This window comes from Hydrogenophaga sp. (assembly GCF_019264445.1).
GTDB lineage: Bacteria > Pseudomonadota > Gammaproteobacteria > Burkholderiales > Burkholderiaceae_C > Hydrogenophaga.
This window is the reverse complement of the sequence record NZ_JAHVAB010000043.1, coordinates 55151-109048: the sequence shown is the minus strand read 5'-3', so window position 1 is coordinate 109048 and position 53898 is coordinate 55151. Positions and strand designations below refer to the sequence as shown.

59 protein-coding genes, 1 tRNA gene and 1 riboswitch (2 of these 61 only partly in view) are annotated in these 53898 nt (G+C 66.9%); of the genes, 31 read left to right on the top strand and 29 right to left on the bottom strand.

Going from position 1 to position 53898, the window contains the following annotated elements; genetic code table 11:
• Positions 1–325, top strand: the 3' end of a protein-coding gene (locus KXJ60_RS07590; RefSeq protein WP_291125926.1) for a DUF5666 domain-containing protein. Its footprint begins 938 nt before the window's first position; 325 of the gene's 1263 nt are visible here — the last part of the coding sequence; its start codon lies beyond the left edge, outside the window; it ends in the stop codon at positions 323–325.
• Between the two features lie 18 nt (positions 326–343).
• On the opposite strand, the gene KXJ60_RS07585 is transcribed toward KXJ60_RS07590, so the two are convergent.
• Positions 344–2638: an ATP-dependent DNA helicase gene (locus tag KXJ60_RS07585; RefSeq protein WP_291125923.1), complete on the bottom strand. Its 2295-nt coding sequence runs from the start codon at positions 2636–2638 to the stop codon at positions 344–346.
• Positions 2639–2671: 33 nt separating this feature from the next.
• On the opposite strand from KXJ60_RS07585, the gene KXJ60_RS07580 reads away from it, so the two are divergent.
• Both KXJ60_RS07580 and KXJ60_RS07575 read left to right on the top strand, forming a co-directional pair.
• Positions 2672–3466: a hypothetical protein gene (locus KXJ60_RS07580; RefSeq protein ID WP_291125920.1), complete on the top strand. Its 795-nt coding sequence runs from the start codon at positions 2672–2674 to the stop codon at positions 3464–3466.
• A gap of 80 nt (positions 3467–3546) precedes the next feature.
• Positions 3547–4068, top strand: a complete 522-nt coding sequence (locus tag KXJ60_RS07575) for an Mpo1-like protein (protein WP_291125917.1) — start codon at positions 3547–3549, stop codon at positions 4066–4068.
• Between the two features lie 15 nt (positions 4069–4083).
• Here KXJ60_RS07575 and KXJ60_RS07570 read toward each other — a convergent pair whose 3' ends face one another.
• Complete coding sequence (locus KXJ60_RS07570; protein WP_291125914.1) at positions 4084–4872, bottom strand: metallophosphoesterase; 789 nt, start codon at positions 4870–4872, stop codon at positions 4084–4086.
• Positions 4869–5840 carry a diacylglycerol kinase family protein gene (locus KXJ60_RS07565; protein WP_291125911.1) on the bottom strand — a complete coding sequence of 324 codons (972 nt, stop codon included), beginning with the start codon at positions 5838–5840 and terminating at the stop codon, positions 4869–4871. The genes KXJ60_RS07570 and KXJ60_RS07565 overlap by 4 nt, the downstream gene beginning before the upstream one ends.
• Before the next feature lie 128 nt (positions 5841–5968).
• On the opposite strand from KXJ60_RS07565, the gene KXJ60_RS07560 reads away from it, so the two are divergent.
• From KXJ60_RS07560 to KXJ60_RS07540, 5 genes are read left to right on the top strand one after another with little or no spacing between them, the layout of a single operon-like run.
• A complete protein-coding gene (locus KXJ60_RS07560) occupies positions 5969–6874 on the top strand; it encodes an RNA polymerase sigma-70 factor (protein WP_291125908.1) in 906 nt (301 codons plus the stop codon).
• 44 nt (positions 6875–6918) lie between these two features.
• Positions 6919–7377, top strand: a complete 459-nt coding sequence (locus KXJ60_RS07555) for a carboxymuconolactone decarboxylase family protein (RefSeq protein ID WP_291125907.1) — start codon at positions 6919–6921, stop codon at positions 7375–7377.
• Complete coding sequence (locus KXJ60_RS07550) at positions 7374–8111, top strand: SDR family oxidoreductase (protein ID WP_291125904.1); 738 nt, start codon at positions 7374–7376, stop codon at positions 8109–8111. Before KXJ60_RS07555 ends, KXJ60_RS07550 begins: the two co-directional genes overlap by 4 nt.
• 37 nt (positions 8112–8148) lie before the next feature.
• On the top strand, positions 8149–8535 hold the full coding sequence (locus tag KXJ60_RS07545) for a hypothetical protein (protein ID WP_291125901.1): 387 nt from the start codon (positions 8149–8151) through the stop codon (positions 8533–8535).
• Positions 8536–8572: 37 nt separating this feature from the next.
• Positions 8573–9160 carry a flavin reductase family protein gene (locus KXJ60_RS07540; RefSeq protein ID WP_291125898.1) on the top strand — a complete coding sequence of 196 codons (588 nt, stop codon included), beginning with the start codon at positions 8573–8575 and terminating at the stop codon, positions 9158–9160.
• A gap of 34 nt (positions 9161–9194) precedes the next feature.
• On the opposite strand, the gene KXJ60_RS07535 is transcribed toward KXJ60_RS07540, so the two are convergent.
• The gene (locus KXJ60_RS07535; protein WP_291125896.1) at positions 9195–9425 is read right to left on the bottom strand and encodes a SlyX family protein; all 231 of its coding nucleotides are present in this window, start codon (positions 9423–9425) and stop codon (positions 9195–9197) included.
• 135 nt (positions 9426–9560) lie between these two features.
• Between KXJ60_RS07535 and KXJ60_RS07530 the strand changes: the two genes are divergently transcribed.
• On the top strand, positions 9561–10088 hold the full coding sequence (locus KXJ60_RS07530) for a hypothetical protein (protein ID WP_291125893.1): 528 nt from the start codon (positions 9561–9563) through the stop codon (positions 10086–10088).
• Positions 10089–10098: 10 nt separating this feature from the next.
• Here KXJ60_RS07530 and KXJ60_RS07525 read toward each other — a convergent pair whose 3' ends face one another.
• From KXJ60_RS07525 to KXJ60_RS07505, 5 genes are all read right to left on the bottom strand, one after another.
• A complete protein-coding gene (locus tag KXJ60_RS07525) occupies positions 10099–10680 on the bottom strand; it encodes a glycine zipper 2TM domain-containing protein (RefSeq protein WP_291125890.1) in 582 nt (193 codons plus the stop codon).
• 109 nt (positions 10681–10789) lie between these two features.
• The gene (locus KXJ60_RS07520) at positions 10790–11713 is read right to left on the bottom strand and encodes a thiamine phosphate synthase (protein ID WP_291125887.1); all 924 of its coding nucleotides are present in this window, start codon (positions 11711–11713) and stop codon (positions 10790–10792) included.
• Positions 11710–12519, bottom strand: coding sequence for a thiazole synthase (locus KXJ60_RS07515; RefSeq protein ID WP_291125884.1), 810 nt, complete (start codon positions 12517–12519; stop codon positions 11710–11712). The genes KXJ60_RS07520 and KXJ60_RS07515 overlap by 4 nt, the downstream gene beginning before the upstream one ends.
• Before the next feature lie 7 nt (positions 12520–12526).
• Positions 12527–12724: a sulfur carrier protein ThiS gene (gene thiS, locus KXJ60_RS07510; protein WP_291125881.1), complete on the bottom strand. Its 198-nt coding sequence runs from the start codon at positions 12722–12724 to the stop codon at positions 12527–12529.
• A 16-nt stretch (positions 12725–12740) separates the two neighbouring features.
• On the bottom strand, positions 12741–13811 hold the full coding sequence (locus tag KXJ60_RS07505) for an FAD-dependent oxidoreductase (protein ID WP_291125878.1): 1071 nt from the start codon (positions 13809–13811) through the stop codon (positions 12741–12743).
• 32 nt (positions 13812–13843) lie between these two features.
• Between KXJ60_RS07505 and thiD the strand changes: the two genes are divergently transcribed.
• Positions 13844–14695, top strand: a complete 852-nt coding sequence (thiD, locus tag KXJ60_RS07500) for a bifunctional hydroxymethylpyrimidine kinase/phosphomethylpyrimidine kinase (protein WP_291125876.1) — start codon at positions 13844–13846, stop codon at positions 14693–14695.
• A gap of 75 nt (positions 14696–14770) precedes the next feature.
• On the opposite strand, the gene KXJ60_RS07495 is transcribed toward thiD, so the two are convergent.
• From KXJ60_RS07495 to KXJ60_RS07480, 4 genes are all read right to left on the bottom strand, one after another.
• Positions 14771–16078: a cytosine permease gene (locus KXJ60_RS07495; RefSeq protein WP_291125874.1), complete on the bottom strand. Its 1308-nt coding sequence runs from the start codon at positions 16076–16078 to the stop codon at positions 14771–14773.
• A 72-nt stretch (positions 16079–16150) separates the two neighbouring features.
• A riboswitch (TPP riboswitch) is annotated at positions 16151–16259 on the bottom strand.
• Positions 16260–16293: 34 nt separating this feature from the next.
• On the bottom strand, positions 16294–17100 hold the full coding sequence (locus KXJ60_RS07490; protein ID WP_291125872.1) for an alpha/beta fold hydrolase: 807 nt from the start codon (positions 17098–17100) through the stop codon (positions 16294–16296).
• Between the two features lie 71 nt (positions 17101–17171).
• Positions 17172–18449: an NAD(P)/FAD-dependent oxidoreductase gene (locus tag KXJ60_RS07485; protein ID WP_291125869.1), complete on the bottom strand. Its 1278-nt coding sequence runs from the start codon at positions 18447–18449 to the stop codon at positions 17172–17174.
• 9 nt (positions 18450–18458) lie between these two features.
• On the bottom strand, positions 18459–18761 hold the full coding sequence (locus KXJ60_RS07480; RefSeq protein ID WP_291125867.1) for a class I cytochrome c: 303 nt from the start codon (positions 18759–18761) through the stop codon (positions 18459–18461).
• Between the two features lie 287 nt (positions 18762–19048).
• Here KXJ60_RS07480 and soxC point away from each other — a divergent pair, with 287 nt between their 5' ends.
• The 8 genes from soxC to soxB all read left to right on the top strand — a co-directional run bounded on the left by soxC (position 19049) and on the right by soxB (position 26221).
• Positions 19049–20389 (top strand): sulfite dehydrogenase, encoded by a 1341-nt coding sequence (soxC, locus tag KXJ60_RS07475; protein WP_291125864.1) that lies wholly within the window; start codon positions 19049–19051, stop codon positions 20387–20389.
• 11 nt (positions 20390–20400) lie between these two features.
• Entirely contained in the window at positions 20401–21462 is a 1062-nt protein-coding gene (locus KXJ60_RS07470; RefSeq protein WP_291125862.1) for a c-type cytochrome, read from the top strand.
• 107 nt (positions 21463–21569) lie between these two features.
• Positions 21570–21908 (top strand): c-type cytochrome, encoded by a 339-nt coding sequence (locus KXJ60_RS07465; protein ID WP_291125859.1) that lies wholly within the window; start codon positions 21570–21572, stop codon positions 21906–21908.
• A gap of 41 nt (positions 21909–21949) precedes the next feature.
• Positions 21950–22405, top strand: a complete 456-nt coding sequence (gene soxY, locus KXJ60_RS07460) for a thiosulfate oxidation carrier protein SoxY (RefSeq protein WP_291125856.1) — start codon at positions 21950–21952, stop codon at positions 22403–22405.
• 60 nt (positions 22406–22465) lie between these two features.
• Positions 22466–22777, top strand: coding sequence for a thiosulfate oxidation carrier complex protein SoxZ (soxZ, locus tag KXJ60_RS07455; RefSeq protein ID WP_291125853.1), 312 nt, complete (start codon positions 22466–22468; stop codon positions 22775–22777).
• Between the two features lie 197 nt (positions 22778–22974).
• On the top strand, positions 22975–23736 hold the full coding sequence (gene soxA / locus KXJ60_RS07450; protein ID WP_291125968.1) for a sulfur oxidation c-type cytochrome SoxA: 762 nt from the start codon (positions 22975–22977) through the stop codon (positions 23734–23736).
• A gap of 16 nt (positions 23737–23752) precedes the next feature.
• On the top strand, positions 23753–24403 hold the full coding sequence (gene soxX / locus KXJ60_RS07445) for a sulfur oxidation c-type cytochrome SoxX (RefSeq protein WP_291125850.1): 651 nt from the start codon (positions 23753–23755) through the stop codon (positions 24401–24403).
• A 93-nt stretch (positions 24404–24496) separates the two neighbouring features.
• Positions 24497–26221: a thiosulfohydrolase SoxB gene (soxB, locus tag KXJ60_RS07440; RefSeq protein WP_291125847.1), complete on the top strand. Its 1725-nt coding sequence runs from the start codon at positions 24497–24499 to the stop codon at positions 26219–26221.
• A 97-nt stretch (positions 26222–26318) separates the two neighbouring features.
• Here soxB and KXJ60_RS07435 read toward each other — a convergent pair whose 3' ends face one another.
• The gene (locus KXJ60_RS07435) at positions 26319–27290 is read right to left on the bottom strand and encodes a porin (protein WP_291125844.1); all 972 of its coding nucleotides are present in this window, start codon (positions 27288–27290) and stop codon (positions 26319–26321) included.
• A gap of 217 nt (positions 27291–27507) precedes the next feature.
• Between KXJ60_RS07435 and KXJ60_RS07430 the strand changes: the two genes are divergently transcribed.
• The gene (locus KXJ60_RS07430; RefSeq protein WP_291125842.1) at positions 27508–28755 is read left to right on the top strand and encodes an FAD-dependent oxidoreductase; all 1248 of its coding nucleotides are present in this window, start codon (positions 27508–27510) and stop codon (positions 28753–28755) included.
• Between the two features lie 42 nt (positions 28756–28797).
• On the opposite strand, the gene KXJ60_RS07425 is transcribed toward KXJ60_RS07430, so the two are convergent.
• The 3 genes from KXJ60_RS07425 to KXJ60_RS07415 all read right to left on the bottom strand — a co-directional run bounded on the left by KXJ60_RS07425 (position 28798) and on the right by KXJ60_RS07415 (position 30335).
• On the bottom strand, positions 28798–29220 hold the full coding sequence (locus KXJ60_RS07425) for a hypothetical protein (RefSeq protein WP_291125839.1): 423 nt from the start codon (positions 29218–29220) through the stop codon (positions 28798–28800).
• Positions 29221–29795: 575 nt separating this feature from the next.
• On the bottom strand, positions 29796–30026 hold the full coding sequence (locus KXJ60_RS07420) for a pilus assembly protein TadG-related protein (RefSeq protein ID WP_291125836.1): 231 nt from the start codon (positions 30024–30026) through the stop codon (positions 29796–29798).
• 36 nt (positions 30027–30062) lie between these two features.
• Positions 30063–30335 (bottom strand): pilus assembly protein, encoded by a 273-nt coding sequence (locus KXJ60_RS07415; protein WP_291125833.1) that lies wholly within the window; start codon positions 30333–30335, stop codon positions 30063–30065.
• Positions 30336–30526: 191 nt separating this feature from the next.
• On the opposite strand from KXJ60_RS07415, the gene lnt reads away from it, so the two are divergent.
• Complete coding sequence (gene lnt, locus KXJ60_RS07410; RefSeq protein ID WP_291125830.1) at positions 30527–32200, top strand: apolipoprotein N-acyltransferase; 1674 nt, start codon at positions 30527–30529, stop codon at positions 32198–32200.
• A gap of 28 nt (positions 32201–32228) precedes the next feature.
• Here the strand turns inward: lnt and KXJ60_RS07405 are convergent.
• The 6 genes from KXJ60_RS07405 to KXJ60_RS07380 all read right to left on the bottom strand — a co-directional run bounded on the left by KXJ60_RS07405 (position 32229) and on the right by KXJ60_RS07380 (position 38830).
• A tRNA-Thr gene (locus KXJ60_RS07405) sits at positions 32229–32304 on the bottom strand.
• Positions 32305–32332: 28 nt separating this feature from the next.
• Complete coding sequence (locus KXJ60_RS07400) at positions 32333–33343, bottom strand: class 1 fructose-bisphosphatase (RefSeq protein WP_291125827.1); 1011 nt, start codon at positions 33341–33343, stop codon at positions 32333–32335.
• 70 nt (positions 33344–33413) lie between these two features.
• Entirely contained in the window at positions 33414–36110 is a 2697-nt protein-coding gene (gene pepN / locus KXJ60_RS07395) for an aminopeptidase N (RefSeq protein WP_291125825.1), read from the bottom strand.
• A 3-nt stretch (positions 36111–36113) separates the two neighbouring features.
• Positions 36114–37218 (bottom strand): peptide chain release factor 2 gene (prfB, locus tag KXJ60_RS07390; protein WP_291125822.1). Its coding sequence is split into 2 segments (ribosomal slippage): positions 36114–37136 and positions 37138–37218, totalling 1104 coding nucleotides; the frame shifts between segments, so codons are not numbered across the junction.
• 73 nt (positions 37219–37291) lie between these two features.
• Positions 37292–37813: a hypothetical protein gene (locus KXJ60_RS07385; protein ID WP_291125819.1), complete on the bottom strand. Its 522-nt coding sequence runs from the start codon at positions 37811–37813 to the stop codon at positions 37292–37294.
• Positions 37814–37912: 99 nt separating this feature from the next.
• Positions 37913–38830 (bottom strand): alpha/beta hydrolase, encoded by a 918-nt coding sequence (locus KXJ60_RS07380; RefSeq protein WP_291125816.1) that lies wholly within the window; start codon positions 38828–38830, stop codon positions 37913–37915.
• Positions 38831–38865: 35 nt separating this feature from the next.
• Here KXJ60_RS07380 and KXJ60_RS07375 point away from each other — a divergent pair, with 35 nt between their 5' ends.
• Entirely contained in the window at positions 38866–40617 is a 1752-nt protein-coding gene (locus tag KXJ60_RS07375; RefSeq protein ID WP_291125814.1) for an AMP-binding protein, read from the top strand.
• 45 nt (positions 40618–40662) lie between these two features.
• Here the strand turns inward: KXJ60_RS07375 and KXJ60_RS07370 are convergent, their stop codons facing one another.
• Positions 40663–41337: an OmpA family protein gene (locus KXJ60_RS07370; RefSeq protein WP_291125811.1), complete on the bottom strand. Its 675-nt coding sequence runs from the start codon at positions 41335–41337 to the stop codon at positions 40663–40665.
• 153 nt (positions 41338–41490) lie between these two features.
• On the opposite strand from KXJ60_RS07370, the gene KXJ60_RS07365 reads away from it, so the two are divergent.
• Genes KXJ60_RS07365 through KXJ60_RS07350 form a run of 4 tightly spaced genes read left to right on the top strand, consistent with a single transcriptional unit; the run spans position 41491 to position 44082 of the window.
• Entirely contained in the window at positions 41491–42534 is a 1044-nt protein-coding gene (locus KXJ60_RS07365) for an aldo/keto reductase (RefSeq protein ID WP_291125808.1), read from the top strand.
• Positions 42535–42551: 17 nt separating this feature from the next.
• The gene (locus KXJ60_RS07360; protein WP_291125806.1) at positions 42552–43043 is read left to right on the top strand and encodes an aminoacyl-tRNA deacylase; all 492 of its coding nucleotides are present in this window, start codon (positions 42552–42554) and stop codon (positions 43041–43043) included.
• Positions 43044–43099: 56 nt separating this feature from the next.
• The gene (plsY, locus tag KXJ60_RS07355) at positions 43100–43723 is read left to right on the top strand and encodes a glycerol-3-phosphate 1-O-acyltransferase PlsY (RefSeq protein WP_291125803.1); all 624 of its coding nucleotides are present in this window, start codon (positions 43100–43102) and stop codon (positions 43721–43723) included.
• The gene (locus KXJ60_RS07350) at positions 43720–44082 is read left to right on the top strand and encodes a RidA family protein (protein ID WP_291125799.1); all 363 of its coding nucleotides are present in this window, start codon (positions 43720–43722) and stop codon (positions 44080–44082) included. The genes plsY and KXJ60_RS07350 overlap by 4 nt, the downstream gene beginning before the upstream one ends.
• Here the strand turns inward: KXJ60_RS07350 and KXJ60_RS07345 are convergent, their stop codons facing one another.
• Both KXJ60_RS07345 and KXJ60_RS07340 read right to left on the bottom strand, forming a co-directional pair.
• Positions 44083–44751, bottom strand: coding sequence for a TIGR02281 family clan AA aspartic protease (locus KXJ60_RS07345; protein WP_291125796.1), 669 nt, complete (start codon positions 44749–44751; stop codon positions 44083–44085).
• Between the two features lie 67 nt (positions 44752–44818).
• On the bottom strand, positions 44819–45310 hold the full coding sequence (locus tag KXJ60_RS07340; RefSeq protein WP_159595546.1) for a YajQ family cyclic di-GMP-binding protein: 492 nt from the start codon (positions 45308–45310) through the stop codon (positions 44819–44821).
• A 40-nt stretch (positions 45311–45350) separates the two neighbouring features.
• On the opposite strand from KXJ60_RS07340, the gene murB reads away from it, so the two are divergent.
• On the top strand, positions 45351–46403 hold the full coding sequence (murB, locus tag KXJ60_RS07335; RefSeq protein WP_291125788.1) for a UDP-N-acetylmuramate dehydrogenase: 1053 nt from the start codon (positions 45351–45353) through the stop codon (positions 46401–46403).
• A 177-nt stretch (positions 46404–46580) separates the two neighbouring features.
• Here the strand turns inward: murB and argG are convergent, their stop codons facing one another.
• The 3 genes from argG to KXJ60_RS07320 form a co-directional block, all read right to left on the bottom strand.
• The gene (argG, locus tag KXJ60_RS07330; RefSeq protein WP_291125785.1) at positions 46581–47918 is read right to left on the bottom strand and encodes an argininosuccinate synthase; all 1338 of its coding nucleotides are present in this window, start codon (positions 47916–47918) and stop codon (positions 46581–46583) included.
• A gap of 26 nt (positions 47919–47944) precedes the next feature.
• Positions 47945–48262 (bottom strand): pyrimidine/purine nucleoside phosphorylase, encoded by a 318-nt coding sequence (locus tag KXJ60_RS07325; protein WP_291125782.1) that lies wholly within the window; start codon positions 48260–48262, stop codon positions 47945–47947.
• Positions 48263–48337: 75 nt separating this feature from the next.
• The gene (locus tag KXJ60_RS07320; RefSeq protein ID WP_291125780.1) at positions 48338–48685 is read right to left on the bottom strand and encodes an ArsC family reductase; all 348 of its coding nucleotides are present in this window, start codon (positions 48683–48685) and stop codon (positions 48338–48340) included.
• 33 nt (positions 48686–48718) lie between these two features.
• Between KXJ60_RS07320 and folC the strand changes: the two genes are divergently transcribed.
• The 5 genes from folC to KXJ60_RS07295 all read left to right on the top strand — a co-directional run.
• Positions 48719–50071: a bifunctional tetrahydrofolate synthase/dihydrofolate synthase gene (gene folC / locus KXJ60_RS07315; protein WP_291125777.1), complete on the top strand. Its 1353-nt coding sequence runs from the start codon at positions 48719–48721 to the stop codon at positions 50069–50071.
• Positions 50072–50132: 61 nt separating this feature from the next.
• Positions 50133–50861, top strand: coding sequence for an SPOR domain-containing protein (locus KXJ60_RS07310; protein WP_291125774.1), 729 nt, complete (start codon positions 50133–50135; stop codon positions 50859–50861).
• A gap of 22 nt (positions 50862–50883) precedes the next feature.
• Positions 50884–51369, top strand: a complete 486-nt coding sequence (locus KXJ60_RS07305) for a CvpA family protein (protein WP_291125771.1) — start codon at positions 50884–50886, stop codon at positions 51367–51369.
• A 20-nt stretch (positions 51370–51389) separates the two neighbouring features.
• Positions 51390–52895 (top strand): amidophosphoribosyltransferase, encoded by a 1506-nt coding sequence (gene purF, locus KXJ60_RS07300; RefSeq protein ID WP_291125768.1) that lies wholly within the window; start codon positions 51390–51392, stop codon positions 52893–52895.
• Between the two features lie 11 nt (positions 52896–52906).
• Positions 52907–53898, top strand: the 5' portion of a protein-coding gene (locus tag KXJ60_RS07295) for an O-succinylhomoserine sulfhydrylase (protein ID WP_291125765.1). It continues 214 nt past the right edge of the window; 992 of the gene's 1206 nt are visible here — the first part of the coding sequence; it begins with the start codon at positions 52907–52909; the stop codon falls past the right edge of the window.

The following is a 53898-nucleotide window of genomic DNA, read 5'->3' as shown; positions in this document are numbered from 1 at the left end:
TTCGCTGCAAGTCGTGGGCGGCCGGCTGGAGACCTTGCGCGCGGGCCAGCCGGTGCGTGTGCGCGGGCGTTGGGACGCGCAGCAGCGACTGGTGGTCGACCAGCTGGAGTTCCGCCGCGAAGGCGGTGGAGGTGGGCGAAGCCGCAGCAGGGGAGACGATTCCGGTGGGGACGACTCCTCGGGCCGTCGTGGTGGCGACAGCAGCGGCAGCGGTAGCGATGGCGGTGGAGACAGCGGAAGCAGTGGCAGCGGAAGCAGCGGAAGCAGCGGAAGCAGCGGCAGTGGATCGAGCGGGCAGGGTCGCGGGCGAGGCCGGGGCGGCTGAGGCCCTGCGCGGCTGGCTTCAGTCGGTGGCGCCGTGGATGCGCCACCAGGCGGGCAACAGCCGGCGCACCTCGCTGCGGGCAAAGCGCTCGTCCATCAACACCACCACGCCTTCATCGGTCGGCCCGCGAATCACGCGGCCAGCGGCCTGCACCACTTTCTGCAAGCCGGGAAACAGGTAGGCGTAGTCGTAGCCCTGCCCGTAGCGCGCCTGCAGCCGCGCGCGCAGCTGTTCGTTGACCGGGTTGAACTGCGGCAGGCCCAGCGTGGCGATGAACGCGCCGATCAGCCGGTTGCCGGGCAGGTCGATGCCTTCGCCAAAGGCACCACCGAGCACCGCAAAGCCGATGCCCCGACTGTCTTCGGTGAAGCGCGCCACGAAGGCTTCGCGCTCGTGCTCGCCCATGCCGCGCGACTGTGCCCACACCGGCAGCGCCGGGTGCAGCGCTTGCAGGCGCTGCAGTGCCTGCTGCAGGTAGTCGAAGCTGCTGAAGAAGGCCAGGTAGTTGCCCGGGCGCTGCGCGTATTGCGTGGCCATCACCTCGACGAGCTGGTCGAGCGACTCGGCGCGGTCGGTGTAGCGGGTGGACAGGCGCGGTGTCACACGCACCTGCAGCTGGGCGGGGTCAAAGGGTGAGGGCACGTCCAGCGTGGCGGTGTCGGGTGGCAGGCCGAGCAGGTCGCTCACGTAGGTTGTGGGGCTGAGCGTGGCCGAAAACAAGGTGGCGCTGTGCGCGGCTTGCCAGCGCGGCTGCAGCAGCGGACCGGGGTCCAGGTTGCGGATGGTGAGCACCGGGTGGCGCGTGCGGCCGCTGGCGCGCGGCGGGTGGGTGAGGTCCACCATGGAATGGTCGTCAAACACCTCGGCCACGCGCAGGAAGCGCTGCACCTCGAACAGCCAGCCCTGCAGCTCGGCGGCGCTGTCGCCCTGCGGCTCCAGTGCGAGGTGGTCGAGCAGGGCGACGTGGTGGCGCTGCAGCGCTTCCACAAACGCGCCGGGCAACTCGGGCAGCACGGCGGGCTCGTGTATGTGCAGCCGGGCCAGGGTGCCCCACTGCCGGTGCAGGCGGTCCAAGGTTTTTTTCAGGGGCGCGGGTGCGCTTTTGCGCAGCGCCTGAAAGGTGGCCGGTTGCAGTTCTGCGCTGTACATCAGGCGGGCGCGCTCAATGAGGTTGTGCGCCTCGTCCACCAGCACGCCCACGCGCAGCTCGTCGCCGACCGTGAGCGCCCAGGCGTGTGCGCTCAGGTCGAAGAAGTGGTTGAAGTCGCCCACCACGACGTCGCTCCAGCGCAGCATGTCCTGACCCAGGTAGTAGGGGCAGACCTCATGCTGCAGCGCGATGATGCGCAGTGAGGCCTTGTCGAGCCAGCCCGCCTGGGCGGCGGCTTCGCGGGCCTGTGGCAGGCGGTCGTAGAAGCCGCGCGCCAGCGGGCAGGCGTCGCCGTGGCAGGCTTTGTCGGGGTGTTCGCAGGCCTTGTCGCGCGCCACCAGCTCGAGCACACGCAGCGGCTGCACGTGCAGCCGCTGCAAGGCGTGCAGCGCGAGCTGGCGACCGGGGGTCTTGGCCGTGAGGTAGAAGAATTTGTGGGTGCCTTGTGCGGGCGCGGCGCGCAGGGCGGCAAACAGCGTGGCCATGGTTTTGCCGATGCCGGTGGGTGCCTGCGCCATGAGGTGGCGCCCGGCGCCGTGCGCCCGGTAGACCGCGGCGGCCAGCTCGCGCTGACCGGGTCGAAAGCCGTCAAACGGAAAACGCAGTGTCTGCAGCGCGGCGTCGCGCGCGGCGCGGTGCGTGCGTTCGGCGCGCGCCCAGCCGGCGTAGCGCGCGCACAGCGATTCAAAGAAGGCCTTGAGTTCGATGGCCGTGTGCCACACGGGCAGCACCGTCTCCGTGCCGGTGTCGATGTTGAAGTACACCAGCGCGAGCTCGATGCGCTCCAGGCCGAGCTGTTCGCACAGCATCCAGCCGTACACGCGCGCCTGCGCCCAGTGGAGCTCGCGGTGGTTGTCGGGGATGCGGGTGGCGTCGCCGCGGTGCGTCTTGATCTCTTCCAGGCGCGGCGTGGCGGGGTCGAATCCGTCGGCGCGGCCCTGTACCCGAAGCTCGCCGCAGCGCGCGCTCAAGGCCACCTCGCGCTGGTAGCCGGCCGCGCGCCGCGCGGTCACGGTGGTGTGGCCGGCCACGCCTTCCTGCGCGCTGGGCGAGGGCGTGAAGCGCAGGTCGAGGTCGCCCGTTTTGGCGGCGAACGCGCAGAGCACGCGCACCGCCACCGAGGCGGGCGCATCGGCGTCGGGCGGCAGTTCGTCAGCGTGCATGGTGCGGCATGGTACTGGACATATAGTCAGTGCATGAGCCCGACCGCCCCCGCCCTCACACGCCGCCACCACCAGCGCCTGCGCGAGATCCACCGCTCGGCCGGCTGGCCGTGTCTGGACATGCTGGAAGTGGAGCTGCTCGCCGCCGGGCTGTTGGAGCGCTGCCCATCGCCCGACGGGTTCGAGCGCCTGCGCGTGACGGACGCCGGCATCCAGCGCCTGGCCGAGGTGTTTGCCGTGAACCGCGCGGCGCGCACGCCGCACGAGGCGCTGGTGGAGCGCGTGGCCCTGGAGATGGCGCGCGCGGGCCGTCTGGCCTGGCGCGGTCTGGCGCTGCGGGTGCCGCTGCCACGCACGCTGCTGGCGGGCCCATCCGAAGAGGCGCCGGTGCCGCAGCAGGCGTGTGCCTTCGAGGCGGATGCCGTGCCCGATGTGCCCGGGCATGGGTGGTGCATGGCCTGCCCCGACGTGTTTTCGGTGCGGCACACCACGGTGGAGGCCTATCTGGAGCCCGTGGTGCACGAGATCAAGGTGAGCCGGGCGGACCTGCTGGGCGATCTGCGCAAGCCCGCCAAGCGCGCCGCTTACCTCGGCCTGGCGAGCGCCTGCTGGTACGTGCTGGGGCAAGACAGCCGGGGCCGGCCGATTGCCGCGCCCGACGAAGTGCCACCCGAATGCGGCGTGATGCAGCTGGAGGGCGAGCGCTTGGTGGTGGCGCGCGATGCGCCACGCCGCGCCTTCGAGCGCCTGCCCTTTCATGTGTGGATGGCGCTGGCGCGCAGCGGCCCGGCTGCGCGGCCACAGGACGACGCCCAGTCGCTGTTGTGACGGCCCGGGTGCAAGCCCTCTGGCGTTTTGGCGCCACCGTGGAGATGATGTTGTCCTGTGCAGCGTCGACAGGAGACACCATGAAAACACTCAACGACCAACTCAGCCAGTACGCGGCTTACCACCGGGACCGCCGCAACATCCTCACCCACTTCGTCGGCATTCCCATGATCGTGCTGGCCGTGGTGCTGCTGCTGGCGCGCCCGGCCTTCGGGGTGGCGGGGCTGTCGATGTCAGCGGCCACGCTCGCGGTGATCGCTGCCACGCTCTACTACCTGCGGCTGGACCTGCGCTTTGGCATCGTCATGGGGTTGCTGCTGGCGGCCTGCCTGGCGTTTGCGCAGGCCACGGCCAGCCTGTCCACCACCGCCTGGGCCACGCTGGGCGTGGGCCTGTTCGTGGTGGGTTGGGTGATCCAGTTCGTGGGCCACATCTTCGAAGGCCGCAAGCCGGCCTTTGTGGACGACATCATGGGGCTGGTCATCGGCCCGTTGTTCGTGGTGGCCGAGCTGGCCTTCCTGATGGGCCTGCGCCGCGAGGTGGAGGCGGTGGTGGAGTCGCGCGCGGGGCCGGTGCGCGCTGGCCGGGCGCTGCGCACCTGAAGACCTGCGAACGCCTCAGCGCGCCGGCTGCAGGCGCGTGACGCGCACCTGTTCGAAGGCGTCTTCGGTGGCGACGTGGTCCCACTGCTCCACCGCGCAGGTGCCTTGCGAGGCGTTCCAGCGCACCACATTGACCGAGTTCGGTACGCCCGGGCGCACGCGGTGCGACACGGCGGTGCCGGCCTGCACCGCCCACATCGGCCTCGCCAGGCCGGGCAGAGGCATCACGTAGGGCAGGTGGATGTGGCCGCCCATCACGAGGTCGGCGCCCGCCGAGGCCCAGGCGGCCTGGGCGGCGGCGTGGCCGATCAGGCGGTCGGGCACGTCCTGCGGGCGCTGCACGTCGATGGGCTGGTGCACCACCACCACGCGCAGCTGGGCAGGCGTGGCGCGCGCTAGGCGCCGTGCCACGCGCGCCACCTGCTGCGCCGACACCTCGCCGTTCTGGTGGCGGTGCGCGCGTGTGGTATTCACGCCGAGCACCATCAGATCGGAAGAGCGAAACACGGGCTCGAGTTCCTGGCCGAAGGCCGCGCGGTGGCCCGCATAGGGCTGGGTCAGGCGCGCCCACAGGTTGAACAGCGGAATGTCGTGATTGCCCGGCACGACCAGCAGCGGCAGCCGCAGACCCTTCATGAAGTCGCTGGCCGCGCGGAACTGCTCGGGCCGTGCCCGCTGCGTGATGTCACCCGAGAGCACCACCAGCCGGGGCTGCAGTTGCTCGGCCAGTCGCGCCAGGGCCTGCACCACCGCTGGTCGTTCGGTGCCGAAGTGGGTGTCGGAGATCTGCAGGATCAGGCTCAAGCGGGCGGCTCTCTTTCGGCCAGCGGAGGTTTGAGGAGGTAGAGCGGTTGCGGCATGACGTGGAAGTCCAGGGGTGGTCTCATGTGCACCACCTCGCCGTCAAAGGCCAGCTTCATGCGGCGGCGGCGCAGCACCAGCGGGGGCTTGACCACCATGCGCTCGAACTCGAATCGCTCGATGTCGTCGGCATCGCCCAGCGTGCCCATGGCACCGCGCAGCAGCAAGCGCAGCAGCGCGAATGTACCGATGGGTTTGAGCACCACGGCGGTCACGCGGCCGTTGTCGCGCGCGCCGTCGGGGCTTTGTGCTTCCACCACGCCCACCTGCTCGAGTTGCAGCCGGTTGTTGCCCACAAACAGGGTCAGGGTGTGCACCTCGCGCTGGCCGCCCTCGAGTTCGATCTTCAGTTTCAGGCGCTTCTGCGCGCGCAGCAGCGTGGCCAGCGCGGCCCAGATGGCCACCCACTGGCTGCGCCCGAAACGGTTCTTCCAGACCTCGCGGTCTTCGAGGAGATCGGGGTACAGGCCCACGCTGGCGTTGACCAGAAACAGGTGCTCGTTGACCGCCGCCACCTGCACCGGCTCGGGCTGGGCATCCAGCAGCTGGGCCATGGCCGCGCCCACCTCGGTGGCAATGCCGTGCGTGCGCGCAAAGTAGTTGAAGGTGCCGCGCGGGATCACGCCCATCGAGCAGCCCGCCGCGTGCGCCGCCTGGGCCACGGTGTTGATGGTGCCGTCGCCACCCACCGCCACGATGGCCGATTGTTCGGCGCGCGCGCGTTGCGCGAGCTCGGTGGTGGTGGTGCGCAGGTCGGCGGGCTCGCAGAAGTGCAATTGCCCGGGCCGGCCGGCTGCGGCCAGCGCCGCTTCGATGGTTTCGCGCGTGCCGTCGCCGTCCTGGCTGCCGGAGCGGCCATTGATGATGAAGTGCAGCGTCGCGCTGGGGTCGAGGGACGGCGGGTGGGGCATGGGGTGGGTCGGTGAGAAGTACCGACGGGCCACTGTACCCGAGCCCCCACATGCGCGCCGGCCATGCGCCATGGCCGGGCGTAGAGTGGCAGCTGTCACAACCGTGCCGTACCGAACGTCTAAGGGCCATGAACGACCCCACTGCCGCCTTCAACCGCCTGCGCCCCCGGCTGCACGGCATCGCTTACCGCATGTTGGGCTCGGCCGCTGAAGCCGAAGAGGTGGTGCAAGACGCCTGGTTGCGCTGGCACGAAGTCGCGCACGCCGACCTCGACAGCAGCGAGGCGTGGCTCGTGACGGTCACCACCCGCCTGGCAATCGACCGCCTGCGCAGCGCCAAGGTGCAGCGCGAGCACTACGTGGGCACCTGGCTGCCCGAGCCACTGCTGTCCGACGCCGTCGTGACGCCCGAGCAGTGGCTGGAGCGCGCCGACGACGTGTCCGTGGCCTTCCTGGCCTTGCTCGAGCGCCTGGCACCCGAGGCGCGCGCGGCGTTTCTGCTGCGCGAAGTGTTCGATGCCGATTACGGTGAGGTGGCCGAGGCGCTGGGCAAGAGCGAGGCGGCGTGCCGCCAGATCGTGCACCGGGCCAAGGTCCAGCTGCAGGACGAGCGGCCACGCCACATCGTCCCGCGCGAGGCTCAGTTGCGCCTGCTGCGCGGCTTTGCCGATGCCGCGTCGACGGGTCGGTTCGCGGCGTTGCAGGCGTTGCTGGCCGAAGACGCGCAGCTCATGGGCGATGGCGGTGGCAAGGTGCCCAGCTTCGGCGTGCCCATCGTCGGAGACCGTCGCATTGCGCAACTGTTCTACGCCACCCACCGGCGCTTTGGTGATGCCGTGCGCTTTGAGGTGGTGGCGCTCAACGGTCAGTGGGGCCTGCTGCGCTTCATCCATGGGGGGCTGGAGTCGGCCCAGGCCTTCGAAACCGATGGCCAGCGCATCCTGCGCGTGCACGTGCAGCGCAACCCCGACAAGCTCGCGCGCATCGCGGCAGCACTCGGGCGCGAGCTGGCTGTCACAAACCCGGGGGTGTGACCGTCTTGCTGGGTGTGTATCCCAACCACCCTGAAAGACGACCCATGAACGCACCCCGACTCCCCTGGACCGACATCGCACCCAAGGCCTACCAGGCCATGGCCGCGGTCGGTGCCACCACCGCCGCTTCTTCGCTCGGCCCCATCCTCATGGAGCTGGTGAAAACGCGCGTCTCACAGCTCAACGGCTGTGCCTTCTGCGTCGACATGCATGTGCGCGACCTGCGCAAGCACGGCGAACGCTGGCAGCGCATCAACAGCCTGTGCACCTGGCGCGAAGCCGGGCTCTACAGTGCACGCGAACGTGCCGCCCTGAACTGGGCCGAGAGTCTCACCAGGCTTGTGGAACACCACGGCCACCGCGACGCCGACTTCGAGCAGCTGCAAGGCCAGTTCAGCGACCAGGAAATCGTCGAACTGTGCTGGGTGGTGGCGCAGATCAGTGCCTGGAACCGCATGTGCGTGGGTCTGAACGCGCCCGTGGCAGAGAAGGAGATCGCATGAACATCGTCGTGATGGGCGGCAGCGGCCTCATTGGCCAACAGCTCGCCATCCGCCTGCGCGCTGCCGGGCATGCGGTCACTGCAGCGTCGCCCTCCACCGGGGTGAATGCCGTCACGGGCGAGGGCCTGGACGCAGCACTGGCCGGCGCGCAGGTGGTGGTGGACGTCACCAACTCGCCTTCGTTTGAAGACGAGGCGGTGATGCAGTTCTTCTGCGCTTCCACGCGTCACCTGCTGGCTGCTTGCGAGCGGGCCGGCGCAGCGCACTTCGTCGCGCTGTCCGTTGTGGGCTCCGAGCGGGTGCCCGCCAGTGGCTACTTTCGCGCGAAGGTGGCACAAGAGGCCCTCATTGCCGCGGGACCCGTGCCGTACACCATCGTGCGCGCCACGCAGTTCCACGAGTTCCTTCTGTCCATCGCGCACGTGGCTACCGAAGGTCAGACTGTGCGCTTGCCGCCGGCACCGCTGCAGCCCATCGCCTCGGCCGATGTGGCCGCTGCGTTGGCCGACGTGGCCACGCAAGCGCCGATCGGTGGCGTGTGCGAAGTGGGCGGCCCCGAGGCCGCCCCCCTGCACGAACTGGTGCGCCGTGTGCTGCTGGCCCGCAACGACCGGCGCGAGGTGGTCTGCGACCCGAAGGCCACCTACTTCGGCACACCTCTCGAAGGACGCGAGCTCATTCCGGGGCCGAGTGCCCGCATCGGGTCGATCACGCTGGCGCAGTGGTTGGCCTGAGCGGAGAATGGCGGCTCCTCATTCATCAGGAGCCGCCATGCACCCGATCCAACGGATTGCTTTTGCCGCTGTGGCCTGGGTGGCCGCTGCCTCGGCCTGGTCCCAGACGCCGCTGGACGGCAGCTGGCGCGTCACCTTTGCCACCGAGGGCAGCGAGGGGCGTGAGGCACTGGTGGAGCTCAAAGGGGGCATCGGCACCTGGACCACCTACCCCCGCGGTGACCGCGACCGCCGGGACGCCTGTGTGGGTCGCCCCTTTCCTATCGCCATCGAGGGCGATCCCGTCAAAGGCCTGAGCCTGACGCTCGACGCGAAAGCCATTCCCGGCTGCCGCGACCGCAAGGCCACCTTGAAGTCGGTGGACGACAAGACGCTCGAAGGCAGCTTTGACAACGGCAGGGCGCTCAAGCTGGCGAGGCAGTAGCGCGTGCGCAAAGGCATGGGCCGGCACAATGGCGCGCATGAGCCACACGCCGCCACCCGCCCACTTCCAGCCCGTTCCACTCGACAAGGCCTACCGCCTCATCAACCACGGCCCCACCGTGCTGGTGTCGTCTGCCCACGCGGGCGAGGTCAATGTGATGTCGGCCGCCTGGGCCTGCGCGCTGGACTTCTCACCGCCCAAAGTCACGGTGGTCATCGACAAGGCCACGCGCACCCGCGCGCTGGTGGAAGGCAGTGGTGCGTTTGCCTTGTGCGTACCCTGCGCCGCGCTGGCCGCCCTCACGGTGGGCGTGGGCACCGACAGCGCCGCCACCGTGCCCGACAAGCTGGCGCGCCATGCCGTAACGACCTTCACCGCGCCGGGCCACACGCTGCCGCTGGTGGACGGCTGCGTGGCCTGGCTGGTGTGCCGCCTCGTGCCCGAACCCCACAACCAGGCCGCCTACGACCTGTTCATTGGCGAGGTGCAGGCCGCCTGGGCCGATGACCGTGTGTTCCGCGAAGGGCGCTGGCACTTTGACGGAGCACCCGACACGCTGCGCACGCTGCACTACGTGGCGGGTGGGCAGTTTTATGTGACGGGGGCTTCGCTGCAGGTGGGCTAGGCACCTGGGCACGGCGTGGGCCGCGGGAGCCTCTTCAGTAGTGCGGCGGCAGCTCGTCGCGCAAATTGCGCACGGCCGGTGCGCCTTCGGGCTCACCGCGCTGGCGCAGGCGGCTCACTTCGCGCAGCAGCAGGTCGATCTGTTCCTGCTGCCGGGCCACCAGCTGGTTCAGGGTGTCGAGCAGGTCTTCGGCGTAGCTGGCCTTGATTTCCAGGTCGGTGAGGCGCTGCTCGGTGGCGGCGTCGGGGGTGGGTGTGGTGTTCATGCCCGTATTGGACGCGAAGTGCGATGTCCGCGCGCCGAATGTCTGCCAGCGCACAGACCCGGGCCGTGCCCTGCGTCAACCTCCGGACTTTGTCTTGCGCCCGTGTGTGCAAGTCGGGTTCTCTGGAGATTGCGCATGCCCGATAGACGATCGAGACTGGCCACCACGGCCTCGCGCTGGTTCGAGGACACTGTGGCGCTCGAACGCGAGCCCGACGACGCGCCGCCCACGGACGCGATCTCGCGCCTGCAATGGCTGTCGACCGCCCGTGCGTTTGCCGACACCGGTGGCCTGGTCAGCGGCGACGAGCTGGCCGATCTGCTGCGCCAGCAAGGCCACGACGACGCGCTGATGCGCGTGCCGCAGCCCCTCTCGCTGGTGGCGCGCTGGATCGTGTCGCAATCGGTGGTGTCGATCGACAGCCCGTGGGGCCGTATGCTGCCGCTGTTTCAGTTTGATCTGCCGCGCGCTGCGGTGCACCCCGGCATGCGGCCTTTGCTGGCCGAGCTGCAGGGCGTGCTGGACGATGTCGAGCTGGCGCTCTGGTTTGTCACGCCCAACGAATGGCTGGGAGGCGCTTGCCCCGCGCTGGCCATGCACCACGGCCTGGCGGCGGTGCGCCAGGCCGCACGCACCGACCGTTACGTGGCGCTCGGCTGCTAGCCGGCGTGGGTCAGATGCGCGGCTCGCCGTTGCCGTTGACGAGGATCGTGCGGCCCGGCGGCGCGGACATCTGCACGTGGTGCACCACGCCGCGGAAGGTGTAGCTCACGTCCCAGTACTCGGGCGCGTTGCTGGTGTCGGTGGTGCAGCGCTGCACGTCTTGCGTCTGGTTGTTGCGGCCCACGTTGGAGCCCACCGCTGCGCCGGCCACCGCGCCGCCCACGGTGGCAATGTCGCGCCCGGTGCCGCCGCCGATCTGGTGGCCCAGGATGCCGCCAATGACGCCGCCGACGATGGCGCCCGGCACGTTGCGCCGCGACTCCACCTGCTCGCGCTCCATCCAGCAGCGCTGGCCGCCTTGCGGGCCGACCACCGCGCGCACCGAGCTCACCGGCACCTCGTACAGCGTCTCCGAGTCGCGGCGTCGGTAGTCGCGCGGGGCGGGCTGGTTGGGGGCCTGGTACACGGTCGGCGAAGGGTACTGGTTGGCCGGCGGTCGGGGCGTGCCGCAGCCGGTGAGGGCGAGCAGCGCCGCCCCGGCGACCAAGGCGAGGCGGGACATCGGGGGGAAGGTCGAACCGGTGTGTTTCATGGGAGCTCCTGTGCGAAGTGAATGGCGCGCGAGGGCGCGGCCTTTCACTGTGCACGGTGCCACCCGGTCGGTCTGTTCGCTGCCGCTCACAGCGCGGCGCCGGCCGGGTTCAGTGCGTGCCGGGCTGCAGCGCCGCCGTCCACCGTGCCACGGCGGCGTCCAGGTCGGGCTCGGCCATCAGCGCACGCACCACGCCCACCGAGCGCACGCCGGCGTTCAACACCTCGGGCAGGTTGTGCAGGTCGATACCGCCGATGGCCATGTGTGTCGTGTCGCGCAGCAGCGCGGCGTAGGCGCGCAGGCGGCCCGTGCCTTGCGGTGCGGTGGCCATCTGCTTGAGCGTGGTGGGAAACACCGCGCCCATGGCGATGTAGCTGGGGTGGTGCGCGTCGGCCAGCAGCATCTCGGCGTAGCCGTGCGTGCTCAGGCCCAGCCGCAGCCCGGCCTGGCGAATGGCGCTGAGGCCTTCGGGCGTCATGGCCTGCAGGTCTTCCTGGCCCAGGTGCACGCCGTAGGCTCCGGCGTCGATGGCTTCCTGCCAGTGGTCGTTGATGAACAGGCGCGCTCCGGTGCCCTGCACGCCGGCCACCGTGGCACGCACCTCGGCGCGAATGGCCTGGGCGTCGCCCGATTTGAAGCGCAGCTGCACCGTGGGCACGCCCGCGCGCGCCATGCGGATGGTCCAGTCGGCATCGGGCATCACGGCGTAGAGCCCGATCTCGGGACAGGGGGCAAATGCGTGTTCGCGCGGGTGCGGCGCGATGCCGAAGTCGGCGGGCTCGTCGGGCCAGTGCGCAGCGTCGAGCTGGCCGGTGCGCCGCGCGCGGTGGGCCCACGCGCGCGCCACGCACAGCGCGTCGGCGTCGATGAAGCCGAGCGCATGCGCAGCCTGCAGCGCGGCGACGAACACCGGGTCATCGGACGCGGGGGCGGGCGCCACGGCGCCGGGCGCCAGGGGCAGGGCCAGCGTGTGGCGGTGCGCGGCCACGATGGCTTGCGCCATGGCTTCGACGGAGGTGAGGGTGGTGCTCATGATTCGTGGTGCCAGAAAGGCGTGCCCAGGACGGGCGTGCTGGGCTGGGCGCTGGCCTGCGGCTGCATGGCACCCGAGCGGAAGGCGGCGCGCCCGGCGCGCACCGCGTCGGCGAAGGCGCCGGCCATGTCCACCGGCGACTGGGCCAGCGCCACGGCGGTGTTGAGCAGCACGCCGTCAAAGCCCCACTCCATCACGGTGCAGGCGTGCGAGGGCAGGCCCAGGCCGGCGTCGACGATCAGGGGCACGCTCAGGCGCTCGCGCAGCAGGCGCATGGCGTAGGGGTTCACGGGGCCCTGGCCGGTGCCGATGGGCGCGGCCCAGGGCATCACGGCCTGGCAGCCCACGTCCACCAGGCGCTGGCAGAGCACCAGGTCTTCGGTGCAATAGGGCAGCACCTTGAAACCGTCGTTGATGAGCTCGCGCGCGCAGTCCACCAGGTTGAGCGTGTCGGGCTGCAGGCTGTAGTCGTCGCCGATGAGTTCGAGCTTGATCCAAGGTGTGTTGAACACCTCGCGCGCCATCTGCGCGGTGGTGATCACTTCTTGTGCGGTGTGGCAGCCGGCGGTGTTGGGCAGCACGGGCACGGCGAGCTCTTGCAGCAGCTTCCAGAAGGCCGCGCCTGCTTCGGGCTGCGCCGCGCCCTGGCGCCGCAGCGAAGCGGTGAGCATGCCGGGTTGCGCGCGCTTGACCGCGGCTTCCAGCGTGGCGGGCGAGGGGTAGCGCGAGGTGCCGAGCAGCAGGCGGCTGGCGAAGGTCTCGCCGTAAAGCACGAGCGCGTCGTCGGGGTGGTGCGGGGTGGTCATGGGGTCCTCAGCCGCCGGTGATGGGGGCAATGATTTCAATGCGGTCGCCCTCGCTCAGCGTGCGTTGGGCGTAGGCGGTGCGGGGCACGAACTGCAGGTTGACGGCGGCGGCAAACACCGCCGGTGGCTCCCAGATGCGCAAGGCATCGGCGAGCGTGGCGCCCTCGGGGAGTTCGCGGGGTTCCTGGTTGATCAGCACTTGCATGCGGTGTTCCATTCTGTCAGCGGATGACCGCCAGGCCGAGGGACTCGGCCAGCGGAGAGTGGCCCTGCTCCACCAGCTCCAGCGCGGCATCGAGCACGGCGGGCGCGATGAGGAAGCCGTGGCGGTACAGGCCGTTGATCGCCATTCTGCGCGGCGCGCTCAGGCGCAGCGCGGGCAGGTTGTCGGGCAGGGTGGGGCGCAGCTGCACGCCCATTTCGATGATGCGCGCCTCACCAAAGCCCGGGTGCACGGTGTAGGCCGCGCTCAGCAGCTCCAGCGTGGAGCGCACGCTGGCTGGCGAGAGGTCGTCGGACTCGATCTCGGTCGCGCCGATGACGAATACGCCCTCGGGCTTGGGGGCGATGTAGAGCGGGTAGCGCGGGTGCACCAGCCGCGTGGGGCGCGAGAGGCTCACGCCTGGCGCCAGCACGCGCGCCACTTCGCCGCGCACACCGCGCAGCGCGTCCCATTGCGGTTGCCCGCCCAGGCCGCGGCAATCGAACAACCAGGCATCGGGGCCCGGGTCCACCTCGTCGGGCGTGCGGGCGGTGTGCCAGCGCACCGTCACGCCCAGCACCTGCATCTGGTGCGCCAGCGCGGCGAGCAGCTCGCGGTTGTCGAGCTGGCCTTCGTCGGGCAGGTACAGGCCCTGCGCGAAGCGCCCGGCCAGCGAAGGCTCCAGCGCCGTGAGGGCCTCGCCGTTCATGCGCTGCGCCTGCGGCAGCGAGGGCAGGGCAGCGCTGGTGCGCGCGAGCTGGCCTGCAAAGCGTTCGGCCTCGGCCGCGTCCTGCCGGTGCCACAGCACCAGCGTGCCAAGTTGCTGGAAAAACACCGGGCGCTCCAGCGTGGCCAGCAGCTGCGGCCAGCGCGCCAGCGCGTGCTGGCCCATGCGCACCACGTTGAGCTCGGTCACGGCCGACTCCGCCAGCGGCGCGAGCATGGCGGCGGCCACACGCGCCGCCGCGTGCGCGGCCTCGGGGCCGCCGGCATCGATCACCTCCACACGGTGCCCGCGCTGCGCCAGCGCGCAGGCCAGCAAGCGGCCCATCAGGCCGGCACCCAGGACGGTGGCATCAGGTTTCAGCATGTAGGCCCTCCGGCACTGCAACAATGTGGGCCATGACAAAACAACCGCAACGCTACACCCGTGTCCTGTCCATCGCCGGCTCCGACAGCGGCGGTGGCGCCGGCATTCAGGCCGACCTCAAGACCTTTGCGGCCCTGGGCTGCTACGGCATGACGGCCATCACCGCGCTCACGGCACAGAACACGCTGGGCGTGAGCGCCATTCATGGCGTGCCGCCCGACATGCTCAAGGCCCAGCTGAGCGCGGTGCTCGACGACATCGGTGTGGACGCGGTCAAGATCGGCATGCTGCACGCGCCCGACATCGTGCGCACGGTGGCCTGGGCGCTGAAGCACTACGGCGTGAAGCAGGTGGTGCTGGACCCGGTGATGGTGGCCACCAGTGGCGACCGGCTCATCGCCCCCGACACCGTGCAGGTGCTGGTCGACGAGCTGTTTCCGCTGGCCACGGTGGTCACGCCCAACCTGGACGAGGCGGCGCTGCTGCTGGGCCGGCCCATCACCGCCGCCGGTGAGCTGGAGGCGGCCGCACGCGACCTGCTCGCCATGGGCGCCCCGGCCGTGCTGCTCAAGGGCGGGCACCTGCCGGGCGACGAGGTGGCCGACCTGCTGGTCAGCGGCCCCGGGCCGGTGCAGCGCCTGGCCTCGCCGCGCATCACCAGCCGCAACACGCACGGCACCGGCTGCACGCTGTCGTCGGCCATTGCCGCGCACCTCGCGCTCGGCGAGCCGCTGGAGCGCGCCGTGGCGCTGGCGCGCAGCTACATCCTGCAAGCCATTGCCATGGGCGCCGACGTGTACACCGGCGCTGGCCATGGCCCGCTCAACCACGGGCATGCACCCGTGGCGCAAATCAAAAGATCCCCCGCGTCGCCGTCCCATTGAAGAAGGGGGGCGAGACCGGAGGCCCGGCAAAGCCGGGTCTTCGGTGTCCCTCGACGGCGATGCGGCGTGCATGCGTCAGGCCCGGGCCGGGGTGAGGCCGCCGGCGTTGCGCGGCCGCGTGGCGGCGGCCAGCACGAAGGTGAGTGCCAGCGTGGGCAGGGCCGAGCCGAGGTCGGGCGCGTAGGCCTTGATCAGGTGGTACGTGGCGATGCCCGCCACCCACAGGGCTGCAGCACTCCAGTCGACCGCGCGCGCCGTGAGGCTGGGCACGGCCGCGCCACTGCCCAGGCGGCCCAGGATCACGCCGTACAGCGGCACGAACACCGAGCTCAGCAACAGCAGGAACGGCTCCAGCGTGTGGATCGGCAGCACCAGCGCCAGCGCCGTGCACACCAGCGCAAAGCCCAGGCCGGCGGCGCGAATGCTCCAGCGCGGGCGCAGGCTGTGCAGCGAGACCGCGCCCGAATGCGCGTCGCCGTAGGCGTTGTCCATTTCGTCGAGCAGGATCAGGCCCAGCGCGATCAGGCCGCCTTGCGCCAGCAGCAGCGCGCCCACCAGGTTGGTGCCCGGCTCCACGGTGCTCACCACCAGCACGCCCAGTGCATAGCACCAGATGTTGGCCAGCGCATAGCCCAGCCAGGTGCCACCGAGCGTGGTCGCCGCGCGCTTGCCGTGGCGGGCGTAGTCGGCCACCAGCGGCAGCCACGAGACGGGCATGGCGATCACAAGATCCATGGCCGAGAACATGCCCATGCCACCCGCACCGGGGCGGTTCCAGAAGCCGTCAAACCCCTGCGCCACCAGGCGCGTGCCGAACTGCCACGTGAGCCAGGCCAGCGACGCGATCACCAGCGGGAGCGCGAAGCGGCTCACGAAGCGGCGCACCAGTGTGAGCATGGAGCCGGCCATGAGCGCGGTGAGCACCGCGCCCCACAGCAGCGTGGCCAGCAGCTTGCCGGTGAAGCCATCGACCGCGATGCCCAGCGTCTGCGTGGCAATGGCCACCGTGCCCTCCTGCATGATGACCAGCTCGAAGGTGGTCCAGCCCAGCAGCTGCGCGATGTTGAGCAGCACCGGCAGGCGCGCGAACGCGCTGCCGTAGGTGGCGTGCATCAGGCCTGCGCTGGACAGACCGGTCTGGCAACCCAGCCGCGCCGTCCAGGCCAGCAAGCCGGCGCCAATGAGCGAGCCCAGCAGGATGGCAATGACCGCGTCGCGCGTGCCCACGGCGGGCACCAGGTAGGCGCCGATCTGCATCACCAGCAGGCCGGTGCCCAGGCTGAACCACAGCGCGGCGTGTTCGTGGAAATGGAAGACCCGGTGGCCGGCTGGCACGGGTGTGAGGGCCGAGTTGGCCGGTGAAGACGACGTTTGGAATGCCATCAATTTGCTCCATGCAAAGTTGAGGCAGGTGGGCGGGTTCGGCACCTCCGGGAGCGCCTGGCGGCAGCGGAGGAAGGTATCGGCCTGCTTCCCTGCGCGAGGATTACCTCAATCAGGTTCAAAGGGACTTTCTCAGTCGCAGCCGGTTCGGTGAACCGGTGCAACACCCCTAGCGGATATGCCTTTCGGCACGGGTGGGAGTATAAGGGCCGCCCTCAGGCACCCACCGCCTGCGGCACCCATTCCAGCACCTGCGCCAGGGCCACCTGGGGCGTGTCCAGGTGGCCGCCCGAGACTTCCAGCAGCTGCGTCTTCGGGTGCTTGGGCAGCTGGTCCACGTAGTAACTGCGCACGCGGGCGAAGAGCGGGTCGTTCTGCCCGATGGCGGTGAGCACCGGCAGGCTGGCCGGCAGCTTCGGCGCGGTCACGCCCATGTCGGCGTCGGACTCCGGGTCGAAGTACGAGAGGAAATTGCGCGCCGTGGTGATCACAGGTTGCTGGCGGCCCTGGTTGATGTCCATGAAGCGCTGGTTCTCGTCGCCCTTGCCGGCGGCCACCTGCGCCCGCGCCGCCTCAATGCTCTCGCGCACCGGCGCGAGCTGCGGCGAGGTGAAGTACCCGCGCGGCACATGCCCCGGGGCCAGCAGCACCAGCGCATGGGCCGTGCCGCCGCGCGCGGCGTGGCTCATGGCCGCCGGCACGCCCATGCTGTGGCCCATCAGCACGATGCGCGTGGCGCCTTTGTCCTGCAGGCCTTTCACGTGCTGCGCGATCTCGGCCATGGCGCCATCCCAGTTCCCTTGCAGGTACCGGTTGCGCGACCACGGCATGTCGGGCAGCGCGACCAACCACCCCTGCTTCTCCATGGCGGCCACCACCGGCCCGTACTGCGGGCTCTGGGGGCTGCCCGGGTTCTTGCCGTGCAGAAAGAGCACGCCAATGCGCTCGCTCGCAGCCGCCCAGCGGGCCGTGACCAGGGGTAGGGCGCCCAGGGCGAGGGAAACCAGTGCGCGTCGTTTCATGAACACATCTCCGAAAAGGGGTGACCAAGAAAAAGCCCTGCGAGCAGGGCTTGTGATCGAGGCTTGCGGCTTCAGGCCAGGGAGTCCGCCCAGATGTTGCGGGCCCAGGCCATGGCGTACTGCCCTTCGAGTTCGCTGGCGGCGCTGGACAGACCACCCGAGCCGGGCACGGTGAGCATGGTCTTCTGCGCCGCGTCGTACTTGTGCACGCTGGCCACGTGCACCACGTCGGTGGCGGTGACGAAGCTGTAGCAGGTGTTGGCGTAGATCGGCATCGACGGCGGCTCTTTGCCTTGCAGCAGCGAGACCACGGCGGCCGCGCACGTCTTGCCGTGCTGGTTGGCCATGTGGCCCGACTTGGGCATGGCGGGGGCGATCTGGATCGCATCGCCCAGCACGTGGATGTTCTTCGCGGCCTTGGATTCGAAGGTCAGGAAGTCCACCTCGCACCAGCGTGCGTTCGCCGTGGCCAGGCCGGACTTCACCGCGATGTCGCCCGCGCGCATGGCCGGCAGCACGTTGGCCACGCCGGCCTTGAAGTCGTCGTTGAACTCGAACTTCAGGGTATTGGTCGCGGCGTCCACGTCCACCAGCTTGTGCTTGGGGCGGTACTCGATGAGGCCCTTGTAGTGTTCGTCCCAAGCCTTCATGAACAGGCCCTTCTTGGAGGTGATGTCATCGTTGGCGTCGAAGATCACGACCTTGCTCTTGGGCTTGGCCTTCTTGAAGTAGCTGGCCACCATGCAGGCGCGCTCGTAGGGGCCGGGCGGGCAGCGGTAGGGCGCCAGCGGGATCGACAACGCGTACACGCCGCCATCGGGCATGGCTTCGAGCTGCTGGCGCAGCGCCAGCGTCTGCGGGCCGGCCTTCCAGGCGTGCAGCACCTTGTCGGCTGCGCCGGGCCGGGCCATGCCGGGCAGGGTGTCCCACATGAAGTCGATGCCGGGCGAGAGGATCAGGCGGTCGTAGGGCAGCTCGCCACCGCTGGCCAGCTTCACCGTGCGCTTGGTGGCGTCGATGCTGGCCACCATGTCGCGCACCACCTTCACGCCGTGGCGCTTGCTCAGGTTGTCGTATGGCGTGGTGATGTCGGCCATCGTCTTGTGGCCGCCCACCACCAGGTTGGAGATCGGGCAGGAGACAAAGGCAGCGTTGGGCTCGATCAGCGTCACGTCGATGCCGTAGTCGGAGAACATGCGCACGTATTTGGCGGCGGTGGCGCCCCCGTAGCCACCACCGACGACGACGACCTTGGCGCCGCTGCCCGTGGTGGCGCAGCCGCTCATCAGACCCAGGCCCGCAACGGCCGAACCAGCACCCAGCGTTTGAACGAATTGACGGCGTTTCATGGGTGCTCCTTATTTTTTCTGGGCGGCGAAATAGCCGGCAATCTGGGTCAGCTGCTCGTCGGTGTAGCCCTTGGTGAGCTGGTGCATGATGGTCGCGGGCCGCTTGCCGGCCTTGAAGTCGAGCAGCTTCTGGACCATGTCGTCCTTGTTTTGACCGGCGAGCGAAATGGCGCCGGGTTCAGCGCGGCCATCGGTGCCATGGCAGTTGGCGCAAGCGGCCGCCCACACCTTGATCTGATTGACCTGGGCCTGCGCCCCCGCAGCAGCGGCGCACAGCACGCCCGCAGCCAGCCATTTCATCGGTTTCTTCATCGTGGTCTCCGGTGGGTATCGAAAGGTAAATGCATCGAAAACTGTAGCAGACGGCCCTTGGTGCACCTAAATATCCGTAAGTACGCATATTTCGATGGCTCATCCTAGCAGCGGGCGGCGGGCCGGTTGCAGCGTGAAAACCCTAGCGGGGTGTGTGCGACGCCGGCCGCACGGCGAGGCCACCCGCAGGCTACGGGTTTACACCTATCCGAATATCAGCAATCGCTCATATAGTTCTACGCAATGCCGGCGAGCCCTCTTCGCCCGCCCAACAGGAACCCCTCACTGTGTCCAAAGACCTGAGCGACGTCATCGGGCGCGTTCTGCCCGCCCCCGAAAACCACCTGAGCGCCGAGAAGCTGGAGCTGGCCCGCAAGGCGCGCCGCAGCTTCATGGGCAAAGCGCTCGCCATGGGCGCGGGGGCGGTGTCCGCCGCGGCCAGCACGCGCGCCCTGGCCGCAGAGGGCGAAGATGCCATCCTCAAGCTGCCGTCGCACAGCACCGGGCTGGGCCAGGCCGTGGCCACCGACGGCTATGGCAAGCCCAGCCAGTGGGAAGCCAACCTGCAGCGCCGCCAGAGCCCGGGGCTCACGCGGGTGCCTCAGGCGTCGGTGAGCTTCACGCCGCTGCAGGGGCTCTTCGGCATCATCACGCCCAGTGGCCTGCATTTCGAGCGGCACCACCAGGGCTGGTGGGACATCGATCCCTCGAAGCACCGCCTGATGGTCAATGGCCTGGTGAAGCGCGAGCGCGTGTTCACCATGGACGACCTCATGCGCCTGCCCAGCGTCTCGCGCATCCACTTCATCGAGTGCGGTGCCAACTCCGCGCCCGAGTGGGGCAACGTGGCCCTGCCTTCGGTGCAGTACACCCACGGCATGGTGAGCTGCTGCGAGTTCACCGGCGTGCTGCTCTCCACGCTGCTGGAGATGTGCGGCTACGACAAAAAGAATGGCAAGTACGTGCTGGCCGAAGGGGCTGACGGCTCTTCCATGACGCGCACCATCGACATGGAGCGCGCGATGGACGACTGCATCGTGGCCTGGGCCATGAACGGCGAAATGCTGCGCCCGGAAAACGGCTACCCGCTGCGCTTGGTGGTGCCGGGCATCCAGGGCGTGAGCTGGGTGAAGTACCTGCGCCGCCTGGAAGTGGGCGACCAGAAGTGGGCCACCAAGGACGAGGCGGTGCATTACATCGACCACATGCCTGACGGCACGCACCGCCAGTACACCGGCATCCAGGAATGCAAGAGCGTGATCACCACGCCCTCGGGCAGCCAGACGCTGCTGGACAAGGGCTACTACAACGTGACCGGCCTGGCGTGGTCGGGCCGTGGCACGGTCAAGCGCGTGGATGTGAGCGTGGACGGCGGGCGCAACTGGCGCACCGCGCGGCTCGAAGGCCCGGTGCTGCCCAAGGCGCTCACGCGCTTCAACATCGACTGGGTGTGGGACGGCAAGCCCGCCGTGTTGCAAAGCCGCGCCATCGACAGCACAGGCTACGTGCAACCCAAGATCAACCAGCTGCGCGCGGTGCGCGGCACGCGCTCGGTGTACCACCAGAACGCCATCCAGTCGTGGCGCGTGGCGGAAAACGGCGAAGTCTCGAACGTGCAAGTCTATTGAACGCCCAGCCCATGCGAACCACCATCATCCTGGCCGCCGCCCTGTGGGCCGGCAGCGCCTTCGCCCAGCCCGCCACACCGTGGCACGAGATCGGCCGCGATGCGACGAAGGCCGAGGTAAAGGCCTGGGACATCGACGTGCGCCCCGACTTCAAGGGCCTGCCCAAAGGCGCGGGTACCGTGGCACAGGGCGAGCAGGTGTGGGAAGCGCAGTGCGCTTCCTGCCACGGCAGCTTTGGCGAGTCGAACGAGGTGTTCACGCCCATCGTGGGCGGCACCACCAAGGCCGACATCGAGCGCGGCCGCGTGAAGAACCTGGAGCCGGGCAGCACCTTCCCGCAGAAGACCACCATGATGAAGGTGGCCACGCTGTCCACGCTGTGGGACTACATCAACCGCGCCATGCCCTGGAACGCACCCAAGACGCTCAAGACCGACGAGGTCTACGCGGTGACGGCCTACCTCCTGAGCCTGGCCGAGGTGGTGCCGACCGACTTCACGCTGAACGACCAGAACATCGCCGAGGTGCAAAAGCGCATGCCCAACCGCAACGGCATGGTGTTCCATGAGCCGCTGTGGAAGGTGAATGGCAAGGGCGATGTGAAAAACGTGGCCTGCATGAAAGACTGCCCGGTGGAGGCGACGATCCGCTCTTCGCTGCCCGACTTCGCGCGCGACGCGCACGGCAACATCCAGGAGCAGAACCGCGTGATCGGCCCGGTGCGCGGCGCCGACACCACCCGCCCCGCACCCACGGCACCGGTGGGCAGCGGCCCCAAGCCCGCGGCAGTGGTGGTGGCCGCCGCGCCGCCCGCGGCCGGCGACGTGAAGGCCCTGCTGGCGGCCAACAGCTGCACCGCCTGCCACGGCATGACGCAAAAGATCGTGGGCCCGGCGTTCAGCGACATCGCGGCCAAGCACAAGGGCAACGCAGGCCTGGAGTCGTACCTGGCGATCAAGATCCGCGAGGGCGGGGTCGGTGTGTTTGGTGCCGTGCCCATGCCACCCCAGCCCCAGCTCAGCCCTGCGGACGCCACCCGCATCGCCAAATGGATTGCGGCTGGCGCCAAGTGATGGGCGCGCCCTTGTGAGAAGGATGCCGTTCCCTTGGATGGCATCCTTCTAAATATTGGCATTTACTCGTAAACCCCATTTCCCCCCACAACAGGAGACCGTACGCTATGACCATGAACCCGACCTTGCTGTGCGCGCTGGCCGCCGGCGTTTTGCTGAGCACCGGCGCGCAGGCCTCGGACGCCGCAGCCGCCAAGGCACTGGCCACCAAGAGTGCGTGCATGGCCTGCCATGCGGTCGACAAAAAGCTGGTGGGCCCCGCGTTCAAGGACGTGGCCGCCAAGCACAAGGGCCAGGCCGACGCGCTGGAGAAAGTGGCCGCGCGCATCAAGTCGGGCGGTTCCGGTATGTACGGCCCTGTGCCAATGCCCCCACAGGCGAATCTGAAAGACGATGAACTCAAACTGCTGGCCGGCTGGGTTCTCGCTGGCGCCCCCGACCAGTAAACTCTCGCGCATTTTTTCCCCATTTCTCACAGGAGCTCCCCATGAACAACTCACGCCGAGTCGCCCTCAAGACCACCGGGGCCTTTGCCACGTTGGTGTCGCTGGGCCTCGTTTCCCAGAGCCAGGCCCAGGCCGCCGTGGACCGCGCCGGCTATGAAGTCAAGACGCTCGCTGAAGCGCTCAAGGCCGTGGGCGGCACGCCCGCCAACAGCGACCAGGTGACCGTGGTGGCCCCCGACATCGCCGAGAACGGTGCGGTGGTGCCCGTGGGCGCCACCAGCAAGCTGCCCAACACCACCGAGATCTACCTGATCGTCGAGAAGAACCCGATGCCACTCTCTGCCGGCTTCATGATCCCCGCCGGCACCGCCGCCGAGGTGCAGACCCGCCTGAAGATGGGCCAGAGCAGCAACGTGGTCGCGGTCGTCAAGGCCGACGGCAAGCTGTACTCCGCCACCAAGGAAACCAAGGTCACGCTGGGCGGTTGCGGCGGCTGATCGCCCGCACACCCCGACGTTTCCATCCGCAACCGCTACACAGATATTCAGGAGTCCCTCATGGCCGATCCGATGCGCATCCGCGCCGCTCTCGCCGGTGACGAAACCACCGTCCGCATTCTCATGTCCCACATCATGGAGCCGGGCACCCGCCGCGACGCGGGCGGCGCGCTCATTCCTGCCCACTTCATCAAGGAAGTGGAAGCCACCCACAACGGCAAGGTCGTGCTCAGCTCGATGTTCACCGGCTCGGTGGCCCAGAACCCCTTCCTGTCCTTCAAGTTCAAGGGCGCAGCCAAGGGCGACAAGGTCATCGTGAAGTGGGTCGACACCAAAGGCGACACGCGCACCGACGAAGCTGTGATCGCTTGATTGAGCCCACCCCCGCCGCGCTTCGCGCGACCCCCTCAAGGGGGCGTTGCCTGCGGCCCGGCCAAGCCGGTTCCGCGGCAACTCTTGATTGAGGTGGCTTGTGTTCCACCACCTTTGTTTTTTGCCTTGATAACTACACGAGGAGACACCCCATGAACTTCCAACTTGCTCCACTGGCGCTGGTGCTCGGTGGCCTGATGGCCGCGGGCGCTGCGCATGCGCAGGACGCCACGGCCGAAGGCATCGCCAAATACCGCGAGATGCTGCAGGACGGCAACCCGGCCGAGCTGTTTGAAATGAAAGGGGAAGAGCTCTGGAAGCAGAAGCGCGGCCCGAAGAATGCGACGCTGGAGCAGTGTGACCTGGGCAAGGGTCCGGGCGTGATCAAGGGGGCCTTCGTTGAAATGCCCCGCTTCTTCAAGGACACCGGCCGTGTGCAGGACCTTGAAACGCGACTGATCACCTGCATGGAAACCCTGCAGGGCTTCAACGCGGCCGAGATCGCCAAGACGCCGTTTGGCCGTGGCGAAATGGCCAACGTCACCGCGCTCGCCACCTATGTGGCCACGGCATCCAAAGGCATGCGCTTCAACCTGCCGCAATCGCATGCGCAGGAAAAGCTGATGTACGAAGCCGGCAAGCGCATGTTCTTCACGCGCGGCGGCACGCACGACTTTTCGTGCGCGTCGTGCCACGGCGAGAGCGACAAGCGCATTCGCCTGCAAGACCTGCCCAACCTCACCAAGAACCCGGGTGATGGCATCGGCTTTGCCGCCTGGCCCGCGTACCGCGTGTCCAACTCGCAGATGTGGGGCATGCAGCTGCGCCTGAACGACTGCTTCCGCCAGCAGCGCTTTCCCGAACCCAAGTTCGGCAGCGATGCCACCATTGCCCTGGGCGTCTACATGGGCGTGAATGCCAAGTCGGCCGAGTCGATCGTGCCCGCCATCAAGCGCTGAACCGGAGCCCATGAACATGAACAAAGCCTTTGCATTTGCCTTGCTGCCTGTGGCAGCCCTTGCCTTGTCGGCCTGCACCTTGTCGCCCTCGGCCGCCGAGTACGACAAGGCCGCCGCCGACATGATCAAGAACTCGTTTCAGGATCGCGGCATCGCCAAGCTCGACCGCCTCGCGCAGGACGACGCCAACCGCGAATGCGCCGCCGCCGACGTGGCGCGCAAGCCGATCGACCCCGCCATTGCCAAGGCCATTGAGGCGGCCAACATGAAGACCGTGAAGTGGCCCAGCGATGGCAAGTTCATCGGTGACTGGAAGTCCGGTGAAGCGATCGCGCAAAGCGGCCGCGGCCTCACGTGGACGGACACCGCCGGCACGCCCAATGGCGGCAATTGCTACAACTGCCACCAGATCAGCAAGGAAGAAATCTCCTTCGGCACGCTCGGCCCGAGCCTCTACAACTACGGCAAGCTGCGCGGCGTGACCGACCCCAACAGCCCGGGCGGCAAAGCCATCGTCGAGTACACCTGGGGCAAGCTCTGGAACTCGCGCGCCTACAACGCCTGCTCGCAAATGCCGCGCGTGGGGCACATGGGCATCCTCAATGAGAAGCAGCTCAAGGACGTGATGGCCCTGCTGCTGGACCCGGCCTCGCCCGTGAACAAGTGATGAATTCGCCCCGGCCACAGCGTGTGGCCGGGGCGGGTTCAAAAAAATTTCGCGTAAATATCAGTATTCAGTTATTCATCGACAAGGAACGAGATGAGCTTCAGCCGCCGTGAATTCATGCAGGTGCTGGCCGTGGCCAGCGCCACCGGCATGGCCCTGAACCACCGCGACGTGCTGGCCGCCGCGCCCGGTGCGGGCGAGCGCCTGTACGACGTGCCCACTTTTGGCAACGTCAGCTTTCTGCACTTCACCGACTGCCACGCGCAGCTCACGCCCATTTATTTCCGTGAGCCGAACGTGAACCTGGGTGTGGCCGAAGCCGTGGGCCGCGCGCCGCACATCGTGGGCGAGAAGCTGCTCAAGCACTTCAACATCAAGCCCGGCACCGCGCAGGCGCATGCCTTCAGCTATCTCAACTTCAGCCAGGCCGCCAGGACCTACGGCAAGGTCGGCGGTTTTGCGCACATGGCCACGCTGGTGAAACAGCTCAAGGCCAGCCGCCCGCACGCGCTGCTGCTCGACGGCGGCGACACCTGGCAGGGCTCGGCCACCTCGCTGTGGACCAATGGGCAAGACATGGTGGATGCCTGCAAGCTGCTCGGCGTCAACATGATGACCTCGCACTGGGAACACACCTTCGGCGCGAAGCGGGTGCAGGAGATCGTGGAGAAAGATCTCAAGGGGAACATGGAATTCCTCGCGCAGAACATCAAGACCACGGACTTCGAGGACATGGTCTTCAAGCCCTATGCGATGCGCGAAATGAACGGCGTGCAGGTGGCCGTGATCGGCCAGGCTTTCCCGTACACCCCCATTGCCAACCCGCGCTACATGGTGCCCGACTGGACCTTCGGCATCCAGGACGAGCACATGCAGAAGATGGTGGATGAAGCGCGCAGCAAAGGCGCGCAGGTGGTGGTGGTGCTCTCGCACAACGGCATGGACGTGGACATCAAGATGGCGGCTCGCGTGCGCGGCATCGACGCCATTCTGGGCGGCCACACCCACGACGGCATGCCCGCGCCCACCATCGTGAAAAACGGTGGCGGCCAGACGCTGGTGACCAACGCGGGCTCCAACAGCAAGTTTCTCGGCGTGCTCGACTTCGACGTGCGCGCAGGCAAGGTGCAGGACTTCCGCTACAAGCTGCTGCCCGTGTTCTCCAACCTGCTGCCGGCCGACGCCACCATGCAGGCGCACATCGACAAGGTGCGCGCGCCCTACCAAGCCAAGCTCGAAGAAAAGCTCGCCGTCACCGAAGACCTGCTGTACCGCCGCGGCAACTTCAACGGTTCGTGGGACCAGCTCATCTGCGACGCGCTCATGCAGAACAAGGGCGCCGACATCGCGTTTTCGCCGGGTGTGCGCTGGGGCACTTCGCTGCTGCCCGGCGACACCATCACCTACGAGCGCATGATGGACCAGATGGCGCTGACCTACCCCGCCACCACGCTCAACGAGTTCAGCGGTGAGCAGATCAAGACCATTCTGGAAGACGTGGCCGACAACATCTTCAACCCCGACCCCTACTACCAGCAGGGCGGTGACATGGTGCGCGTGGGGGGCATGCAGTACACGGTGTCGCCCACGGCCGCCATGGGCCAGCGCATCAACAACATGACGCTCAAGGGCAAACCCATCGATGCCAACAAGACCTACAAGGTCGCCGGCTGGGCTTCGGTGCAGGAAGGCGCCAAGGGCGAGCCCATCTGGGATGTGGTCTCGGGCTACCTGCGCGACAAGAAGGTCATCAAGGGCGTGAAGATCAACACCCCGCGCATCGTCGGCATGGACGGCAACCCCGGCGTGGCCGCCTGAAGCTGCGCACGCGCAAGGCAAAAAGCCTCTCGCCCGTTGCCGGGCGAGAGGCATGAAAACCTTGGAAAAGGTCAGGAAGTAACGCGAAAGCGGGAGATCAGAAGTCGTGGCGCACGCCGACCGAGTACAGGCGGCGGTCGGTCGTGGTCACGCCAGCACCGTTCTCCACGTCGCCGTCGAGGTAGGCGGCATACAGGCGGGTGCGCTTGGACATTGCGTACGTCACGCCAGCCGAGAGTGCCGAGCCTTTGGCGGTGGTGGCACCGGCGGTGTTTTCGGCCTTGCTGTACGCATAGCCCACAGAGAAGTCCAGGTTGCCCACGGGCACGTTCACACCGATGGTGTAGCCGTTGGCCTTGGCGCCGTTGTTGATCTCTGCGCGGTTGTAGCCGGCCGAGAGGCGGGCCACGCCGAAGTTGTATGCACCACCAATGGTCGTGTACTCGCGGTTGTTGGCCTTCTGTTCCTGGTAGCCGACGCCCAGGTCCAGGTTGCCGGCGCGGTAGCGCAGGTTGAAGGCGGTGGTGTCGGCCTTCACGGTCGCGTCTTCGTCCAGGCCGTAGCTGGCGCCCAGGCTGAAGCCGCCGAAAGAGGGCGACTCATAGCGGATCTGGTTGCTGGCGCGGCTGGAGTAGTCGGCCACACCGGCGGTGTAGGCGATCTTCGTGGCGCTGAATTCCGAGTCCCACAGGTTGCTGCTCACGGTCAGGTCGCGGATGTCGTCGAACGACGTGTCGTGGCGGCCCAGCTTCACGGTACCGAAACCGCCGCTCAGGCCCACGATGGACATGCGGTCAAACGCGCTGCCAGTGGCTTGCGTGCCGGTGCTGCTGTCAAAGCCTTGTTCCAGGCCAAAGATGGCCTTGAGGCCACCGCCCAGGTCTTCGCTGCCGCGCACACCCCAGCGGGTGGACGTGAGGTTGCCGCTGAACAGCTGCGTGGTGCTCACGCCGTTGAGCTTGTTCGAACCGATCGACGTGTCGATGCGGCCATACAGCGTGACGTTGGATTGCGCCAGGGCGGCGCCCGTGGTGGCCAGAACGGCCAGAGCGACGAGGCTCTTCTTCATGTGGTTGCTCCGATGAAATGGCTCGGGGCTGGTAGGAGCCCCTTGCTCCCTGCACCATGCAGGAAGTCGTGTGTATTTCAGCGAAGCGCAGAGAAAGCTCTGTGACACACCGGCACCGCAAGGGGGTTTGCCCCGAGATACAACACTTGGCCTTGCAGCTGCCAAGGGCTGTCATCGGCATGCCATCAAATTGGTAGCAACTAGAATCTTTTGCACCATGACACACGACATCATCGTTCTCGGCGCAGGCATGGTGGGCGTGGGTTGTGCGCTCCACCTGCAAGCCAAAGGCCATGCCGTGGCACTCGTCGACCGGCGCGCACCCGGGCTCGAAACGTCGTACGGCAACGCCGGCATCATCCAGCGCGAAGCCATCGGGCCCTATGCCCTGCCACGAGACTTCGGCTTTCTGTGGTCAGGCATGCTCAACCAGCGTGTGGACGTGCGCTACCGCGCCAGCGAGGCCGCGCGCATGCTGGGCCCGCTGTGGGCCTACTACCGCCAATCCGCACCCGAGCACTACCGCCGCATCTCCCGCGAATACGAAACGCTCATCGCGCTGTCGCTCGACACGCACCAGGCACTCATGAACGACGCCGGCGCGCAAGCGCTCATCGCAGGGCAGGGCTACCTGATGCTCTACCGCACCGAGCGCGAGCTGCACAGCTTCTTTGAGGTGGCCGATGAACGCGCCCAGCACGGCGTGCACCACATCAAGCTCAGCGGCGCAGACGTGGCACGCGAAGAGCCCGCGCTGGTGGGCCGCTTTGCCGGTGCCGTGCGCTGGACAGACCCCTGGGCCATCAGCAGCCCGGGCGACCTGGTGCAGGCCTACGCGCGCCTCTTTGAGCAACGCGGCGGCGCGCTGCACCTGGGCGACGCCACCACCCTGCGCAAGACCGACGCCGGCGGCTGGCAAGTGAGCACCGCCAACGGCCACACGCTGAGCGCCCGGCAAGTGGTGGTGGCCCTCGGCCCATGGACCACGCAGCTCACCGCGCGCTTTGGCTACACCGCACCCGTCATCCCCAAGCGCGGCTACCACATGCACTACGCGCGCCTGCCCGGCAAGCCGCTCAACAGCACCGTGATCGACGCCGAATACGGCTACGTCGTCGCGCCCATGAAAGACGGCCTGCGCCTCACCACCGGCGCCGAACTCGCCCGAGTGGACGCACCGCGCAACCCCGCACAGATCGACGCCGCCGAAAAAATCGCGCGCCAGAACTTCCCCCTGGGCGAGCGCGTGGACGCCGAGCCGTGGATGGGCACACGCCCCTGCATGCCCGACATGAAACCCGTCTTCGGCCCCGTGCCCGAGGTGCCCGGCCTGTGGTGCGCGTTCGGCCACGGCCACCAGGGCTTCACGCTGGGCCCGGTGACGGGCGAACTGCTGGCAGCGATGATGACGGGCGAGACGCCGAGGGTGGATGTGCGACCGTTTTCGCCGGGGCGCTTTGCTTGAGACTGGGCCGTACTTCGCGCGTCCGAACAACCACCCGCTGAATCAAAACGGCGTCTCAATGCGCTCCGTGGTTTTGGGGTGGATGTACCAGCCCATGCGCAGCGCCTTGCCGTTGTAGATGTCGGCCTCCTGGAAGTCGCCACCGGCCATGGTGTATTTCCCGTAGTTCGGGCCAGTGCCGGGCGGGCCTTGCAAATCCCAACCCAGCAACACCCCGTCGGGGTGGATGCGCAACTTGATGCGCAGACCCAGCTTGCGTTTGCGCTTCTCGGCCAACAGTTCGTCGGGAATGCGCTCGGCCACTGGCACGATGTAGTCGCCCACTACCTTGCCGCCTGAGAAGGTGCCGTTGGGCTCTGCCGCAATTTTTGCCATGTCGCGTGGCTCGTTGTTTCGCTGCCAGTCGCCCTCGCGCCAAGTGACGCGGTAGAAACGGGGAATCCCGTAGATGGAGCTGTTGCCCATGCGCCGCCCATTGGTTGGGCTGGAAAGACTAGAACTGGTGATACGGTTGCTTTTGAGCACCAGCCTCAAGTACCCTGGCATGTCCGTTGCCGGCTCGATGCTGAAGGGGATGGCAGCGTCCTGCGCCAGCTGCTCGATGGACTTAATACCGGCCCATTGGTCTGACAACACGCGAATGCCTACTGCAGCACCGTGGTGCCGAGCAGCGTGATCAACGGGCCGACCACCACGAATTCGACCATGGCGCTGCCGCAGTGCCGTTTGAAAACTGACCGTCGCGTGGATCGATTTCTCATGTGTTTCCCCCTGAATGCATCGCCTTGTGGACAGGCGTTAAAAGCGTGTTGGAAATGGGCTGCGGCTCACATGGGTACCTCCAGCCAGTCGCCACGCGCGACGCCGAGGGCGGCCACGCTTCCCGCTGGCAACTCCAGGGCGTGCTGGCTGCGCAGCGCAGGGCTTGCTGTCGAGGTGTCAGGCTTCCAGCGTTGGCCGAAGCTGATCCGCCATGGGTTGGGCCACGCTCGTGGTCATTGCGTTTCTCGAAGTCATGGGCATCCATGTGATTCGAAAAATCATCGCCATCGACGTCTGGCATAGGCATTGAAGTTGAGTGCGCGGGCGTGCACCACGCCCGCGCTGTAGGCCACCGCGTCGGCCGTGTTGACCAACTTGGTCTTTTCGCGGCTGAGCTGACCGACGTTGAAGAAAAAGAACAGCGCAGCCAAACCCGCAATGAGCACAAAGAGCCCAAAGACCAAGGCCTGGCCGCGCTGATGCCGCGCGGATGAGCGTGGGCGATTCACGATCGAATCACGACCCGTGGCGGCGGAACAACCGGCTTATCGGTTGGCGTTGGTGTTGGCGTTATAGGTGGCGAGCCCTTTGGTGGCATTGCCTTCTGCAGCGGCGCCTGCTGCGGAGGTTCGTGCGGAGGTGATCTGTGCGGCCGCGTTCTGACCGGCCACTTCGTTGGCGATACCCGCCGTCTGGTTCCGGATGGTCTGGCCAAAGAATTGGTACACCCCGATCGCGGCGACGGCGATCAGCGCGACGATGATGATGTATTCGGTCATGCCTTGACCGCGTTGCTGGCGACGTTGTGACAGTTTCATGAGGACTCCTTGGGAACGCTGGATAGAACGGACGCGAGGAGCAAATGCCGACAAGGAACAATAGAACCTTAGAACTAGTTTTTCTCCCCGGCGCGGAATTTATCACAGCATTTTGAGGAAAATAAGTCCTATTTTCTTAATTGTCTTGCGGCGTGGTGTGGCGTGCGGACGGCTGCTGAGGGGGCGGGCCGATGGACTCAGGCATCGAATCGAACCTTGTTGATCCCCACGCTGTGAAGAGCGCCGTATCGGGTCATGCGGCGGGCATCGCAGCCAGCCTAGTGCCGTGGAAGGTGGGCGTGGCGCTGTTTGCCCTTGGCATGACCGCCACTGCCGGCTGGGCGCCGCTGGAGCAGGCGTGGATGGCCTGGTTGGCCTTTGCGGTGCTTGCGGCAGCGGTCGTTCGCGCAAGGGATGCGGCGCAGGCGGGTTTGAGGAGCCTGTGCTTCGCGCTCGGCCTGCACGCGGCGGGTCATGGCTGGGTGTTCCACGCCTTGCTGATGCACACGGAAGCGGGTTGGCTGTGGTCGGTGCTGGGGTCGGCGTTGTTCCTGGTCTATCTGGCGGGCTTTCTGGCCGTGCCTGCTTGGCTGTGCCGAGGGGTACTGGTACGGCGGTTGCCAGGCAACCGGCCGCTCGCACACGTGCGGGCTCGCGCCGCGTGGCTGCCGGCGGGTTTGGCCCTGACCTGGACAGCCGGTGAAGCATTGCGAGGCCTCTTGTTCAATGGCTTTGACACGCTTGCCGCCGGCTACCTGTTCACGGCCTGGCCATTGCGGGGATGGGTGCCCGTGGTGGGGGTTTACGGGTGCAGCTTTCTCTTTTATGCGAGCGCGTCTGTTGCGGGCGCTGCGTTCGTGTCTGGTCGAAGTCCGGTCCGCGCTTTGTTGGGACTCGCAGCGTTGCAGATTGCGCTCGTGCTGGCTGGAGGCGCAGCGCTTGATCTGCAGCAGTGGGTGACACCCGTGGGTCGTCCGCTGACGTTTCGTTTGCTTCAGGGCGGTGTACCGCAGCAGGAGAAGTTCGATGCCCGCGAGAGCCAGCGTCAGGTGGACGCCTACCTTGATGCCATCACGGCCGCCCCCGCAGACTTGATCGTTACCCCTGAAACCACGTTCGCCATGGGTTGGACTGAGCTCCACCCCGATGTCTTGCACCGGATCCGTACCTTCAGCGCGACCACTGGCGCCCATGTCTTTGTGGGGATGCCTCACATGGAGGCGGGGGGGCTCGTGAAGAACAGCGTTTTCCAGATCGCCCCCGGCCATCCAGCGCTGCCCCGCTATGACAAGTCGCGCTTGATGCCATTCGGCGAATACGCGCCCATCGGGCTGGCGTGGTTCACGCAGCGCATGAGCATCCCGCTCAACGACCAGACACCTGGCTCTACCGATCAACTTCCTTTCTATGTGAACGGTGCTGGTGTTCCTGTGCGCGTTGGCACGCTGACCTGTCATGAAGATGCTTCGCAGGCCGATGCCCGCCGATGGGCCAGTCGCACCGAGCTGTTGATCAACCCGGGCAATCTGGCGTGGTTCGAGGGCACATGGGCGCTGCCGCAGCGTCTGCAAGTGGCTCAAGCACGGGCGCTGGAGACAGGACGGCCCTTGCTGCGCACCACCAACACCGGTGTGACGGCCCATATCGATGACCGCGGACGCGTGGTGGCGCGACTGCCGCTGGGCACCGCCGGTGTTTTGAGCGGCGTCGTTCATCCCACCACAGGTTTGACGCCCTTTGCCCGCTTCGGCAATGCGCAGGTCTTGGTGCTGGCAGGGGTGCTGGTGGTCGCTGCCGCGGTGGCGACGAGGTGGAACACAGTGGGTTCGCGTAGGGCGCACCGGTCCAATGGAAAAAGCCCCTGACCATGACAGTCAGGGGCTTTTTAAATGTTGGTGCCGGAGAGATGAATCGAACACCCGACCTTCTCATTACGAATGAGCTGCTCTACCGACTGAGCTACACCGGCAACGCCCGAGATTATAGCCCGGACCGGATCAGCCTTCGCGGTGGTAGGCCGTGACGCGTTCCACTTCGTTCTTCGAGCCCAGGATCACGCTCACGCGCTCGTGCAGTTTGCCGGGGGCAATGTCGAGGATGCGGTCTTTGCCGTTGGTGGCGGCGCCGCCGGCCTGTTCCACGAGCCAGCTCATGGGGTTGGCTTCGTACATCAGGCGCAGCTTGCCGGGCTTGTTGGGTTCGCGCTTGTCCCAGGGGTACATGAAGATGCCGCCGCGCGTGAGGATGCGGTGCACGTCGGCCACCATGCTGGCGACCCAGCGCATGTTGAAGTCTTTGCCGCGCGGGCCTTCCTTGCCGGCAAGGCATTCGTCCACATAGCGCTTCACGGGGGCGTCCCAGTGGCGCATGTTGCTCATGTTGATGGCGAATTCCTTGGTGTCGGGCGGAATCTCCACGTTTTCCTTGGTGAGCACAAAGGAGCCTTGCTCGCGGTCCAGCGTGAACATGGCCACGCCGTCGCCCACGGTGAGCACCAGCGTGGTCTGCGGGCCATACACGCAGTAGCCGGCGGCCACTTGCTGCGCGCCGGCTTGCAAGAAGTCTTGCTCGCTCACGCCCACGCTGCCTTCGGGTTTCTTGAGCACGCTGAAGATGGTGCCGATGCTGACGTTGACGTCGATGTTGCTGGAGCCATCAAGGGGGTCGAACAGCAGCAGGTATTCGCCTTGCGGGTAGCGGTTGGGCACCACGTAGATGCTGTCCATTTCCTCGCTGGCCATGGCCGCGAGGTGGCCGCCCCATTCGTTGGCTTCAATCAGCACTTCGTTGGCAATGATGTCGAGCTGCTTCTGCATTTCGCCTTGCACGTTTTCGGTGCTGGCGGCGCCGAGCACGCCGCCCAGGTCGCCTTTGTTCACGGCCTGGCTGATGCTCTTGCAGGCGCGCGCCACCACTTCAAGCAGCAGGCGCAACTGGGACGGGATGTGGCCGTCGACGCGCTGTTGTTCGACGAGGTAGCGGGTAAGGGAGATGCGTTTGGTGGACATGTTGGTTGGAGTGTGAAGGGGCTTCGACAAGCTCAGCCCGAACGGCTTTTCATGCAGCCCTGGAATGTGTTCAGTCGGCAAGTGCGCGGGTGACGACTTCGCGCACATCGTTGCTCAGGTCGGGCTTGGCGGACACGCGGGCGATGGCTTCGCGCGCGGCGCTGCGGTAGGGCTCGGCGAGCTTCTTCCAGCGGTCGAGTGCGCGTGCCAGGCGGGCGGCCACTTGCGGGTTGAAGGCGTCGAGCTCTACCACGCGTTCGCTCCAGAAGAGGTAGCCTGCCGCGTCGGCGCGGTGGAAGGCACCGGGGTTGGCGCTGCAGTAGCTGAAGATGACGCTGCGGGCGCGGTTGGGGTTCTTCAGGTTGAAGTCGGGGTGCTTCAGCAGGGCGCGCACGGCGGGCAGCACGTTGCCGCCACGGTCGGGCGCGCCGGCCTGCAGGGCAAACCATTTGTCGAGCACCAGCGCCTCATTGCGGAAGAGGGCATGGAACTGCGTGAGTGCCTCGCGGGCCAGCGCATGTTCGCTCACCACCAGGGCCGACAGCGCGTTGAAGCGGTCGGTCATGTTGCCGGCGTCCTTGAAGTGCTGGTAGGCCTTGCCGGGCCACGCCGCGTCGCCCGTGTGGCGCGAGGCCAGGCACAGCATGGACAACGCGAGCCCGGCCAGCGCGCGGCGGCCGGTGCTCACCGGGTCGGGGCGGTAAGCGCCGTTGTCCTTGTGGTGCTCGAAGGCCCACACCCAGTCGCCTTGCAGCGCGTGGGCCAGCTGCGAGCGCATGGCTTCGCGCACGGCGTGCACCCGTTGCGGGTCCACTTCGGCGAGTTGCTCGGAGATGTAGGTCTCGCTGGGCAGGGTGAGCACGAGTTCCTTGAACGCAGCGTCCAGTTGCGCGTGGCGCAGCACGTCGCGCATGGCGCCGATGAAGGCGTCGTCCAGAGGCTCTGCGCTCGCGGGGCCTTCGGCCTGAATGGCCTTGAGCGCGCGGCGCAGGGCCAGGCGTTGGCCGGCTTCCCAGCGGTTGAAAGGGTCCGGGTCGGCGGCGAGCAGGGTGAGGAGTTGCGCGTCGGTGTAGTCGCACGACAGCACCACGGGTGCCGAAAAGCCGCGCAGCAGTGAAGGCACAGGCGCGCTGTCGAGGTTGACGAACGTGAAGCTCTCGCTGGCCTGCGTGAGCACAAACGTGCGGCTGCCGGTTTCAGGCTGCGTCCAGTGCGCCAGCTGCAGGGGCAGCGGCTGGCCGTCTGCGCTGAGCAGGCCCAGCGACACCGGGATGACGAAGGGCTCTTTGCTCGCCTGGCCCGGCGTGGGCAGGCAGCTCTGCGAGAGCGTGAGCGTGTAGGTGCGCGCGGCTTCGTCGTACACACCCTCGGCGCGCACCTGCGGTGTGCCGGCCTGGCTGTACCAGCGCTTGAACTGCGGCAGCAGGCGGGCGAGATCGCTCTCGGGGTTGGCGTCGGCAATGGCCTGGGCGAAGTCGTCGCAGGTCACAGCCTGGCCGTCGTGGCGTTCGAAGTAGAGCTTCATGCCGCGGGCGAAGCCTTCGCGGCCCACCAGTGTCTGCATCATGCGCACAACTTCTGCGCCTTTTTCGTAGACGGTGACGGTGTAGAAGTTGTTGATCTCGGCGTAGCTGTCGGGCCGCACCGGGTGCGCCATGGGGCCGGCGTCTTCCGGGAACTGCGCGGTGCGCAGCACGCGCACGTCTTCAATGCGCTTGACCGCGCGCGCCGAGGGTTCGGCGCAGAGGTCCATGCTGAATTCCTGGTCGCGGAAGACGGTGAGGCCTTCCTTCAGGCTGAGCTGGAACCAGTCGCGGCAGGTGACGCGGTTGCCCGTCCAGTTGTGGAAGTACTCGTGGCCCACGACCGACTCGATGTTGGCAAAGTCGGTGTCGGTGGCCGTGGCGGCGTTGGCCAGCACGTACTTCGTGTTGAAGATGTTCAGGCCCTTGTTCTCCATGGCGCCCATGTTGAAGTCGCTGGTGGCCACGATCATGAAGCGCTCGAGGTCGAGCGGCAGGCCAAAGCGGACTTCGTCCCATGCCACGCTGGCAATCAGCGAGTTCATGGCGTGCTCGGTCTTGTCCATGTCGCCGGGGCGCACATACACCTGCAGCAGGTGCTTGCCGCCGCTGCGCGAGGTGATGCGCTGCTCGCGCGCCACCAACTGGCCGGCCACCAGGGCGAAGAGGTAGCAAGGCTTTTTGTGCGGGTCGACCCACTTGGCGAAGTGGCGGCCATCGGGCAGGGCGCCTTCTTCCACCAGGTTGCCGTTGGAGAGCAGCACCGGGTACCGGGCCTTGTCGGCGCGCAGCGTCACGGTGTAGCTGGCCATCACGTCCGGGCGGTCCAGGAAGTAGGTGATGCGCCGAAAGCCTTCGGCTTCGCATTGCGTGAAGAACGTGCCCTGGCTCACATAGAGGCCCATGAGCTGCGTGTTTTTCTCGGGCACGCAGATCGTGAAGATCTCCAGGTCAAACGGCTCCGCACCTTCGGGCAGGCTCTCCAGCACGAGCTGGGTGCCTTCGATCTTGAAGGAGCAGCCTGCGCCATTGACCAGCACGCGCGCCACGTTGAGCTCTTCGCCGTCCAGGCGCAGCGCCTGGGGCGGCACGTCCGGGTTGCGGCGCAGGCGCATCTTGTTGAGCACGCGGGTCTTGGCCGGGTCCAGGTCGAAGCTGAGGTCGACGGTGTCGATCCAGTAGGCCGGGGCAGCGTAGTCTTCGCGGCGGACCACGGTGGTCGGGCCTTCACGCAATGAGCTCATGGATCAAACTCCCTGTTTGAGTGACGCTTCGATGAAGGGATCGAGGTCGCCGTCCAGCACCTTTTGTGTGGCGGAAATCTCGACGTTGGTGCGCAGGTCCTTGATGCGGCTGTTGTCCAGCACATACGAGCGGATCTGGTGACCCCAGCCCACATCGGTCTTGGTGTCTTCCAGCTTTTGCTGCTCTTCCTGGCGCTTGCGCAGCTCGTGGTCATACAGACGCGAGCGCAGGCGTTTCCACGCCACGTCGCGGTTGCTGTGCTGGCTGCGGCCGTCCTGGCACTGCACCACGATGCCGGTGGGGATGTGCGTGAGGCGCACGGCCGAGTCGGTCTTGTTGATGTGCTGCCCACCCGCACCGCTGGCGCGGTAGGTGTCCACGCGCACGTCGGAGGGGTTGATGTCGATCTCGATCGAGTCGTCGATCTCGGGGTACACAAAGATGGACGCGAACGAGGTGTGGCGCCCACCCGAGGAGTCGAACGGGCTCTTGCGCACCAGGCGGTGCACACCGGTTTCGGTGCGCAGCAGGCCGAAGGCGTATTCGCCTTCGATCTTGATGGTGGCGCTCTTGATGCCGGCGGTGTCGCCTTCGGTTTCGTCTTCGATGGTGGTCTTGAAGCCCTTGCGCTCGGCGTACTTGAGGTACTGGCGCAGCAGCATGCTGGCCCAGTCGCATGCTTCGGTGCCGCCAGCGCCGGCCTGGATGTCGACAAAGCAGTTCAACGGATCGGCCGGGTTGCTGAACATGCGGCGGAACTCGAGTTTCTCGACTTCTGCTGCCACCTTGGCGGCTTCGCCTTCGATGGTGATCAGCCCGGCGGTGTCGCCGTCTTCGCTGGACATTTCGAACAGCTCGGTGTTGTCGGACAGTTCACCGGTGAGCCGGTCCAGCACCAGCACCACGTCTTCGAGGGATTTTTTCTCGCGGCCCAGGTCCTGGGCGCGTTTGGGGTCGTTCCAGACCGTGGGGTCTTCGAGCGCGGACTCGACTTCCTTCAACTTCGATGCTTTGGCATCGTAGTCAAAGATACCTCCGGAGCTCGACCACGCGGGTGGTCAGGTCTTCGAGCTGGCTTCGGATGGCGTTGCTGCGTTCGGCTTCCATGGGGCGGTTTCCTGCTGTCTGTGTACAAAGACAGCGATTTTCTCACGGGGCCGCCCCGCCCCGGCAAGCGGTGTCAAAACCGCCAGGTGGTCCCGAACATGAGCGCCGCGGTGCCCAGCACCTGTACCTCGACGGTAGCCCGCGGCGAAAAGCGGTAGCCAATGGCCGGAATGATGGCGGGCGAGAAGCCGCCCACGTTCAGGGGCACCTTGTTTTTGTACTTGCCCACATAGCCATAAATGATGCCGGCGCTGACCGAGGCATACACGTTGGGCTGGCTGGGCCAGATGCCAGGCCATGACTTGCCCACGAACGCATAAGCAGAAGGCTGGCCAAACGAGTTGCTGAACACGCTGATGCCGCAATAGCGGTCGTTGGGCAGGAGCCGGCTCACGCTGAGCGCCACCACCGGCTTGTGCTCGTCGTCGTGTGACCAATGGTGCGTGTAGGGCGAAAAGAACGCCTCGTAGCGCGGTGCCGTGTCACCTGCGGCGATCGGATCGTTCAGGCCGGGGCACAGTGTCCAGTCGATGGCGAGGGCGGGCGAAGACAACGCGGCGAGCAGCGCGAAAGCGGCCCAGACGCGAGGTTTCACAAGGGTTTGGGGCGTGGTGGGGGCGGAAAACATAAGTCGGTAGTATGCACGCCGGCTTGGGTTCACCTGCAACAACCCGTACCTTGGCTCAGGTTCGGGTCAGTCGGATCGGGCCAGAAAATCTTCGATCAACCCGGCGAGTTCGACCGGCTGGTCGTGGTGCATCATGTGCCCGGCATCGTGCACTTCAGCTCGGCGCAGCTGGGGCACCGCTTCGATGCGCTGCTGGTACTGCGCCAGCGTGAACGAGCCTTTCCACCACTGGCTCAGGCTGTCGTCGCTGGCGGTCACCGAGAGCACGGGCGCGCTGATGCGCTTGTAAATCTCCAGCGCCTCGTCCAGCCGGTACAGCTGGGCGCTGACCACCTTGTGCCCGGCGTCGCCCAGAATTTCCCAGCCTCCTTCGGCGTTGGGCGCTGCCCACTGGTGCGCCAGCCAGTCCGCCTTGTCGCGCGGCAGGCGCGGGTTGGTTTTCATGAGGCGCTGTGCCACGCCCTCGACCGATGCATACGACTTCAGTCCGTTTTCGCCCCGGTGCAGGGCCTTGACCTCGTCGATCCACTGCGCGTAGCGGCCCGGGGCCTGGGCGGGGCGCGTCTCCGGCATGCCGAAGCCTTCCAGATTGACGAGGCGGCGGATGCGTTGCGGCCGCACGCCGCTGTAAATCATGGCCACGTTGCCGCCCATGCTGTGGCCCACCAGATCGACCGCACGTTCCCCGACATAGTGGTCGAGCAACACGTCCAGATCGGCCAGGTAGTCGGGGAACCAGTAGCTGTCGGGCGCAGGGTCGCTGGCGCGGGTCAGCCCGAAGCCGCGCCAGTCGGGCGCGATGATCCAGCGCGTGCTGCGCATGGCGTCCACCACAAACTGCCAGGAAGCCGAGACGTCCATCCACCCATGCACGAGCACAAGAGGCGGCTGTGTGCTGTCGGGCTCGCCCCACTGGCGCACGTGGTATTGCAGGTGTCGCACCGGAACGAACTCGGTGCGGGAGGGCTTCTGGGCTTGGTACATTCAATCGATCATAGAGAACGAGATGGAGACAGACCATGCGCAGGAGTCAAGCCCGGGACAAGTCGTCGGTTCGGTTCAGCGATCTCCATGACGACCTGCACCAGCAGTTTCGCTGGCAGGTGCCTGACCACTTCAACATCGCACAGGTGTGCATGCGGCGATGGGCCGAAGCACCAGCGAGTGCCTCTTGCACCGCGTTGATTGCCAGCGCACCCGAGCGCCCGGCCAGGCACCACAGCTACGCTGAATTGATGGCGCAGGCGAACCGCTTGTCCAATGCACTTGCGGCCCTCGGTGTACAGCGCGGCGACCGCGTGGCCATCGTCTTGCCCCAGCGTTTTGAAACTGCGGTGGCGTACATGGCGGTCCTGCAGATGGGCGCGGTGGGCATGCCGCTGTCGCAGCTGTTCGGACCCGATGCGCTCGAATACCGGCTCCACGACAGCGAGGCGGTGGTTGCTATCTGCGATCAACCTTCGCTGCCGGCATTGCTCGACGTGCGCGAGCGGTGCCCGCTGTTGCGCGTGGTGATCGGCGTCGATGGCGCCGCATCCTCAAGTGGCCAGCGCGCCGACCTGGACTGGGTGGCCTTGCTCGCGCAGGAGCCAGACGACTTTTCGCCTGTGCGCACGCATTCGGAGGAGGCCGCGGTGCTGATCTACACCAGCGGCACCACGGGCAACCCCAAAGGCGCGCTCATTCCGCACCGCGCGCTCATTGGCAACCTGAGTGGCTTCGTGTGCAGCCAGAACTGGTTCGGCTTTGATCCCTTCGATGCGTCGGTGTCTTCCGCGGCCGTGTTCTGGTCGCCTGCCGACTGGGCCTGGACGGGTGGCCTGATGGATGCGCTGCTGCCGACCTTGTATTTCGGGCGTCCCATCGTGGGTCACAACGGCCGCTTCTCGCCACAACTGGCCTTCGAGCTGATGCAGCAGCATGGTGTCACCCACACCTTTCTGTTCCCCACCGCGCTCAAGGCCATGATGAAGGCCGTGCCTGTGGTGCGCCCGCACTACCGCCTGCAGCTGCAGGCGGTGATGAGTGCGGGCGAAGCGGTGGGCGATGCGGTGTTTGCGTATTGCCGTGATCAACTCGGCGTCACGGTCAACGAGATGTTCGGCCAGACCGAGATCAACTACATCGTGGGCAACTGTGCGCGGCTGTGGCCCGCCAAACCCGGCAGCATGGGCAAGGGGTATCCGGGCCACCGGGTCGCGGTGATTGATGACGACGGCCACGAGTGCGCGGTGGGTGTGCCGGGGGACGTGGCGGTGCACCGGCTTGACGTGCATGGCCAGCCCGACCCGGTGTTCTTCCTCGGGTACTGGAAGAACGCCTCGGCGACCAGCAGCAAGTACAGCGGCGACCCGGCAAACAGCTGGTGCCGCACCGGCGACCTGGCCACGCGAGACGCCGATGGCTACCTCTGGTACCAGGGCCGGGCCGACGACGTGTTCAAGGCGGCGGGCTACCGCATCGGGCCGAGCGAAATCGAGAACTGCCTGGTCAAGCACCCGGCGGTGGCCAATGCCGCGGTGGTGCCGAAACCCGATGCCGAGCGCGGGGCAGTGGTGAAAGCCTATGTGGTGCTGGCGCCCGGGCATGTGGGTGATGAGGCGCTGGTGAAGCAACTGCAGACCCACGTCAAGGGCATGCTCGCGCCCTACGAGTACCCCAAAGACATCGAGTTCATCGACGCCCTGCCCATGACCACGACCGGCAAGGTGCAGCGCCGCGTGTTGCGCCTGCAGGAAGAAGCGCGGTACCGGCAGGCGGCCGCGGCATAAAAAATCCCGGCATGGCCGGGATTTTTTACGGGTGTGCGCTGGCGCTTACTTGGGTGCGGGCTCTGCCACATAGATCTCCACGCGGCGGTTGGCCGCACGGCCTTGCGCGGTGCCGTTGTCGGCCACGGGCTGGCTGGAGCCGCGGCCGTCGGTGGCGATGCGGGTGGCGGCCACGCCGCGCCCCACGAGGTAGTCGCGCGTGGCGTTGGCACGGTCAAACGACAGCGGGTTGTTCACGGCGTCGCTGCCGGTGCTGTCGGTGTGGCCCACGATCGCCACGGCCGTCACCGGGTTGGCGTTGAGGGTGCCGGCGAACTGGCCCAGCACGCGCTGCAGCGTCGGGCTGACGGTGGAGCGGCCGGTGGCAAAACCGGCGTCGGCGGGCACGTCGAGCTTCAGGCGGTTGTCGTTGGTCTGGCTCACGCCAATGCCGGTGCCGGCAGTGGCGGCTTCCATCTGCTTCTTCTGCTCCTGCATCTTGTTGGACCAGACGTAGCCGCCCACCGCACCGGCGCCAGCGCCGAGCACGGCCCCGGTGGCCGCGCCCTTGGAGCCGCCGGTGGCGGCGCCCAGCAGGGCACCGGCCACGGCGCCGATGCCGGCGCCCTTGGCCGTGTCGGTCTGCGTTTCGCTCATGTTGGCGCAGCCCGCCAGCGTGACGGCCGCGGCCAGGGTGGTGATGGTCAGGCCACGGGTGAATCGGGTTGAGAGTTGGGTCATGGTGTTTTCTCCACTGCGTTTTGAGAAGGTCGAACAAAGTGCGGATCGCCAAGGCGACGGCCTGCGCAAGGCGCGGCAACGGGATGCACCCTAAACTTATACCTCGCGCCCTTGTCGCACCAACTTCCGTCCATCCTATTTACAAATACTTTCATGAACCACGTTCGACTGGGCGCCAGCCCGCTGCAAGTGACGCCCATCTGCCTGGGCACCATGACCTTCGGCGAGCAGGTGACCGAAGCCACCGCCCACAGCATCCTGGACCGCTCGCTCGAACGGGGCGTGAATTTCCTGGACGCGGCGGAGATGTATTCGGTGCCCGCACGCGCCGAAACCAGCGGATCCACCGAGACGATTCTGGGCACCTGGTTCGCCAAACACCCGGGTGTGCGCGACAAGGTGGTGCTGGCCACCAAGGTGGCGGGCCCTGCGCGCGGCATGCCGTGGATGCGTGCGGATGTGTCCAGGGCCGGCATCATTGAAGCGTGCGAAGCGAGCCTGCGCCGGCTGCAGACGGACGTGATTGACCTCTATCAGATCCACTGGCCGGCGCGCAACGTGCCGGCGTTTGGCGCGCTGTATTTCGATCCCGCCAAAGACCGCGCCTGTGCTTCGGTGCAGGAGCAGCTCGAGGCCATGGCCGAGCTGGTGAAGGCGGGCAAGATCAAGGCGGTGGGCTTGTCCAACGAAACTCCCTACGGCGTGCACGAGTTCGTGCGCCTGGCCGAGCAGCACGGGCTGCCGCGCGTGGCCACCGTGCAGAACCCGTACTGCCTGATCAACCGCAGCTACGAAAACGGGCTGGACGAATCCTGCCACCACCTCGGCGTGTCGCTGCTGGCGTATTCGCCGCTGGGCTTTGGTTTGCTGAGCGGCAAGTACGACGAGACCGGTCTGGTGGGCGACGCGGGCCGCATGGCGATCTACGAGTCGATGCGCAAGCAGCGCTGGGGCCGGCCCGAAGCGCTGGACACCGCGCGCCGCTACAACGCACTGGCGCGAGAGCACGGCCTGACCCCCGCTCAAATGGCGCTGGCCTTCTGCTACACCAACCGGCGCGTGGCCAGCACCATCATCGGTGTGACCACGGTGGCCCAGCTTGACCAATGCCTGGACGCCTGGGGCACGACGCTCTCGCCCGAGCTGCTCGCCGCCATCGACAAGATCCGTTGGGAGAGCCGCGATCCCGCGCAGTGAGCCAGCGGTCGTCCACCATGGCGAAGAAGTCGCACGTCAGTGAAACGCCCGCCACCGCCTGGCTCAAGGCGCATGGCGTGGTGTTCACCGAGCACACCTACGAGTACCTGGAGCATGGCGGGGCGCAACACAGCGCAAAGGTGCTCGGTTTCGATCCCTTTGCGGTGGTCAAGACGCTGATCATGCAGGACGAGACCGCGAAGCCCCTGGCGGTGCTGATGCACGGCAACCGCACGGTCTCCACGAAGAACCTGGCCCGGCAGATCGGTGCGAAATCGGTGGAGCCTTGCAAACCCGAAGTGGCCAACCGCCACAGCGGGTACTTCGTGGGCGGCACTTCGCCCTTTGGTCTGAAGCGCGCCATGCCGGTGTGGGTGGAAGCCACGGTGCTGACCTTGCCCGGCATATGGATCAATGGCGGGCGGCGCGGCTTTCTGGTGGGCATCGATCCCGCCGTGCTTACCCATCCGCTGGGTGCACAACCGGTGCAGTGCGCGCTGGCAGAATAGCCACCCGCTGCGCCACCCCGCGCACGCCCCCCCACAAGAACGAGGAGATCGCCTTCATGACCTACCCCCTGCTGGCCACCGTGGCCGCCTACCTCATCGGCTCGCTGTCGTTCGCGGTGCTGGTGAGCCGCCTCATGGGGCTGAACGATCCGCGCACCTACGGCAGCAAGAACCCCGGTGCCACCAATGTGCTGCGCTCGGGCAACAAGGCGGCGGCGGTCATCACGCTGTTGCTCGACGCCTTCAAGGGCTGGTTGCCGGTGGTCGCGGTGAAGTGGTGGGGCGAGCCCTACGGTTTGGGTGATGGCACGGTGGCGCTGGTGGGGCTGGCGGCTTTTCTGGGCCACCTCTACCCGGTGTTTTTCCGTTTTCAAGGTGGCAAGGGCGTGGCCACGGCAGCGGGTGTGATCCTGGGCTTTCAGCCGTGGCTGGGGCTTGCTGCGCTGGCCACCTGGCTGATCATGGCGGTGTTCTTTCGCTACTCGTCGCTGGCTTCCATCGTCACGGCGGTGTTTGCACCGGCGTTCTTCCTGCTGGGCAATCGCGTGGCATGGGATGCACCGGGCGTGCAGGTGTTGAGCCTGGCGGTGATGGGCCTGCTGCTGATCTGGCGACATGCGGAAAACATCAACCGGCTCATCGCCGGCACGGAAAGCAAACTGGGCGCGAAAAAGAAATGAGCCAGCACATCACACGCATCGGCATGGCCGAGCGCTACAGCGAAGCGGCGGTGTTCAACGGCGTGGTGTATCTGGCCGGTATGGTGCCCGAGCGGGGCGACACGGACATTGCAGGCCAGACCGCCGATGTGCTCGACCAGGTGCAGCAGCGCCTGCTGGAGGCGGGCAGCGACAAGTCGCGCATCCTGCGTGCAGAAATTTACCTGGCCGACATCCGCGACATTGGCGCCATGAACGCGGTGTGGGATGCGTGGGTGGTGCCAGGGGCTGCGCCGCCGCGCGCCACGGTGCAGGCCGCGCTGGCGAGCCCTGCCTACCGCATCGAGATCGTGGTCACCGCTGCCCGGAAGGCGGCCTGATCAGAAGCGCCGGTCCAGCGTGAGCTGGTCGTTGGTGCGCTGCATCTGGAAGCGCGTGAGGAAGCTGTTGCCGAGCAGCACGTAGGGCATCGCCTGCGGTAGCACGATGGCCGCGACGCCATACACCTGGGCATCGCCCACGCGCACGGAGTCGAGCTGCACCTGGTGGCCGACCACCGAACCGTTGGCGGTGCTCACGCTCACCTTGCGGCCTTTGGTGTGATCGAGGTTGATGCGCTTGGCATCCGACTCGCTGAGAATCACCACGGTCGCTCCCGTGTCGACCATGAATTGCACCGAGCGTCCGTTGATCTGTCCTGCGGGCATGAAGTGGCCCTGGGCGTCGGCGGTGAGCACGATGCGCTGGGCGCCACCGTCCTGCGCCGCCGGTGTGCGGCCCACACTGACGGGTGCGTCACCCACCTGCAGCACTTGCCGCCGGCCATTGATGTCGAACACCGCCGAATCGCCCTGCGTGCTCAGCAGTTTGACGCCCTGATGCGCCTGACCCGGCGTCATGAAGCGCGGGGCAGCACCGTCGATGTTCACCAAAGCCTTGCCCCCGGCCACGCCCGATAGCGCCACCTGCTGGGCCATGGCCGGCGCCACCCCGGCCAACCCCGCAAACACCGCCAGCGCGATGGAGCCGCTGCGGGTCCATGCCTGCATTGCCGCCCTGCGAGCGGCGCCACCCCGTTGATGGGTGACGCCGAAGAAGGCGCGCAGGCGGATCACCTCAGTCCCGGAAGTTGTTGAACGACAGCGGGAGGTCTTTGAGTTCGCTGCGGATGAGCGCCATCGCAGCCTGCAGGTCGTCGCGTTTGGCGCCAGTGACGCGCACCGCATCGCCCTGAATGGCGCCCTGCACCTTGAGCTTGCTGCCCTTGATGACTTGCTGGATTTTCTTCCCGTCTTCGGTGCTGATGCCGTTGCGCACCTTGACCACCTGCTTGACCTTGTCGCCGCCGGCCTTCTCGACCTTGCCCACGTCCAGGAATCGCGCATCCACGCCGCGCTTGGTGAGTTTGCCGCGCAGCACATCGTCGATCTGCTGCAGCTGGAAGTCGGCATCGCCGTGCAGGATGATTTCTTTCTCTTTTTCCTTGAGCTCGATCGCGGCACTGGTGCCCTTGAAGTCAAAGCGCGTGCCTATCTCGCGTGTCACCTGATCCACCGCGTTCTTCACTTCCACGAAATCGGCTTCAAGTACGGTGTCAAAAGATGGCATGGCAGATCAATCCTCGGGGGGTGGGTGAGACAATCCGGGGATGGTAGTCGAGAACAACGTGGCGCTCCAGCCGTACAACAGTTTTGGCATCGTGGCGCGCGCCCTGCGGCTGGCCCGTGTGCGTGACGAATCCGATTTGCGCGATCTCATGGCGAGCGCCGAATGGCCGACGCTCACACGCGAGTCGCCGCCCTTCGTGCTGGGCGGCGGGAGCAATCTGGTGGTCACGGGCGATGTCAAGCCGCTGGTGCTCAAGGTGGAAATCACCGGCCGGCGCCTGGTGAGCGAAACCGACAAGGGCTGGCTGGTGGAGGCCGGCGCGGGCGAGAACTGGCACGACACCGTGCGCTGGACGCTCGACCAAGGCTGGCCGGGTCTGGAAAACCTGGCCCTCATTCCTGGTTGCGTGGGGGCTTCACCCGTGCAGAACATCGGTGCCTACGGCGTGGAGCTGCAGGACCGTTTTCATGAGCTGGACGCCATCGATCTGCAGACCGGCCAGACCTTTACCCTGAACGCCGCCCAGTGCGGTTTTGGCTACCGGGACTCGGTCTTCAAGCACACCCCGGCGGGTGATACGGGACTGGGCCTGGCGGGGCGCGCCGTCATCACTCGCGTGCGCTTCTGGCTGCCCAAGCCCTGGAAGCCGGTGCTGGGCTATGCCGACCTGGAGCGCAAGATGGCCGAGACCGCCTGCCCGAACCCGGATGCGCGGCAGATCTTTGACTGGATCTGCGCCATCCGCCGCGCCAAGCTCCCGGACCCGGCGGTGCTCGGCAACGCCGGCAGCTTCTTCAAGAACCCCACGGTGAGCGTGGAGCAGTGTGCCGACATCATTGCGCGCGATCCGAAGGTGGTGCACTACCCGATGGCCGATGGCAGCATCAAGCTGGCGGCCGGCTGGTTGATCGATGCCTGCGGCTGGAAGGGCCGTGGGGTGGGCAACGCGGGGGTGTACGAGAAGCAGGCGCTGGTGCTGGTGAACCGGGGTGGTGCCACCGGGGGCGAGGTGATGACCTTGGCGAAGGCGATTCAGACCAGTGTGTATGAGCGGTTTGGCATCTTGCTGGAGCCTGAGCCTGTGGTGGTTTGAGTCAACGTCTGATTTCACGCCAGCGCCGCTGTGTGATCCGCTGACGCTGGGTGGCCGGCTCCTCCTTTGTTTCGCTGCGCCAGCCACCCGCCATCATCGGATCGCCCACACCCACGCTGGGCAAAAGAAACGAGAGCCAGGGCGCCCCGCTCCCGCGAGGTCAAGGAGCGAAGGGCGTTACTTGCCTTCGCCCTCAAGCTTCAACATCTGCGAACCCTCGCCCAGCGACAACAGACCGGTCTTGGCATAGATGCCGAGCTTGGCGCGCGTGTCGGTGATGTCCAGGTTGCGCATGGTGAGCTGGCCGATGCGGTCCAGCGGCGAGAACGGCGCGTCTTCCACCTTCTCCATGCTCAGGCGCTCAGGCGCATAGGTCAGGTTGGCGCTCTCGGTGTTGAGGATGGAATAGTCGTTGCCGCGGCGCAGTTCGATGGTGACCTCGCCGGTCACGGCGCGGGCCACCCAGCGTTGAGCCGTCTCGCGCAGCATGATTGCCTGCGGGTCGAACCAGCGGCCCTGGTACAGCAGGCGGCCCAGGCGCAGGCCGTTGATGCGGTACTGCTCGATCGTGTCCTCGTTGTGGATGCCGGTCACCAGGCGCTCGTACGCGATGAACAGCAGCGCCAGACCAGGCGCCTCGTAGATGCCACGGCTCTTGGCTTCGATGATGCGGTTCTCGATCTGGTCGCTCATGCCCAGACCATGGCGACCGCCGATTTCGTTGGCTTTCAGGATCAGGTCGACCGGGCTGGCGAAGGTCTCGCCATTGAGGGCCACGGGCTGGCCTTCCTCGAAGCGCACGGTCACTTCTTCGGCCTTCACAGCGCAGTCTTCGCGCCAGAACGGCACGCCCATGATGGGGTTGACGATGCGGATGCCGCTGTTGAGGTGCTCCAGGTCCTTGGCCTCGTGGGTGGCGCCGAGCATGTTGCTGTCGGTGCTGTAGGCCTTCTCGGCGCTCATCTTGTAGCCAAAGCCGTTGGCCGTCATGAACGCGCTCATTTCAGCACGGCCACCGAGCTCGTCGATGAAGAGCTGGTCCAGCCAAGGCTTGTAGATCTTCAGGCTGGGGTTGGTGAGCAGGCCGTAGCGGTAGAAGCGCTCGATGTCGTTGCCTTTGAAGGTCGAGCCGTCGCCCCAGATGTGGACGTCGTCTTCCTTCATGGCGGCCACCAGCATGGTGCCGGTGACGGCGCGACCCAGCGGGGTGGTGTTGAAGTAGGTGATGCCTGCGGTGCTGATGTGGAAAGCGCCACATTGCAGCGCGGCAATGCCTTCATGGGCGAGCTGCGTGCGGCAGTCGATCAGGCGCGCCTTTTCTGCACCATAGGCCAGCGCCTTGCGCGGGATCTCGTCGTAGTCGGGCTCGTCAGGCTGGCCGAGGTTGGCGGTGTAGGCGTAGGGAATTGCGCCCTTCTGCTTCATCCAGAGCAGCGCGGCGGAGGTGTCCAGGCCGCCGGAGAAGGCGATGCCGACTTTCTGTTGGGTGGGGAGGTTCTGAAGAATGGTGGCCATGGCGGTCTTTCGGCGGTCGGGGGCGATCAGCCGAAATGGCAGATGTAGTGGTAAGGCTCGGTCACGCGGATCTGGAAGCTGCTGTTGCCGGGCACGCTGAACTTGTCGCCAGGGCCCGATTGCTTCCATTCACTGGTGCCGGCCAGCAGGTACTCGCAGCCACCGGCCACACATTCCATGATTTCCGGCGCGCCGGTGTTGAAGGTGAGCGTGGCGGGCAGCACCACGCCGACCGATTTTTTCGTGCCGTCGGCCAGGGTGATCCCGTGGCTGACGCACTTGCCGTCGAAATACACGTTGGCCTGGGTGTTGACGGTCACGCCGTCGAATTGGGTGGTGCTCATGGTGTTGGAGTGAATCGAAGACGAACGGAAGGCGAAACCGCGATTTTAGGCCGCGGCTTCCCGCGCAGGCGAGGCTCAGACGCGGGCAGCCCAGTCGGCGGCGTTGAACCCGACGGTGATGCGGCCATCGGCCCACTCCACCACCGGACGTTTGATCACGCTCGCGTGGGCCAGGGCCACCGCACGGGCGCTGGCCGCATCGGTCACGCCGGTGCGCGTGTCTTCGTCGAGCTGCCGCCAGGTGGTGCCTTTGCGGTTGATCACGGTGTCCCAGCCGGCGGCCTGCAGCCACCGGTCGAGCGCGGCCGCCGGGACGCCTTGCTTCTTGAAGTCGTGAAACGTGTGTGCGACACCATGTTCGGTGAGCCAGGCGCGGGCCTTTTTCACCGTGTCGCAATTGGGGATGCCGTAGAGGGTGGTCATCGCGCGATTGTCGACGATGGGACAATCGCGCCCATGCTCGATATTCCTGTGCCCGCCCACCCCACGACCCTGGCCGACTGGCTGGACCACGCCGAACGCCTGCACCCGGTCACCATCGACATGGGGCTGGACCGCGTGCAGCGCGTGGCGCGTCGCATGGGCCTGGTCTTGAATTGCCCGGTGATCACGGTGGCGGGCACCAACGGCAAGGGTTCCACCTGCGCGATGCTGGAAGCGGTGTACACCCAATCCGGCTACCGCACCGGCGTCTACACCTCGCCGCATCTCGTGCACTTCGAGGAGCGCTGCCGGGTGGCCGGAGAACCGGTGGCCACCAGCGACCTGTTGCCGGCGTTTGCGGAGGTGGAGGTGGCTCGCAAAGGACAGGACGGCGATGAGGGCGGCGAAATCAGCCTGAGCTACTTCGAATTCACCACGCTGGCCATCTTGCGCACGCTCTCGCGCAGCGGGCTGGACGTGGCGATTCTGGAAGTGGGCCTGGGCGGTCGGCTGGATGCGGTCAACATCATCGACGCGGACTGTTCCGTCATCACCAGCATCGCGCTGGACCACATGGCCTTGCTGGGCAACGACCGCGAGGCCATCGGCTTCGAAAAGGCCGGCATCATGCGCACGGGCCGCACGGTGGTGGTGAGCGACCCGGTGCCGCCGCAGAGCGTGCTGGACCGCGCCCTGGAAATCGGCGCGCCACTCTGGCGCCTGGGCAAGGACTTCCATTTCGCCGGCGACCAACAGCAATGGGGCTGGGCCATGCACCCATCGCACGGCGGGCGGCGCTACGCCGGGCTGGCCTACCCCGCACTGCGCGGCGCCAACCAGCTGGTGAACGCGTCGGGCGTGCTGGCGGCGGTGGAGGCTTTGCGAGGCCGGCTGCCCGTCACGGCGCAGGCCGTGCGCAACGGGCTGGCGCTGGTGGAGTTGCCCGGGCGTTTCCAGATCGTGCCCGGCACGCCCACGCTGGTCCTGGACGTGGCGCACAACCCCCATTCGGTGGCGGCGCTTGCCGAGAACCTGGACGCGATGGGCTTCTACCCCGGTACGCACGCCGTGTTTGGCGCCATGGCCGACAAGGACCTGGCCGCCATGCTGGAGCGCGTCGCGCCCTTGATCGACCACTGGCACCTGACGGACTTGCCCCTGCCCAGGGCGATCAAGGCGGATGCCCTTGGCGCCCTGTTGCAGGCCCATCCCGGGTGCCGGGACAAGGTGGCCGGGCAGCACGCCAGCCCCATGGAGGCCCTGCGCGCGGCGGTGTCCACCGCAGACCCCGCTGATAGAATCGTGGTCTTCGGATCGTTCTACACCGTGGGTGGCGTATTGCAGGACGGCGTGCCCCGAATGTCGGCGAAACACCTGTCCGCCTAGCCTCCCACTTTTCAGAGCGCGCCCCCCGCCAGGCCTTCCATGGCGCCACGGTCCCACCCGAATGTTCAAATCCCGTTCAGGCTCCCAGGGCAACGCCTCGACCCCCCCGCCGCAGAGCATCGAGGCCGTGCGCCGCCGCGCCCGCCACCGCCTGATTGGCGCCAGCGTGCTCGTGCTGCTGGGTGTGGTTGGCTTCCCCTTGTTGTTCGACACGCAGCCTCGCCCGATTTCGGTCGACATCCCGATCGAGATCCCGGCCAAGACATCGCCAATGCCGGCGGCCAAGCCCGTAGCGTCGGCGGCCGCCAGCCCCAAGCCTGCCGCACCTCCCGCGGCCCCGCCGCCCGCGCGTGAGGAACTCGTCGAGGCGCCTGCCAAGCCGGCCGCCGCACCATCGCCCGCGCCGGCGCCGTCGCCCGTCGCCGCTGCGCCTGCGCCCACACCCCCGGAGCCTGCCAAACCGGCGGCTGCGCCGCCGGCAGACGCCAACCGCGCACGCGCCCTGCTGGAAGGCAAGCCGGCCGCGCCCGCCAGTGCCGCGGCCAAGCCCGCCGCGAGCGTGGAGCGCCTCGTGGTGCAGGTCGGCGCGTTTTCTGAAGAGGCTGGAGCGCGCGCGGTGCGTCAGAAGCTCGAAGGCGCCGGGCTCAAGACCTACACCCATGTGGCGCAGACCGCCGATGGCAAACGCATTCGTGTGCGCGTGGGACCCTTCGAGAACCGTGCCGATGCCGACAAGGCCGCCGCCCGGGTCAAGGCCCTGGGCTTGCCTGCGGCAGTCCTGACGCTGTGACGGTCGGACAGGCGGTGTACCGATGGTTTTGACCGACTGGGTGCTGCTCACGGCGCTGTTGCTGTCGGTCTTGCTGGGCCTGTGGCGTGGCCTGGTTTATGAGGTGTTGTCCGTGGCCGGCTGGGTGGCGGCTTTCGTGCTGGCGCAGGCCTACGCTGATGCGGCGGGCGCCTGGTTGCCGATGGAGGGCCTGTCTCCCCCCATGCGGCTGGCGGTGGGATTTGTTCTGGTGTTTGTGGTGGTCGCGTTCGCGGCCGGGTTGGTTGCCTGGCTGGTGCAGAAGCTGGTGGCTTCGGTGGGTTTGCGGCCGGTGGACCGCGTGCTGGGTGGGGCGTTTGGCCTGCTGCGCGGCCTGGTGATCCTGCTGGCGCTGGCGCTCGTGGTGAGCATGACGCAGATGCAGAGCGCCGCCTGGTGGCGCGAATCGGCGCTGGCTGGCGTGCTGTCGGCCACGTTGCACGAGATCAAGCCCTTGTTGCCCGAGGCTGTGGCCCGATATATCCGTTAGTTTTCCTGAGGGTTCAAATCATGTGTGGAATCGTCGGCGTGGTCAGCAAGGCGCCAGTCAATCAACTCATTTACGACGCGCTGTTGCTGTTGCAACACCGCGGACAGGATGCCGCCGGTATCGTGACGCAGCAGGGGCGCAAGTTCTTCATGCACAAGGCCAAGGGCATGGTGCGGGACGTCTTCCGCACCCGCAACATGCGCGCGCTGCCCGGGTTGTGCGGCCTGGGGCAGGTGCGCTATCCCACTGCAGGCAACGCCTTCAGCGAGGAAGAAGCCCAGCCTTTCTACGTAAACGCCCCTTTCGGTCTCGTGCTGGTGCACAACGGCAACCTGACCAACGCCAAGGCACTGGCGCAGGAGCTGTTCCAGACCGATCACCGGCACGTCAACACGGAGAGCGACTCCGAGGTGTTGCTCAACGTGCTCGCGCACGAGCTGGAGAAAGTCACGCGTGGCATCACGCTCAAGCCGGCGGACGTGTTTGCCGCTGTGCGCGGCGTGCACCAGCGCGTGAAAGGCTCCTACGCCGTGGTGGCGCTGATCGCCGGTCATGGCCTCCTGGCTTTCCGCGATCCGCATGGCATTCGCCCCTTGTGCGTGGGGCGCAACAAGGACGGCGGTGTGGTGGTCGCCAGTGAATCCGTGGCGCTCGAGGGCAACGGATTCGAACTGGACAGAGACCTGATGCCTGGCGAAGCGGTGTTCGTCGATCTGGACGGCCAGATGCAGTTTGAGCAATGCGCCGACCAGATCAGCCACAACCCCTGCATCTTCGAATACGTGTACCTCGCCCGTCCCGACTCGGTGATGGACGGCATTTCGGTGTACCAGGCGCGCCTGAATCTGGGCGTGACGCTGGCCAAGCGCGTCGTCTCCACGGTGCCGCCGAACGAAATCGACGTGGTGATTCCCATCCCCGAGTCCTCGCGCCCGAGCGCCATGGAACTTGCCCAGTTGCTGGGCCTGCCGTACCGCGAAGGCTTCGTGAAAAACCGCTACGTGGGCCGCACCTTCATCATGCCGGGGCAGGGCGTGCGCAAGAAATCGGTGCGCCAGAAGCTCAACGTCATTGGCAGTGAGTTCAAGGGCCGTAACGTGTTGCTGGTAGACGACTCCATCGTGCGCGGCACCACCAGCCGCGAAATCGTGCAGATGGCGCGCGATGCCGGCGCCCGCAAGGTGTACCTGGCCAGCGCGGCGCCACCGGTGCGCTACCCCAACGTGTATGGCATCGACATGCCCACCCCCGACGAACTCGTGGCCCATGACCGCTCGGTGGATGAGGTGCGGGAGATCATCGGTTGCGATGCGCTGATCTATCAGGATGTCGATGCGATGAAGCAGGCCATTGGCTCGCTCAACCCCAAGCTGGCGGGCTTTGACGCGTCCTGCTTCGACGGTGTGTACGTGACCGGCGACATCACACCAGCCGACATCGCCCGTCTCAACGCCGGTCGCGACCAGAGCGAAGAGGGCGAGGAAGACACCTCTCGCCTGGCCTTGCCCAACGCACAGGTCGCCTGACACACCATTTCATGAGCACCAAGAAACCCGACTTGCACCGCGACACGCTGGCCGTGCGCGAAGCCGTGGCACGCAGCCCATACGGCGAAAACTCCGAAGCCCTGTACCTCACCAGTGGTTACGTGCAGCCCAGCGCCGAGGCTTCTGCGCGCCGCTTTGCGGGCGATGAAGATGGCTTTACCTACGGGCGCTATGGCAACCCCACGGTCGCCAGTTTCGAGCAGCGGCTGGCCGCGCTCGAGGGTGCCGAGGCCTGTATCTCCACGGCCTCGGGCATGTCTGCGATCCTGATGATGTGCATGGGCCTGCTCAAGGCGGGCGATCACGTGATCTGCTCGCACTCCATGTTCGGCTCCACCATCAAGCTGATCGGGACCGATCTGGCGAAGTTCGGCGTGGAGTCCACGTTCGTGGCGCAGACCGACGTGGCCGCCTGGAAGGCCGCCATCAAGCCCACGACCAGGCTGCTCTTTGCCGAGACGCCCACCAACCCGCTGACCGAGGTGTGCGACATCCGCGCGCTGGCCGACATTGCGCACGACGCGGGCGCGCTGCTGTGTGTGGACAACTGCTTTGCCACGCCAGCCCTCCAGCGCCCCATGGCGCTGGGCGCCGATATCGTCATGCATTCGGGCACCAAGTACCTCGACGGGCAAGGCCGCGTCATGGCCGGTGCGTTGTGCGCCAGCCAGGCGCTGGTGACGAAGACCTTCCTGCCGGTGCTCAAGAGCGCCGGCATGACGCTGGCGCCCTTCAACGCATGGGTGGTGCTCAAAGGCCTGGAGACGCTGGACATCCGCATGCGCGCCCAGTCGGCCAATGCGCTGGCGCTGGCGCAGTGGCTGCAAGACCATCCTGCCGTGGCTCGCGTGCATTACCCAGGGCTGGCAAGCCACCCGCAGCACGCGCTGGCCATGTCGCAGCAAACGAACAGCGGCGGTGCGGTGTTGTCTTTCGAGGTGAAGGCTTCTGACGCCGAGCAGGCGCGCTCGCGTGCGTTCCA

Coding starts and splice junctions, on each gene's coding strand:
- KXJ60_RS07585 (WP_291125923.1), bottom strand. CDS start 2,638: ATGCACGCTGACGAACTGCCGCCCGACGCCGATGCGCCCGCCTCGGTG.
- KXJ60_RS07580 (WP_291125920.1), top strand. CDS start 2,672: ATGAGCCCGACCGCCCCCGCCCTCACACGCCGCCACCACCAGCGCCTG.
- KXJ60_RS07575 (WP_291125917.1), top strand. CDS start 3,547: ATGAAAACACTCAACGACCAACTCAGCCAGTACGCGGCTTACCACCGG.
- KXJ60_RS07565 (WP_291125911.1), bottom strand. CDS start 5,840: ATGCCCCACCCGCCGTCCCTCGACCCCAGCGCGACGCTGCACTTCATC.
- KXJ60_RS07560 (WP_291125908.1), top strand. CDS start 5,969: ATGAACGACCCCACTGCCGCCTTCAACCGCCTGCGCCCCCGGCTGCAC.
- KXJ60_RS07555 (WP_291125907.1), top strand. CDS start 6,919: ATGAACGCACCCCGACTCCCCTGGACCGACATCGCACCCAAGGCCTAC.
- KXJ60_RS07550 (WP_291125904.1), top strand. CDS start 7,374: ATGAACATCGTCGTGATGGGCGGCAGCGGCCTCATTGGCCAACAGCTC.
- KXJ60_RS07545 (WP_291125901.1), top strand. CDS start 8,149: ATGCACCCGATCCAACGGATTGCTTTTGCCGCTGTGGCCTGGGTGGCC.
- KXJ60_RS07540 (WP_291125898.1), top strand. CDS start 8,573: ATGAGCCACACGCCGCCACCCGCCCACTTCCAGCCCGTTCCACTCGAC.
- KXJ60_RS07535 (WP_291125896.1), bottom strand. CDS start 9,425: ATGAACACCACACCCACCCCCGACGCCGCCACCGAGCAGCGCCTCACC.
- KXJ60_RS07530 (WP_291125893.1), top strand. CDS start 9,561: ATGCCCGATAGACGATCGAGACTGGCCACCACGGCCTCGCGCTGGTTC.
- KXJ60_RS07525 (WP_291125890.1), bottom strand. CDS start 10,680: ATGAAACACACCGGTTCGACCTTCCCCCCGATGTCCCGCCTCGCCTTG.
- KXJ60_RS07520 (WP_291125887.1), bottom strand. CDS start 11,713: ATGAGCACCACCCTCACCTCCGTCGAAGCCATGGCGCAAGCCATCGTG.
- KXJ60_RS07515 (WP_291125884.1), bottom strand. CDS start 12,519: ATGACCACCCCGCACCACCCCGACGACGCGCTCGTGCTTTACGGCGAG.
- thiS (WP_291125881.1), bottom strand. CDS start 12,724: ATGCAAGTGCTGATCAACCAGGAACCCCGCGAACTCCCCGAGGGCGCC.
- KXJ60_RS07505 (WP_291125878.1), bottom strand. CDS start 13,811: ATGCTGAAACCTGATGCCACCGTCCTGGGTGCCGGCCTGATGGGCCGC.
- thiD (WP_291125876.1), top strand. CDS start 13,844: ATGACAAAACAACCGCAACGCTACACCCGTGTCCTGTCCATCGCCGGC.
- KXJ60_RS07495 (WP_291125874.1), bottom strand. CDS start 16,078: ATGGCATTCCAAACGTCGTCTTCACCGGCCAACTCGGCCCTCACACCC.
- KXJ60_RS07490 (WP_291125872.1), bottom strand. CDS start 17,100: ATGAAACGACGCGCACTGGTTTCCCTCGCCCTGGGCGCCCTACCCCTG.
- KXJ60_RS07485 (WP_291125869.1), bottom strand. CDS start 18,449: ATGAAACGCCGTCAATTCGTTCAAACGCTGGGTGCTGGTTCGGCCGTT.
- KXJ60_RS07480 (WP_291125867.1), bottom strand. CDS start 18,761: ATGAAGAAACCGATGAAATGGCTGGCTGCGGGCGTGCTGTGCGCCGCT.
- KXJ60_RS07470 (WP_291125862.1), top strand. CDS start 20,401: ATGCGAACCACCATCATCCTGGCCGCCGCCCTGTGGGCCGGCAGCGCC.
- KXJ60_RS07465 (WP_291125859.1), top strand. CDS start 21,570: ATGACCATGAACCCGACCTTGCTGTGCGCGCTGGCCGCCGGCGTTTTG.
- soxY (WP_291125856.1), top strand. CDS start 21,950: ATGAACAACTCACGCCGAGTCGCCCTCAAGACCACCGGGGCCTTTGCC.
- soxZ (WP_291125853.1), top strand. CDS start 22,466: ATGGCCGATCCGATGCGCATCCGCGCCGCTCTCGCCGGTGACGAAACC.
- soxA (WP_291125968.1), top strand. CDS start 22,975: ATGGCCGCGGGCGCTGCGCATGCGCAGGACGCCACGGCCGAAGGCATC.
- soxX (WP_291125850.1), top strand. CDS start 23,753: ATGAACAAAGCCTTTGCATTTGCCTTGCTGCCTGTGGCAGCCCTTGCC.
- soxB (WP_291125847.1), top strand. CDS start 24,497: ATGAGCTTCAGCCGCCGTGAATTCATGCAGGTGCTGGCCGTGGCCAGC.
- KXJ60_RS07435 (WP_291125844.1), bottom strand. CDS start 27,290: ATGAAGAAGAGCCTCGTCGCTCTGGCCGTTCTGGCCACCACGGGCGCC.
- KXJ60_RS07430 (WP_291125842.1), top strand. CDS start 27,508: ATGACACACGACATCATCGTTCTCGGCGCAGGCATGGTGGGCGTGGGT.
- KXJ60_RS07425 (WP_291125839.1), bottom strand. CDS start 29,220: ATGGGCAACAGCTCCATCTACGGGATTCCCCGTTTCTACCGCGTCACT.
- KXJ60_RS07415 (WP_291125833.1), bottom strand. CDS start 30,335: ATGAAACTGTCACAACGTCGCCAGCAACGCGGTCAAGGCATGACCGAA.
- lnt (WP_291125830.1), top strand. CDS start 30,527: ATGGACTCAGGCATCGAATCGAACCTTGTTGATCCCCACGCTGTGAAG.
- KXJ60_RS07400 (WP_291125827.1), bottom strand. CDS start 33,343: ATGTCCACCAAACGCATCTCCCTTACCCGCTACCTCGTCGAACAACAG.
- pepN (WP_291125825.1), bottom strand. CDS start 36,110: ATGAGCTCATTGCGTGAAGGCCCGACCACCGTGGTCCGCCGCGAAGAC.
- KXJ60_RS07380 (WP_291125816.1), bottom strand. CDS start 38,830: ATGTACCAAGCCCAGAAGCCCTCCCGCACCGAGTTCGTTCCGGTGCGA.
- KXJ60_RS07375 (WP_291125814.1), top strand. CDS start 38,866: ATGCGCAGGAGTCAAGCCCGGGACAAGTCGTCGGTTCGGTTCAGCGAT.
- KXJ60_RS07370 (WP_291125811.1), bottom strand. CDS start 41,337: ATGACCCAACTCTCAACCCGATTCACCCGTGGCCTGACCATCACCACC.
- KXJ60_RS07365 (WP_291125808.1), top strand. CDS start 41,491: ATGAACCACGTTCGACTGGGCGCCAGCCCGCTGCAAGTGACGCCCATC.
- KXJ60_RS07360 (WP_291125806.1), top strand. CDS start 42,552: ATGGCGAAGAAGTCGCACGTCAGTGAAACGCCCGCCACCGCCTGGCTC.
- plsY (WP_291125803.1), top strand. CDS start 43,100: ATGACCTACCCCCTGCTGGCCACCGTGGCCGCCTACCTCATCGGCTCG.
- KXJ60_RS07350 (WP_291125799.1), top strand. CDS start 43,720: ATGAGCCAGCACATCACACGCATCGGCATGGCCGAGCGCTACAGCGAA.
- KXJ60_RS07345 (WP_291125796.1), bottom strand. CDS start 44,751: ATGCAGGCATGGACCCGCAGCGGCTCCATCGCGCTGGCGGTGTTTGCG.
- KXJ60_RS07340 (WP_159595546.1), bottom strand. CDS start 45,310: ATGCCATCTTTTGACACCGTACTTGAAGCCGATTTCGTGGAAGTGAAG.
- murB (WP_291125788.1), top strand. CDS start 45,351: ATGGTAGTCGAGAACAACGTGGCGCTCCAGCCGTACAACAGTTTTGGC.
- argG (WP_291125785.1), bottom strand. CDS start 47,918: ATGGCCACCATTCTTCAGAACCTCCCCACCCAACAGAAAGTCGGCATC.
- KXJ60_RS07325 (WP_291125782.1), bottom strand. CDS start 48,262: ATGAGCACCACCCAATTCGACGGCGTGACCGTCAACACCCAGGCCAAC.
- KXJ60_RS07320 (WP_291125780.1), bottom strand. CDS start 48,685: ATGACCACCCTCTACGGCATCCCCAATTGCGACACGGTGAAAAAGGCC.
- folC (WP_291125777.1), top strand. CDS start 48,719: ATGCTCGATATTCCTGTGCCCGCCCACCCCACGACCCTGGCCGACTGG.
- KXJ60_RS07310 (WP_291125774.1), top strand. CDS start 50,133: ATGTTCAAATCCCGTTCAGGCTCCCAGGGCAACGCCTCGACCCCCCCG.
- KXJ60_RS07305 (WP_291125771.1), top strand. CDS start 50,884: ATGGTTTTGACCGACTGGGTGCTGCTCACGGCGCTGTTGCTGTCGGTC.
- purF (WP_291125768.1), top strand. CDS start 51,390: ATGTGTGGAATCGTCGGCGTGGTCAGCAAGGCGCCAGTCAATCAACTC.